We start from the raw sequence: 51846 nt of genomic DNA on the forward strand, positions 1-51846 counted from the left end.
GTCACAGTTGTTTCCGGTTCATCAATTGGGGTGTCTGAGACTGGTTGTGAAGTAGGATCTTGATAGTCACTACCAGCAGTTAACTCTTGACCATTCGTGAAACCATCATTGTCATCATCAGCAGCAAGATCGAAGCTTGGGGCTGGTTCCGTATAAACAGGATCACCCTTATCCGTTACCGTTTCGTCTGGATCAACAACTAGATCCTGTTCATCTGGTTTTTCCGGAACATCCGTATCTCCGCTTTGATCATCTGTATCCGAATTCACCGGAACTTCAGTATCACCACCTTGGTCTCCAGTATCGTGAATGACAATCTGCTCCAACAATGCTTGATAGTTTTGTAAGAGCTGTTGGAGTACAGTCGTTGTTTGATTAATCAGGTCTTGCGTTACCTCTGGATTCTCTTTGATAAGTTCACGATTGGAAATAAAATGAGTAATTTGATCTTTTACTTCAACAGGAAGATAGGTAAAACGAGGATCCGATGTCATCAAATCATAACTATCTATGAGAGCATCTAGAGAGCTATAATCAATATCTGCTTCCTCTGCTTCTTTCTGATCTGATTGACGCAATGCTTCAATGCTTGCCAATAATTCTGAATTCAGACTATCATTAGCGATAAGTCGCGTGAAGCTGATTTCACGAGCTGAGGCAAATTGATTACGGAGTGAAGCGGATTCACCATCAGTAGCAGTCGGCTTAATGATAAGCATCTTAAGTGCTTTATCATTATCAAGAGGGAGTGTACGATCTGCACCAGCTTGCAATCCTGTTTGGATACCTTGGGCAATCAAGAAAGCATCCGCAGGATCATCTGTCAAACTACCATACACATCCATCACTTGAATAACACCATTTTTATTCCCCAAAGGACGTGCTAGGATACGAATACTATCAATCACTGAAGGTTGGTCTAAGGTCGCATAGATGGTCATGTCTTCCATCGGAACGCCATCCCAATTAGTGTGCCATTGAGTTTCAGGATTATCATCAAAGGCATTAGTGATCGGTTGGTTAGCCCGAAGGAGTTCTGACGCGTCATTGCGAGCAGTTATTTCACTTGCAGGAATACGCTCAGAGTTGAAGAGACTAGAAAGAGATTGCTCTAATAGAGATTGAACAGTATTTAGTTCTTCAAGATCCGAAGTAGAATTTTCCAATAGGCTATTAGCCTTAGTTAAAAGATAAGCTAACGCGTCTTTACTTTCTTGATTCAACTGATCATTTTTCAATTCTTGGGAAATATTACTGATCACTTCCTGAATAGAAGGAATGCCTTTTCCAGCAATATCGACAAGAGACAAGGTACCACCTGTCCAGTTGAGACTCAGATCCGTAACATTTTGTTGCGTATTGTAAAGATTTAAACCATCTCTGATCTGACCAAGATCAAGTGAACTACCATCTTCTAGAATAGCTGTGAGCGTAGCTTGGACACCCTCATCTATTCTTGTAATCAGCACTACTTGGTTGATTGGGCCAGTTAATTGTGGATCTTGAGATAGATGGTATAAGATTTGACCATCGCTTGATGCACTACTGTAGGCTGTTTCTAAATTAGCATCGATGGCATTTCCTAAATCCGCCGTTTCCTCACCAGTCTCTTCGATCAAACCTTCTGTTTCAACAATTGCTCCCTTAACATGATTGCTGAATAAAGCATTCAATTGGTTTTCATAGCTTGCCAAAAGACTTGACAAGAATGGTGTGATGACTTCCACACCGAATTCAGCTTCCCGTATTTCATTGCCAGCTTGGAAGTAAACGAAGTTATGCTGCAACGATTTTGCATAGGCATCCTTAGCAATAGTATACGCCTTATAAATTTGAGCAATTGCATCTGCATCCGAGCGACCAAATGGAGTGCTTGCTGTTTGATTTTTGCTATCTAGATTAATGGCATTTTCAACTAATGGAACCAAGGCAGTCATCTTGTCAACTGCATCCAGCAAGAATGGACGCATTTGATCTACCAAAGCAGAGTTACCATCTGTCAAATAAAGCTCAGCCGCCTCTTTGATGTCACGGAAATAACGAGCTAATTGATTGACTTCTTCAGCAGTCAGACTACCATCTGTCAAACCCTCTTGGAAATCTGCAATTGGTTTTTTGAGATAGACAGATTCAGCGTAGACATCCGCTTGTCCACCGTTAAAGGCTAGATTGGAAGCCAAAAGATCCAAAGCTTCTGAGGTAGTACTTGGGCTATAGTCGCCATGGTCTACAAAGGCAAATTGTGCTGGACGTTGCGATTCAACATGGGCCTCATCATCCCAAATATTCCAAGTATATTCTGCCGCATTAAAGAGGGCTACCTTGGAAGGTTCAGATTCCATCATTGGGTTTAGCATGATGCCCGCAACTTTCGCTGGATCTAGACCTGGTTTAAGATAATATTCGGCACCACCCATGATGAGCGTGTTTCGAGACTGGTCATTTACTGGCCAGTTAATCCACATATGAATTGGTTTGTACTGATTGCCATTTTCATCTGTAAAGTTATCAAGAACCTGATTAGAAACCTCTCCAAAGACTTTACCACCTGTCAAGGTTAAGTCCACGGTATCAGGTAAATTACGATTCAAGATACGTAAAGTATAGTTCGCTCCACTAGCTGCTGCATAGGTGTAACCTGGTGCGACAAAAATCATATCCACTTTTAAATCTGGATAGGTGGCTTGACGCTCTTTAAGGAAATTCGTTAAATCTGTCATAAGACGAACATAGTCATTTGGATCGCCAACATTATCAATATCATCTGCTAAAACTCCAAACTGACGCACACCATGTGCCATTAGTTGGTCAAATTTATCTTTGATGATTTGTAAATCCCCTTGATAAGCTGTTCCAAAAGTTAAGCGTTGAGATTGGAACGGATGAATGGTCCAAACAAAGCGGTTCTTGGTTTCATTACCAATACGAGCCATTTCCTCAATGGCTTCTAGCTCATGCTCTGGATAAAGTTGTCGCCATTGACTATCATGATAAGGATCATCTTTTGGTGCAAAATAATAGGCATTCATCTTGATTTCGCCACCAAATTTCATCAGTGCAATCCGATCTTCGACTGACCACGGTTCTCCATAGTACCCTTCAATGAAGCCACGATTCTTGACATCTGCATAATCTTCGATAAGAATACTTCTTAAAAGAGGAAGATCGCTGTCAGATAACATATCTTCCAAACTTTGAAGACCATAAAAGACACCATCACTTGTAGCACCTAGAATACTAATCGAACTAGGAGCAATAGATAGGGAGTATGCATCATAATGGTTGCTCTCAAAGAGTTCCGGATTGGCCTCCTGACCTGTTATAGCTTGACTGCGTTCAAGAACACCAAGTAGAATCGGGAGAAGAGTAGATTCAGGATCAAAGACATCTGTTAGAGTGTAAGAAATCTGATGTTCTTGTAATACTTTCTTAGCCAGATTGATGGTATAGACATCCACACCTTGACCAATAATCAGCTGTACGCCACCAGTCAAATCTGCCACTCCTTCTCTATAAGTGATCGATTGAGGACTTGGATAGATAGTAAAGACCTTATCTAAATAAGTCGGATCCGATAGAGCTGATGTCACATCATCTTGAGAGATATTTCTTTGTGAAGTATAAGTATCCGCAAGAAGCAGAGTACCTTTATAGGCAAGATCAGAATAAACATAACCATCATTAGGTAGTTGTTCTGGATCAACCTGTTCAAAAACCAATTCCTCCTCAGTTTTTTCTTGGTCTGAAATAGGTTCAAGAACTGGTCCAGGAACGAGGGCTTGATTGATTTTTAAGACAACAAAAGAATGTTTTGAGAGGGTAAAAGTACTGTCTTTATCGCTGAGATAACTAGTCCTCTTAATTTGAACGGCGTTAGGATTCTCTAAGGTGTTTTCACCAGCGATGTCATCGGCTGTTAGCTCCTGAACATCGATTAATTTACCATCCAAGTTAATCCCACGAATATTGAGATCTAGCACATAATCCATGTCACGGGCTACATTAACTGCAGCAATATAAACATTTCCCTCCTCATCTTTGCTGACCAAAACATTAACAGGATTGACACCATTTTCGAGTTTTTCAATTCCTTCGACTTGAGCGTTAATAATGTCATTTCCAAGCATGTCATTATACATTTCAATAACTAAAGCCGATGGGGTCAAGAAGAAATCAAACTCCCCTTCCCCTGTCAAAGTACTCGAACCATCGATTGGGACCGCTTGAATAACTGCTTGTTGAGTGGGACCAAGTGAATCCGCACCTGAACTGTACCAGTCAACTAGAGTGTGACGTTGAATATAAGGGCTACCTAAAGTGACATAAGACATCATCACTTTAGCAGTGTAAAGTGCACCTGTTAGCGAGCGAACCTGAGGTTCTGTATTTCTAAAGATACCGAACTCGCTAATAACAGGAACTTTTCCCTCCGGCAGCATGTTGACATAATCTTGCACATGCTGGATACCAACATCTTCTGCTTTCTTCATAGCATTATCATAGAAGACTGCTGTATTTGAACCACCCGAAACGGTGCCTGAATAAGGGTGAATGGTCATCCCATCATAAAGATCTTCAGTATCTCTACTACGCATTAAATCAATAAAACCAGAAGATTCAAAGCTAGTATAAACATTAGCCTCTCGGTTTTCTCCTTCAGCCTCATCAATAGCTTTCATGGTATCTTTTAGAGATTGTGAAATAGCATTAAAACCATCTTTTTCAACAGAATAAGAGACTGTAATTTGTTGATTTCGTCCAGGAATTTGGCCATGAACACCATCTCCAAAGTGAATAAAACCAGTGCTGTAATCAATCACATAGTGCTTATCAGTCGCCCTAGAATTATCAAAATTGCTTACCTCACTCCAATCATCCATGCCGTTAACAAAGACTTGGACACTACCTGAATTTACTGCTACAAAATCTGGATCGTCTACAATGTTTCCTGATGTGTCTAACATTTTGGGGTTAACATTGGCATACCGCATGTAAAAGACTTGATTAGCTGTGCCATCGCTATAGGAGGCTGTTCGGTTCCAGTCCTCTTCTTTAACAGCATATTGACGGTTGAGAACTGCTGTTCCACCATCGATATAGGCTTCTACTGGTGTTTTTCCTGGTACAAATTGTACCCAATATTGTTGCGACCATTGGCCATCACCTGTAGCACCACCTTGTTGCATCTCATTTCCGATCTCAAAGAAGCGCACATTGATTGGATCTGGATGTCCATCTTGGGCACGAACTGCAGCCCAGTCAATACCGCCATTGATATTAGTACCCACTTCAGCATTAAAATATTCCATTAAATCTGCCACATCCTGGGCATTTCCGCGGGCTAAACTATAGACATACACAATTTCAGAGTCAGCCTGATCCGCAAAACTAATCAATTCTGGCAACCCAAAATTAGCTGCAATTCCTCCTTGACCAGGATTGTTATAGAAACCATGAATTTGATCTTTTCGACCCTCTACTGGACCGATAGCAGTTTTCCAATTGAAAAGATTGGAAATGGTTCCCCCTGGATAACGGAATGACCCAAAATCGACTTGATCAAAAAGAGTTTTAAAATCATCACGAATTTGCCCTGTCTCAGGATCAAAAGAACCATAACCATTAAAAGCATAGCGATGATTAATACCGAAAATACTTGACGAATCAATTGTGCGAAGAACATCTTCCGAATCAATAGTAACAGGCTTTGGCACCAAATTTTGATATGCTCGATAAGCCTCTTTGAGATTTGTAACTGCTATTTTTAAGCTCTCCAAATCCTTGGCTTGTTTCCGTGCTTGATCAAATGCAGCGGTTAGCACTTGACCTTCCTGAGTACTACCATTAAAACCCAGGCTAGAAATAAGCTGTGATACCTCAGCAACTAGAGGTTCTAATTGGTCACGTGTAACGATAGCCATTGCCTTTTCAGAATAAAGCAAAGAAACTTCATCATCTGTCAAGACGCGTTCAAAAATTTGAAGATCATCAATCTGGCCGCGGAATGGATGAGGGTCTTGCGAACCTGGATTTTTATGAGCACCAATAATCAATCCAGTTGTCTCATTGACAACGTTATTTCCTAAATCAACCTGACTATCAAATTCACCATTAAGGTAAAATTTCCCTATTTTATTTTCTTGATCAATCACCAGGGCTATATTTTCCCACTGATCATTGGAAGCTTGGCCTTGACTAACCCCATCTTTACCGTTGATAAATGTACCATACGAACCGTCTGGCTTACGATAGAGAATCGTCCTACCACTACCATCTTGCTGAAGAATGATGGCTTTTTTGCCTGGACTATTTTCTGGAACACTGGTATCGTATTTATTCCATAAGAAATAAGTTGTGTCCTTATCTCCAGTGTTAATGTAATCATCTAGCTTCAAGGCGTTATCTGTACCTTGTCCTAATTCAAGAGATTGATCAAAAATATCGTCACTCCCTTCAATAGCAGCAGCATTACCCTGTAGTTGTCCCTGCGTGCCTGTTGTTGACTGGGCCTGTCCTTCATCAAATGTAAAAATATCTTTCGCTTCTTCTTGAAGAGCTTTCAACTCTTCATTAACCATAGGTTCCTCTGTCACTACTTCTTCTGAAGGAGCTTCTACGGCTCCACTCGGCTGTGGTTCCCCTTCCCCGCCAACATCTGGGAAGAGTACAGAGTTCATATAATCATCCCATTCATCAGCTTGAACCAATTGAGAAGGGAGGGAGCCTGCAAGAACAAAAGCTATCGCAACAGAACCTACCCCTAAACTTGTTTTACGAACAGCATAACGTAAATTTTTGTGACATAATTCTTTGATACTTTTCATACTATCACCTATCATATTACCATTTCAAATACCTATTTTAGGGACTGCAATATCCAAAATAATCATTTAAAAATAACCTACGATTGGGACACCATACGGCATATTATCCTTTTTAGAGGCTAGCGTATTGGTGAGACTTCAAAAGTATGGTAACTAGAACTAAAAAACCTCCTTTTTAATTTTATTTTTTGCACAGAAAAATAGAGTTCAATCCAAGGACACTCCAAGACTGACACCCTTTTTTTCTTTTCTTACCTCGTCCCTTAACTAAGGTAAGCGCTTTCTTATATAAATATAACACTTTTCCCTAAAAAGTCAACATGTATTAACTTTATATATAAAGTTTAAACAATTACAAACGCTTATGCTTTTTATTCTATGCCTAAAATATATCAAAACAACATGTCTCTCACACTCCTATCTTTAATCAGTTAATTCTTTCCCGCTTCATCTCTTATTGAAAATTGTTGGAATAAATAAAAGACATAAGTTTCAAAACAGATACTCATGTCTCATGAATTATTATGTTATTGACTGTTCAATTTCACTTTGGATTGACTTATTCTTTCGTCAAAATTTCCAAGGTTTCAATCAAGTTATCCTGATGAACTTCGATACTGTCACCAGTTGCTTTGATTTTAACTTCAACAATACCGTCAGCTGCTTTTTTACCGACGGTGACACGGATTGGTAAGCCGATAAGGTCACTGTCTGAGAATTTAGAGCCGACACGTTCGTTACGATCGTCTGTTAAGACCTCATAGCCTTTGGACATCAATCTTTGCTCAACAGCTTGCGTGAGGTCTTGCGCCGCCTGATCTTTGGTGTTAACAGTAATCAGATGCACATCAAACGGTGCCAACTCTTTAGGGAAGTTAATGCCCCAAGCAAAGCGGTAATCGCCTTTTGGTGTTTTGTTGACAAAGAGTCGAGCGTGTTGTTCAATAACGGCTGATAAGATACGGCTCACACCAATACCATAACAACCCATAACGATTGGTATCGCACGACCATTCTCATCAAGGATATTAGCCCCCATACTATCTGAATAGCGTGTTCCCAATTTGAAGATGTGACCAATTTCGATACCGCGAGCGAATTGAAGAGTCCCTTGACCATCAGGCGATACTTCACCTTCTTTAACTTCACGAATATCGACATATTCTGCTTTGAAGTCACGCTCTGCATTAACACCAGTTAGGTGGAAGCCATCTTGGTTGGCACCAGTAACCACATTAGCCGTATTTTGGACCTTGCGGTCAGCAATAATACGTACATTTTCTGGTAGATTAACAGGGCCTAGTGAACCGAAGCTAGCACCAAAGACTGGACGAACCTCTTCTTCACTAGCTACTTCAAGGAAATCCGCGCCAAGATAATTTTTCAATTTCACATCATTGACTTGGTCATTGCCAACAAGGAGTGCAACAACTAGCTGACCATCGGCATTGAAAACAAGTGTCTTAAGCGTATCTTCTTCAGAAATATCCAGAAAAGCTGCAACATCATCAATCGTTTTACAATTTGGTGTTTCCACCTGTACCAAGGACTCTTGTGACACCACCTTGGTTGTCGGTTTAAATTCATTGGTTGCCATTTCGAGATTAGCAGCATAACCTGATTCCGTCGAGTAAGCAATCGTATCTTCCCCTGATACTAACCATGAGGAGAGTTCTTTTTTGATATCCTCCAAGACATTCTCAGGAATATCAGCTAAAGACGGAATAGACTTGTCTAAAATAACCCAACGCTCAAGGTCTGTCCGGTCAGGTGTAACAGCCATGAACTCTTGTGAGTCCTTGCCACCCATTGCACCACCGTCACCGATGATACCTTTAAAATCAAGACCAGAGCGGGTAAAGATAGCTTCATAAGCCTTACGATAATCTTCGTAAGTAACATCCAAATCCTCATAATCCTTGTGGAAACTGTAACCGTCTTTCATGATGAACTCACGCGTACGAAGCAGACCATTACGAGGACGTTTTTCATCACGGTATTTCGATTGGATTTGGTAAAGGTTAAGCGGCAATTGCTTGTAAGATTTCACCGAGTCACGTACCAAATAAGTCAAGGTTTCTTCATGAGTGGGACCCAAGATAAAATCAGATTTGTCGCGATTTTGTAGCTTGTAGAGGTCATCACCATAAGTGTCGTAACGACCTGATTCACGCCAAAGATCAGCTGTTAAAAGAGCCGGCGCCAACATTTCCACCGCACCAATTTTGTCAAATTCTTGACGCATGATGGTTTTAAATTTTTCAATCACACGATTGGCAAGTGGCAAGTAAGCGTAGATACCAGCAGATACCTGACGAACATAACCCGCTCGAACCATAAGAGCATGACTGATAACTTGAGCATCGCTAGGCATTTCGCGAAGCGTTGGAATAAGCATATTAGATTGTTTCATAAAAGTAAACTACAAAGCCCTTAACATGCACGATCAAAAGAGAAACAGCTTTTCTTTTAGATCTAGCAGCAGGGCGTGTTCCTTTATCCGTAAAGAGAACACTTTCCTTTCTGGTTTAGTTTAAAAAAGATAGAAAAAGTCTGAGAGTATTGATCAGAGATTTAGCTGGATCCCTAGTAGCAATGAATCATCTCAATATCAAGATTTTACGCAAATTTAATGACTTACCACGGATTTCTCATTGGTAGAAGAATCTCAGCTACCACCACAAAAAGCGGCAGTTTTGGGAAGGTCTCTCTTTGATAAGAGACAACATAGCTAATAAGTCATGAGAATTTGTTTGTCAGATAATAGGGATCGAGATTATATCATCTATCAAAATTTAGAAAAAAGCACGCATAATATCGTTCCAGGTCACTGCAATCATAAGAATTAACATGATGCCCACACCTGCCAAGGTGATATAAGTCTCAACCTCTTGACTAAGTGGCTTACGGCGAATAGCTTCGATGATATTAATGAAAATCTTACCACCATCAAGTGCTGGAATAGGAACAAGGTTAAAGATCCCCAAGTTAATAGACAACATAGCCATAAGATACAAAATATCTACCAGACCGCTTTTAGCAGCTTGGTTAGACATTTGATACATCGCTACTGGACCGCCCAATTTGTTCAGGCTAAAATTTGTAATCAGGTTTTTTAGGGCCCTAATAATCACGGTAGCTCCCTGCCAGGACTCTCTAATGCCGCCAACAACCTTGTCTATAAACCCAGTTTTTAAACCAGGCATAACACCGATAATAAAGCTCCCGTTGGAACTTTTTGGCGTCACAGATAGTATCTTTTCTTGACCATCTTGCGCCTTAACGAGTACATCAATACTCTGCCCTTTTTTGAGGTTTTGCGTTGTTTTATCGACGGCAACGGTCAAATCTTCCCGATTGCTGACTTGGCTGGAGCCGATTTGTAGAATGCGGTCACCATCCTTGACACCAGCCACCTGCATGGCACCTCCATCGGTAACACGCACTTGATTGGTTTCTGGATCAGGGGTACCACCTTGAACAAACATCAGGAGGATAAAGACTAAGGTCCCTAGAATAAAGTTATTCATAGGTCCCGCAAAGTTTGTTATCATCCGCCCCCAAACTGTTGCATTCTGGTATTGGACATCTAGGGGCGCAATGCGTACCTCTGTCCCGTCCTCTTCCACGATGGTAGCATCATGATGGACAGGATAAGTCTTTGTCTCTTCCAGGACAAGACCCGTAATGGTCAAGCGATCTTCCAAATCATAAGCTGTTACATTCATCGGTAGGCTGGTCTGATCGACTTGTCTTTGTGACAGATTAATCCGCGTAACAACTCCTTCCTTATTGAGTGTCAAACTTGCAGGCGTCCCTGTCTTAATCTCTGTCTTATCATCACCCCAGCCTGCCATTCGCACATATCCACCTAGAGGTAAAATACGAATCGTATAGGCAGTGCCATCTTTCCCTGTATGAGCAAAAATTTTTGGCCCCATACCAACGGCGAATTCTCTGACTAAAATGCCTGATTTTTTGGCGAAATAGAAATGCCCAAACTCATGAACAACTACCAAGACACCAAAGATCAGAATAAATACTAATAATCCCTGCATCATTTTTCCTCTCTGTTTTTGTTAAAATAGGCCAAAAAGGTGCATGATCGGAAAAACGAAAATCATGCTATCAAAACGGTCTAAAATACCACCATGACCAGGAATCAATTTCCCAGAATCCTTGACAGAAAAGCGGCGTTTAATAGCACTTTCTACCAGGTCACCGAACTGGGCAAAAACGCTAAAGATAGCTACCAGCCCTAACATCACTATAAAATGATGTGGTGCGTAAACGTCTTTATCAAATAGCATAAACACAAGTGACACTAGTACAGCCGACAAAATCCCTCCGAGACTACCCTCGATCGTTTTATTAGGCGATACTTTCGGCAATAATTTTCGCTGGCCAAAACGACGTCCAATCAAATAAGCACCTGTATCTGTTGCCCAAACAATGAAAAGCGCTAGGAAAACTTTATCCAAACCGGCAATCCGTGCATTGACTAAGCTTTGGAAACCAATACCAACATAAAGACTGGATAAAATAGGGTAAGCTACATCATCGAAAGCATACTGATCGCTCGAAATGACTGTTCCTGCTAATAAAAGAAACATCATCAACCCGAAAACAGTAAAACTGCCGTCTACAGGTAAAAATGTAAAATAATTTTGCAAAGGAACAACCAACGAAAAGGCTGCTAACATTGCTAAGACACCCTCAAAAGAAAACATTTCCAAACGTCGCATACGAAGCAATTCCGAAACGGCAACCATAGCCAATATGCCAATAAAAATCTGGAAGGGCAGGTCCCCAATCAATAAGAAGGGAACAAAGATCGCCAAAGCAATCGCTCCCCAAATGACGCGTTGTTTCATTAAAAATCCTTTCTAGGTTACAAGCCACCAAAGCGGCGATGGCGGCGATTATAGTCTGATATGGCTTCTTTTAGAGCTTGCTGATCAAAATCTGGCCAAAGTGTATCTGTGAAATAAAGCTCACTATAAGCTGATTGCCAAGGTAAAAAATTGCTGAGACGTAACTCCCCACTCGTACGAATCACCAGATCAGGATCACGATAGAGGTAAGGGAGGTGACTGGTCATGAGATGTCCTGAAATCAAATCCTCTGTGATATCTCCCGGATTTAAACGTGCATCTAGAACATCCTGAGCTAGTTCTCTCATCGTATCGACCAGCTCTGCACGTCCGCCATAGTTCAAAGCAAAATTGAGAACCAGACCAGAATTATGTTTGGTTTGTTCTAGAGCTTTTTCGAGAGCTTTCTGCGTTTCCTGAGGGAGACGAGACTGATCCCCAATCATTTGAATTCTGACCTTATTTTTGTCCAATTCCGGGACGTACTTGTCAAAAAATTCTACTGGAAGATTCATGATAAAGTTGACTTCGTCATCAGGACGTGACCAGTTTTCTGTTGAAAAGGCGTAAACCGTTAGAACTTTCACCCCAAGATCCGAAGCGGCAATCGTCACTTTTTGTAAAGCATCCATACCAGCCTTGTGCCCCATGATACGTGGCTGCAGACGCTTTTTGGCCCAACGCCCATTTCCATCCATGATGATCCCGATATGATTTGGAATCTTATCAAAAATAAGCTCTTTCCTTTTACGTTTCAATCCAAACATGTTTTTTCCTTTATCACAGTATAATCATACCTATTTTACCACAAGTATAGAGGAATTCACCACGGTTTATACCTCTAACAAACAATCTTTTCTGCCTTCTAACAAAGAAAAGGCGCGAGAAAGAACCCCACTCATCAATAAAATATCACTTGTCCTCCGAATCAACTCCAAAGATGCCTCAGCCATTGGAGACTGAAATCTAGAAGGAACAGAGTTTGTTTTAATTCGTATAAATCCAGATCAGAATAGAAATCACAAGGCTATGTTATCCCTGACTTTTCACAGTCCCCCATACTTTGAGATAAATTCTAGGTAACTTTATTCCCAAGATAATACCGAAGTCAAGCCCTGTTTCTCCTTATTTAGTTAGTAAAAAAATTTACTAAACTTGTTTAATTAGAATTTTTGCTAATCCAACAATATAAGACTGGACATAATGTCCAGTCTTAACTAGGTTCGACGGCAGAATCCTCTGAAATGTTGGTCGTAATAGCAGACTCATCAACTAAACCAACCTCACCTGGGATATCACCAACTTTTGTCACAACACGTTTGATTGCGGATAATTCAAAAGTCAAGTAAACACCATCCACATCCAAAACAATTTTTTGTTCAGCTTGATTAACCTCATCGACCAAGCCATAAAGGCCACCGATGGTAACCACTTCATCACCTTTAGTAAGAGCATTCATTTGATTTTGGCGCTCTTGTGCCGCTTTTTTTTGCTGACGGGTTGTAAAATACATCATCCCTGCCATAACAACAACCATAATTAGTAATGTTGGCATTAGTTCCTCCTCCAAAGATATGTTACTTATCATTATAGTAAAAAAAGAGCCAACAAACAAGGTTAGCTCTGCTATTTCCTTAAAATCCGCCTAAAGTCTTAGCCAATAAAATCTAGAATGGCTTCTTCAGAAAGTGATGAGTCACAGACCACACAGACCTGACCCTTTTCAGCTACCAAAAGACCTGGGACGGTTTTGATAACGTACTTATCACGAAAGGCTTGAATAGCTTCTATTTGTGAAAAATCTTCTGAATGAAGGTAGTCGACAGAAAGATGATTTGCCTTGGAGACATTTGTCAATTTGGGTTCAAAGCGTTGGCAATAGCGGCAGGTTGGACGACCAACAAAAAGAATGACTTTTTCTCGATTCTGGATGGCATCTTCAGCCGCTACAGCTGAGATAAGGTTAAAAGCTGATGCAAACTCTGACATAAGAAATCCTCACTTTTGTTCATTTCTTCTTATTTTACACTTTAAAAAGAAGAGATTCAATCATCTGAAATAAGTCCGGGTAGCGTCTAAACAACTTCTTCTCCAACTTGTGGGATTGATTGACTGTTTGTATCTATCCTAATCGTATTGTCCTTTGATAAGAACCAATCATCCCATCCTCTCTAGCCAAAAGGGCTGGCTTAATGGTCAACCCCGACCTATGGGATTCTTTTTGACCCCACTATGAAAACGTCAATTAGTCATCATAACCATGAGGGTGACTTGAATGCCATGCCCAAGCAGTTTCGATGATTTTCTCGATATTATCAAATTGTGGTTTCCAGCCGAGAATATCACGCGCCTTACTTGATTCTGCGATAAGACTGTCCGGATCGCCAGGACGCCGCTCAGCCATCTCAAGTGGGATTTCCTTGCCTGTCACACGACGGGCTGCTTCAACGATTTCAAGGTTTGAGAAACCTGTGGAAGAACCCAGGTTAAAGGCTGTTGATTCATTGCCTTCGCGGAGGTATTTAACCGCTAAAAGGTGGGCATCAGCCAAGTCAAAGGGATGCACATAGTCACGGACATTGGTACCGTCTTTGGTATCATAATCTGAACCAAAGATAGCAATTTTATCACGTTGACCAAGAGCCACTTGAAGAACAATCGGCAAGAGATGGGTCTCTGGACGATGATCCTCTCCGATAGAACCATCTGGCTTGTCACCCGCAACATTGAAGTAGCGAAGCGGTACAAACTTAATCCCATAAGCCTGATCAGCCCATTTCATGATAGTTTCCATCATAAGCTTACTTTCGCCGTAAGGATTGATGGGCTTTTGTGGGGTCGTTTCTTTAATGGGCAACTCTTCTGGAATACCGTAGGTAGCAGCTGTCGATGAAAAGACGATTTTCTTAACCCCTGCTTCATTCATGACTTCTAGAAGCTTAACCATACCGACCGTATTATTGTCAAAATATTTCAAAGGATCTGCCATGGATTCTGCTACCAAAGAGTAGGCTGCAAAGTGAATAATGGCATCGACGTCAGGATTTTCCTTAAAAACTTGACGCATAAATCCTTGATCTGCCAAATCGCCTTCATAAAACTTAGCTTTTGGATGCACCGCCGCACGGTGTCCTGTTACCAAATTATCAACAACAACTACCGTCTCATCTGTTGTCTCCACCAAACGGTCAACCATGTGTGAGCCGATATAACCTGCTCCACCTAATACTAAAATTCCCATCTTCTCCTAACTTTCTAGGCTTCTGCCAATCCAATACTTTCCACAAAGCGCATAAAATCAACTTGATTTTTATAAACTCCTGCATCTTCCAAAACGCGAGCAAAGGTTTGTCCCACTGCTTGACGAACAAAATCCTGTACATTGTTTTGACTGATTTCAGGATGAGCTAAGCGAATCTGTTCAGCCCAATCTTTGTGATAATCTGCCATTTCATTGTACTGGTTGAGAAGGTATTTTTCAACTTCTAGGAGTTCTTTTTTGAGTCTTGGTGGCAAAATGGCTAAGCCCATGACTTCAATCAAGCCAATATTTTCTTTTTTAATGTGTTGCACATCCGCATGTGGATGATAAACGCCGTCAGGGTGCTCTTGTGACGTGTGATTATCTCGCAAAACCAAGTCCAATTGGTATCGACCCGCCTTTTTGCGAGCAATGGGCGTAACGGTATGATGTGGCGTGTCCCCTGTATAAGCCATAATATCGGCATCGACATCACTATAGTCACGCCATGCCAAGCGAATGGCTTCTGCTAAATTTACCAACTCATCCTTGTCATCAGCCGTCAAACGCAAAACAGACATAGGCCAGTTTACAATACCAGCTTCAATCCCTTCAAATCCCTTAAACCTAAAACTCTTGATGATATCCGCCTTTTCCATGGGAAAAACATGGCGACCTGCTTGATAGTGATTATGGGTCAAAATAGAACCGCCAACAATAGGTAAATCCGCATTGGAACCGACAAAATAGCCTGGCAAGAGATCGACAATAGCTAGGAGTTGCTCAAAAGTTTTCTGGCTAATAACCATAGGCACATGCTCGGTATTTAAGACGATACTGTGCTCATTAAAGTAGGCATACGGAGAATACTGAAAGCCCCATGTTTCATCACCTAAGGGGAGACGAATGATGCGGTGATTGGCACGCGCAGGATGGTCAACTCGTCCTTGATAGCCCTCATTTTCCATACAAAGCTGACACTTGGGATAGCTAGAGGCTACCATGCTTTTAGCTGCTGCGATGGCTTTAGGATCCTTCTCAGGTTTTGATAGGTTAATGGTGATTTCTAACTCTCCATATGGAGAGGCTGTTGTAAAAGCGACATTTTTAGCAATAGCTGCCAGTTTAATGTAGTCATTTTTTTGAGAAAGGGCATAAAAATCCGCAATAGCTTCTTCTGGTGAGCTCTGATAAATTTCCCAAAAGTCTCTGTTGATCTTGCTAGGAAGAGGGGTGATGAGATTCATCAACTCTGCCCCTAAACAGTCTCTTTCTTCAAATAGGGCACCTACTTTGCCATTTGCCACTGCCAAATCTACCAACTCTTCTTTCAACTCAATCAAGGTCTCTGACTGGGTCTCTGGATTGCCACTAGCCTCACCGATAAGGGCTAGGACACGATTAAAGAGGTAAGTCCGATCCATTTCAGTATAAGCACTGCTTGCAATAACCTTGGCGATAAATTGATCAATCAGTTTCATAACTTATTTTCTCTCTAGGACATGTGAACCGCCCGCAATTTCAGCAATATAGAAATCTGGGTCATAACCAACAACTTCTCGATAAGTTTTTCCGACAGTTTCTTTAAAGGTGTCCACCTTGTCTTTGGCAACAATAGCGATACCGCAACCACCAAAACCTGCCCCAGTCATGCGAGCCCCCAAGACACCTTCTTGTTCCCAGGCAAGGTGGGCTAAAGTATCCAATTCTAGCCCTGTAACTTCATAGTCGTGCTCAAGAGACACATGAGAAGCATTAAGTAAGCGTCCGAAAGTTTCCAAATCTCCTGATACAAGGGCTTCTTTAGCACGAAAGGTTCTTTGATTTTCCAAAACAGCATGGCGGGCACGTTTGAGCCGTTTCTCGTCTTTGATAAGGTAAGCATACTGATCAAATGTGTCTGCATCTAATTCTCCCAGAGTATTAATACTTAGTCCTTCGTTTAGTTCTTCTACTGCTTTTTCACATTCCGAACGGCGCTCATTATACTTAGAATCCGCCAGTTCACGGCGTTTATTGGTATTCATAATGACTATGACATGGTCTCCCAAATCAAGGGGAACCAATTCGTAGTCAAGCGTATTGGTATCCAAGTAAATGGCTTGTTTGTCCGCTCCCATACCAATGGCAAACTGGTCCATGATACCTGAATTAACCCCAATGAAGTCATTTTCCGTTTGTTTACCAATTTTGACTAAATCGAGACGATCTAGTTTAAGATTAAAGAGTTCTTCAAGGACAATTCCTGTCAAAAGTTCTAAGGAAGCTGATGATGATAAGCCAGCACCATTTGGAATATTTCCGTTGACATAGAGATCAAAGCCAGTATCAATCGTGTGACCGGCTTCTTGTAAGAACTTGATCACGCCCTTAGGATAGTTGGCCCAAGCATCTGCTGGATCAAAGGTTAGATGATCCAAACTGACGTCAATAATGCCTAAATCATCAAAATTGGCTGAGTAAAAACGCAAAGTCTTGTCATCGCGCTTTCGAGCTGCGCCGTAAGTTCCCAGGGTAATAGCAGCTGGAAAAACGTGACCACCATTATAGTCGGTGTGCTCACCAATCAGATTGATCCGACCTGGTGAAAAGAAAGTGGCATCTGCTTGACTTCCAAAAACAGCCACAAAAGCTTGCTTTAAATCTTGTGATTCCATGTAAAAGTCTCCTTTTTTGATTTCTTGATTTTATTGTAATGCTCCATTTTATTAACTGCAATAGTTTTACTAAATTTTTACTAATATAAAATTGGGATTTTGGTACAATAAGAGTAACGAATTGACTGGGGAGGTTACAATGGCGACACTTAAAGATATAGCAACACTAGCAAAGGTTTCTCAAGCAACCGTATCTCGCGTCCTGAATCAAGATCCCAATCTTTCTGTTACAGAAGAAACACGCCATCGTATTTTAACAATTGCGGATGACTTAGGTTACCAAAAACATCTCAAAGTCCTTAATTCACCAAAAGTACGGCAAAAAATTGCCATTATCCAATGGTACACCGAACAAGAAGAGTTGGACGACCTCTATTACCATGCCATTCGACTAGGCATCGAAGAACGTGCTCAGGAATTACAGTACGATATTATCCGATTCTTTAACCGTTTGCCCGATCAACTTCCTAAAGAAAGTATTGGTTTAATCGCCATCGGTAAATTCAGTCAAAAGCAAATCCAGGCATTGAGTCAGGTCCATTCTAATCTGGTTTTTGTTGATAGCGATACCCTGACAGCCGGCTTTCATTGTGTCACAACTGATTTTGACAAGTCGGTTATTGCGGTTATCGATTATTTTCTGAGTAAGGGATTGACAAAAATCGGCATGATCGCTGGCGAAGAAACAACTAGCGACGGCTTGGAACAGCTCATCGATCCACGGTTTCGGACCTTCCGAAATTATACCAATGAGTTGGGGATCTATAACGCTAATCATCTCTTCATCGGTCCCTTTTCTAGTGATTCTGGCTATCAGCTCATGCAAACGGCTATTCAGAGCTTAGGAAAAAACTTACCTAAAGCATTCTTTATTGCCAATGATACCTTAGCTGTTGGCGCACTCCGAGCCTTACAAGAAGCTGGTATCCAAGTGCCTCATCAGGTCCAAATCATTTGCTTTAATGATACTCCGATTACAAAACAAGTATTTCCCCGCTTATCTAGTATCACTGTGTTTACTAGCGAAATGGGACGAACCGCCCTTGATGTGCTTAATCGACAAGCCATCAATCCAAGACCAGTAGCGACGCTGACGCGACTAGGAACACGACTAACCTTGAGAGAAAGCAGCCTCTAAAAACATATTTACTCTCTGCTCAATAAGCTAACTTTCTGAAATCACTATCAGGAAGTTTTTTCTTAGAGAAGAAATCATAAGCTCCTAACTAACCTAAAAAAACCAAGCTCTCACGAACTTGGTTTTTTTAGGTTAGTTAGTCCTCACACAAAAGGCATCCCACGGTTTCAAGGTTTGCTTAGTAACAACCTCATCAAGATCAGTATTAGCTACGATGGTTTCTTTGATGGGGCAGGTCAACTTGAGAGCTTGTTCTTGGTCTGACAGGTTGACCACCACCAAGTAAGTTTCCTCATCCGTATAACGCTTATAGGCAAAAACTTTTTCTTCAGTATCAATGAGTTCAAAATCGGCATCTACTAGCCACTGAGCTTCCTTTCGCAGTTTTACTAAGGCTTGATAAGTATAGAAAATAGAGTTTTTATCTTCTAAGGCAGCTGCGACATTGATGCTCTCATAGTTAGGATTGACTGGCAACCAGGTTTTGGCTGCACTTGAGAAGCCTGCTTGATTTTCCGCCGACCATTGCATGGGAGTCCTGGCATTATCTCGTCCAATGACACGAATGCTATCCATAATATTAGCGATATTTTCCCCATTTTCCAATGCTTCCGCGGCGTAATTGAGTGACTCAATGTCTTCCACCTGCTCCAAATGTTCAAAAGGATAATTGGTCATACCGATTTCTTCACCCTGATAAATATAGGGTGTACCACGCATAAGATGGAGTAAAATGGCTAAGGCTTTAGCTGATTTCTCACGGTAAGCACCAGTATCTCCCCAAATAGAGAGGACGCGTGGCAGATCATGGTTATTCCAAAAAAGGGAATTCCAACCCTGACCTAACTCCAATTGGGTTTGCCACTTGTTAAAGATGCACTTGAGAGCAGGCACGTCTAAACCGTCAGCGTAGTCCCATTTTGGTCGATCTGGCTTATGCTGCAGGCCAATATGCTCAAACTGAAAGACCATGGACAGTTCCTGATTGTCAGGATTAGAATACTGCTTAGCTATCTCAGGTGTCGCCCCCCAAGTTTCCCCAACTGTTAACAAATCATGTTTGCCAAAGCTAGCTCGGTTCATTTCTTTGAGATAATCATGGAGTTTTGGACCATTCTCGCGAATTTTCTGATCAGGTATTTTTCCCAAGAGATCAATGACATCCATACGAAAACCGCCGATACCTTTGTCAATCCAGAAATTCATCATGTCGTAAATTTTTTGACGAAGGGCTTCATTTTCCCAATTAAGATCAGGTTGTTTTTTACCAAAAAGATGCAAGTAATATTGCCCCACTTTGTCATCATATTCCCAGGCAGAACCTGAAAAAGTCGATACTAAATCATTGGGCTCATCTCGCCAGATATAATAATCCCTCTCAGGGCTGTCTGCGTTTTCGCGCGCCTCAATAAACCAGGCATGTTCATCAGACGTATGATTGACCACTAAATCCATAATGATCTTAATCCCTCGCTGGTTGGCTTGAGAGAGAAGCTCCTCCATATCAGTCATATCCCCGAAAATATCCGCGATAGCTTGGTAATCCGAAATGTCGTAACCATTGTCATCCATAGGGCTCTGGTAAACAGGAGACAACCAAATGGCTGTAATACCTAGTTTCTCTAAGTAATCGAGTTTTGAAATGATGCCTTGAAGATCTCCGACACCATCTCCATCAGCATCCATAAATGATTTAGGGTAAATTTGATAAATTGTAGCGGTGTGCCACCAGTGTTTTTGCATACGCTTTCCTTTCTCTTTACAGCAAAATCCCCAATGCTATCATCGAGGATTCTGTTTTCTTAGGGGTTAATCATTAGCGAATAGCTTGTTCGGTATCCTTATCAAAGAAGTGTCCTTTAGCAACATTAAAGGTCAAGACAATACTTTCACCTGGATTATGGAAATCACGCGCATCTACACGAGAAGCGAACTCTGTGTTGCCGTGTTTGACGTAGAGCATGGTCTCCGCACCAAGTAATTCTGAAACAAGGACTTGTGCTGTCACATTGGCATTTGGATAAGTATCGTGAACGATTTGTTTACTGGAAATATCCTCAGGGCGAATACCAAAGGTGACTTCTTTTCCAAGATAACCCTTGTCTTTCAAAATTTTAGCTTGACCTTGTGGGAGGGCAATATCGAGACCGTCAGCGTTGGTCAAGCGATCTTCATGCACCGTCACATCAAAGAAGTTCATGGCTGGACTTCCGATGAAGCCTGCAACAAATTTATTAGCTGGTAGATTGTAGAGCTCTTGCGGCGTTCCTACTTGCTCAATCTTACCAATCGTTCCATTTCCTTGAGGGTTTTTAGTGGCGCTCATAATGACGATACGATCCGCAAGTGTCATGGCTTCGGTCTGGTCATGTGTAACGTAGATGGTTGTAGAGCCGATACGTTGGTGAATCTTGGCAATTTCGGCACGCATAGACACACGAAGCTTAGCGTCCAAGTTTGATAAAGGTTCATCCATCAAGAAGACCTTAGCATCACGGACAATAGCACGTCCCATAGCAACACGTTGGCGTTGACCACCAGACAAGTCAGCTGGCTTACGCTCCAAAAACTCTGTCAAGCCGAGGATTTGCGCTGCTTCTTTGACACGCGTATCAATCTCTGCTTTTTGATATTTACGTAATTTAAGACCAAAAGCCATGTTGTCATAGACGGTCATATGGGGATAAAGGGCATAGTTTTGGAAAACCATGGCAATATCACGATCTTTAGGGGATTTATCATTAACCACTTCCCCATCGATCTTGAATTCGCCTTCTGAAATATCCTCGAGACCTGCAATCATACGAAGGGTAGTGGATTTTCCACAGCCTGAAGGACCGACAAAGACGATAAATTCCTTATCCTTGATGTCCAAGTTGAAATCTTCAACTGCGTAATGATCAGTGTTAGGGTATTTTTTATAGATGTGATTTAAGTTTAATTCAACCATTTTCTCTCCTTTGGCAAATCCTAAACAAAGCGCTTAGGTCATCATTTGATGTTTCTAGTATAGCAAAGATAACGTTTTCATAAAACTGACAAGGTGACCAAAGTTTTCTGTGCAGTCTGCCCAAATCAAAAAACTGAGCCATGAACTCAGTCTTGTAAGATTATTAAATAAGCTAGAGCAAGGTCATCTAAGACTTTCAGATTGAGACCTGTAGCCTGATAAAACTTGTCCAAACGGTACTGGAGGGAATTGCGATGGATAAATAGACGCTGGGCCGTCTGTACCAGATTGCCCTGCTCCTGCCACAAAACAGTGATCAAATCCCTGCTGTCCTTGACAGGAAGGATAGTTTCTAATAACTGTTCTCTTAAAGCCCCAGCTGACTCACTCGTCTCACCCGTCATAGCCCTTAGCATCAAACGGGCAAAAGAGATGACTGGTTCTTCTTGCTCCAAAGCATGGTATTGCTGGCAGAGGCCATACTCCAAACGCCAATAAGTCGCCAGATCACGCTCCGTCAACGCAGACCAAGCTTTGCCGACATAAAAACTTAAGGCCAAGCCAAAATCACTTTCCAGCGTTACCAATAACTGACTTAAGCTTGTCTCGACAGAGTTCCCCAAATCTGGACTTAAAAGCAAGAGAGTCTGCTGCTTACCCAAGCTAGCAAGGGTAAGCAGATTGGGAAAGAGGTCCTTGAAGAAGTTCAGTAATTCGGAAGGCATGCTTCTTTGATGACCAATCAGAATCATTTGTCCCTCAGATAGAGAGAGGGGTAAGGCAGAATCTCCCTGAAAAAAAGATAGCCACGTATTATCGGTGACCTCCCTTAGATGGGCCTCTGAAAAGTGGGATAATAAAAACCTCTCCCTATCTGTCAAGCTTGCTTTAGGAATATGGATATAGGCATGGTCTTCTGGTAAGACAAGAAAGTCAGCCCCGGCCACCGCCTCTGTGGATACAAGGGCATCTGGAAAAAGATCTCTCAGCTTCATAACATTCCTCCCGAGTAAAGCATCACTAGGATTATAGCACAGTTTTGAAAGCCATACATCTTCTCAAATCGCCTTCAAGAATAAATGCCCTAAAACGGATTATAGAAACGGCCATCGTTTACCCAAAAGAGACTGATGGCAATGCCTACAATGACAATACTCAGGAGGACAATACCGCTATCCTGAGCTGTCCAAGGCCTAGCTTGGTACCAGGTTCGTTTCTTGTAACGTCCAAATCGGCGTAACTCCATGGCGGTTGAAATAGTTTCGATGCGCTCTAACGATGAAAAAATCAGCGGAGTGATGATTTGAATATTGCCTTTTATACGACTCATTAAAGGCGCCTTCTTAGATAACTCCAGTCCCCGTGCTTCTTGAGCTTTTCGGATAATGCCAAAATCTTCCTGCAAATCCGGTATATAGCGCAATGTCAAACTGACTGCATAGGCAAAACGATAAGGCAGCCCTAGCTGATTAAGACTTGAAGCAAACTGACTAGGATGAGTAGTCAATAGGAAAATAATTGCCAAAGGCAAGGTAGACACATACTTGATCCCAACGTTAAACAAGTAAAAAAGCTCTTCCAGAGTCAGATCATAGGCACCAGGACCATCGATTAGAATCGTCTTTGAACCATACAAATCATTGCCATATTGGGGAGCAAAGAGATAAATCATGACAATATTGAGCAGTGCAAAAATCCCGACAAATACAAAAGCAAAAGAAATATCGCGCCACTTGATGCCTGCCTGATAAAACAGTAAAAGGGAAAACAAGCCGACCACTATCAAAAATCTCGTGTCATAACTGGTCATAACTGCAACGGAAACTAGAATAAAGAAGAGCAGTTTGCTGGTTCCAGAAAGCCGGTATAAAAAGCCACGGCCAGGTTGGTAACCTAACAAGCGATTCGCCATATCAGATCCCCCTTTCTAAAGCTTGATAATAAGCTGTAACACCTTCTGGATCTTGACCAATCTTGACAGCTAATGCATATAAAGAAGTGGTCTTCAAATGTGCCTTATGCACTAGCTCTGGATCTGACAAGACTACTTCAGGCGCCGCATCAGCTATGATTGAACGATCAGAAACAACCAAACAGCGATCAGCATAATCCAACATCAGCTGCATATCGTGTGTAATCATCACAATGGTATGTCCAGCATCACTGAGTTCTTTCAGAAATGTCATAATTTCCTGATAAGTTCTGAAATCTTGCCCTGCTGTTGGTTCATCTAAAATAATCACTTCTGGATTTAACACCAAAACAGATGCAATCGTCACCCGTTTTTTCTGACCAAAAGAAAGGGCAGAAATAGGCCAATGGCGATATGGGTATAAGCCACAGACTCTCAAAACATGCTCAACACGGCTCTGAATAGTCTCATCATCATGACCTCGCAAGCGTAAACCAAGAGCAACCTCATCCCAAATCATGGTCTGACTAATCATTTGATTCGGGTTCTGTAACACATAGCCAATACGTTCTGATCGTTCTTTGATCGTGTCATCCGCTATCGAATGCCCTTTAAAAAGCAAATCCCCCTTCATCGGTAAAAAACCACAAAGAGCCTTGGCTAAAGTTGATTTTCCAGCACCATTTCGACCAACGATGGCAAGAAGTTCTCCTTTGGTTAGGGTAAAGGACAGGCACTGCAAAACCGGATTATCAACCTGATAGCCAACTGTCAGGTGATTAACCTCTAGCAAGGTTGACTTTTGCTTCTCATACGATTTCTCTTGAGAAAAGGATGGGAGCTCAAGTGGCGATAATGGCAATTGAGACAAGGGACTAAGACGTTCCAGCTGTTCCAAATCAACCCCGAGATTTTTTAAAACACTAAGATAAAGGGGTTCTCTAATACCATGTTGGTTTAAAAGGGAACTCTCTAACAATTCGTCTGGTTTGCCATTATAAACAATACGACCGTCAGCCATCAAGACAATCCGATCAATGTTAATTTCCAGAACATCCTCCAAGCGATGCTCGATAATAATAGTGGTTCCCCCAACCTCATGGTGCATCTCATCAATCAAGTGCATGGTTTCTTGACCAGATTTCGGATCCAGATTAGCTAACGGCTCATCAAAAAGTAAGATAGGACTTTCATCAATTAAGACACCCGCCAGACTAACCCGTTGCTTTTGACCACCTGACAAATCCTGTGGTCTATGATCAAGAAGCTCAGATAACTCCAGTCGCTCAGACCAACGATTCACCCGATCTTGCATCTCACTTAGAGCCACCCCATCATTTTCCAGAGCAAAGGCCACATCTTCAGCAACGCTAAGACCAATAAATTGACCATCTGGATCTTGCAAAACAGTAGACACCAAAAAAGATCGGTCATAGATGGACAATTTTTCAGCCTCTTGACCAGCGATTGTTAAGCTACCCGACATTGTCCCAGGGTAGGTTCCTGGAATAATCCCATTCAAACATTGCCCCAGGGTCGATTTTCCACTACCTGATGGACCTAAAATTAAAACTTTCTCACCTTGTTCAATGGTCAGATTAATCCCTTTCAAAGTGGGCTCAGTCTGAGCATCATAAGTAAAGGAAAAGTCTTTGAAACAAATCTTATTTGTCATCTTCTTCACTCTTTAAAGCAAATAAAGGAGTGCACCGAACCCTTAGTATCCGGACATCACTCCACTCAATACTCTTTGATAAGCAAACGACTATTCTTGATTTCGCCCTAGCCTGCATCGATATGACCTGTAGCTCGTCATTTTGTCGTGTTTGATCGATTTCGAGTATAACCTCTATTTGACGTTTAATCTTTACGTAAACTTCCTTTTTTCGTACGGGTTTTAGCGTATAAAGCTAGCAATAAACTGCCACCAATACCAACTGTTAAAATATTAACCGTCGCTGATAAAAGACCCTGCGCATACACTTTATTCGATGGTTCACTATAGATAATAACATCTGCATAAGGTGCTATCAAGCCCCAGCCTAAAACATTGATGACCACTTGTGTTACATTAAAAATAACATAATCTTTAGCAGTTACATAACCCTTATTGATATCAATTTTGCGGCTAATTAATCCAATAACAAGACCAACAAGACCTGACACCAAAACCCAAGTCCACCAAGGAGACCCGGATTGAAGAGCATCCTTAAGCGCGTGACCGATAAATCCTGAGAAGAAACCAACTGTTGGACCATAAATCACAGAAAACAAAGCCAAAACAGCATACTGTAACTGGATACTGGTGTTAGGGATGGCTGTTGGAATATTAACTAGAATCCCAATGATCACAAAGAGAGCTGCGCCGATACCTGTAGCAACGACAGTTTTAATAGAATTGTTTTTCATAAACTTTCTAACATCCTTTATTTGATTTTCTTAATAGCAATACGCCAACTTGACCCGACACCAACATTATAAGCTTTAGCGAAAGATCCCTGATTGATGGCTAAACCAACACGATAGAGTGAATTGATGTATAAAATTGGCTGCCCCAATCCCACATCAGCAAAAGACTTACCATAAGTAACCTGGTTTTGATAAATCAATAAATCATGGTGGGAAATGGTCACTTCAAAACGATCGCCAAATTCTGGTGACAGCGTCTGGAAATCTTCTCGGCTAATAGAGGTCCATAAGGAACCAAAGCGCACATCCAAAATATCAATAGCTCCCGAAACCTTAGTTTCAGTGACCTGTGTCTCTACTTCAGGAACTTCCACAATATTTTCCACAGAAAGCTCTGGTCCTACTTCCTCAAAAGAAATACGCCCTGAAGCCAATTTTGCTCCTGTATAAGCATAAACGTCTCGACCATGGAAAGTATAAGAATGCTCCGTATTTTTGCGACGGTTAGCTACTTCTGAAATTTCCCTAACAGCCTTGATCCCAACGTGGCGCTTGATGTAAGACAAGGTCCCATTATCAGGCGTTACAATATATTGATTACCTTCTGTCAAAGCAACAACACTCTTGCGCGATGAGCCAACACCTGGGTCAACAACAGAGACAAAAGTCGTACCTTCTGGCCAATATTCAATAGTCTGAAAGAGCCGATAGCTAGCCTCAAACGTATTATAAGGTGTGATATCATGAGTTAAATGATGAACACCGAGACCTGGATCTTCTTGAAGAGCAACCCCAATCATGGCAGACACCGCACCATCAACCAAACCAAAATCTGACTGTAAAACCAAGAGTTTATTCGACATAATTTCCCCTTCAAGTGACTTCATTAAGTCACTGATTTTATATTGGACTTGTTCAGAAACGACTACTCTTTCTAGAACCCCTTATGTGGCTAGCATACCATAACATCAAACTATTATAGAACCAAGCACTTCAGGTTAGAGAGTCTATTACCTTCAAATGAGAAGTGGAAACTCCCTTGCAAAAAGTTAGCTGTTTACAGTAATTTTTCCATTGTGTGCGCTGGTCTCCTCTGTTAGACCTCATCTACCCTAGCACCTACAACATAAAATGATAGGTATTTTGCGCTAGTCGTTCTCTGGTTTTCGAAGCTCACATTACTTAAGAAAGGCACTGAAAAAAGTTATTTATTGATTTCAAAATAAGTCTATTCAAATATTTTTCTATTTTAACACGACTGGTATCATTTAGCTATTTGGCAATTACTAGAGTAGCATATAGTTACAAACTATGGCAAGGTTTATTTACCATCTCAATCACCTTCATCATAGTTGGTTATCATTATCTTATTAAAACTACTAATAATCTACAAACAAACTTAACCCATTATGAGAGATTATTAAAAACTCTCATAAAATCTATTACCTTTCAGTAGTCTCTAACGTCATACGAATATAATAATGATTTCAACTAGCTTCATAACCTGTTCAATAAAATTAGCTAAGAATTTCCTTTTTTAAAAAAATTATTGTTTTTCACTATATTTTTATTGATTATCGATATATTTTTTGCTATAGTTTAAAATCAAAGGAGAAAAATAATGTTTAAATACACACCAACTAAGGAAAATATCAGTATCTTACTAACTAAATTGGCCCTTATTATCCTAGGACTAGCCTCTTTTATTATGCTTTTTATCGGTCCATGGATTACAAGGCTCGTAATAGAGCACCGCTCTCCCTTGTTCCAAGATTCTATTCGTTTTTGGGTACTCTTACTTTTAGGTTATGTTCTTGGTGTTCTCGCTATCAGCTGTATTATAATCCTCTATCAACTTATCACCCGTATTGGCAACAACCATGTTTTCGTCTCTGAAAACGTTCAAAACTTACGCTATCTAGGATGGATTGTAGGAGCTGTTGCATTGATTTCGCTCTTTATGGGTTTAACAGCCTATCTACCTATGCTACTCGTTGCTGTTTCATGTAGTCTCCTCACTTTGATTATACGTGTCATTCGTAATGCCTTCGGTAAGGCAGTAGCTTTACAAGAAGAAGTCGATTTCACGATTTAAGGAGGTAAGTATGATTCAGATTAATTTAGATGTTGTCATGGCTAAAAAACATATTAGTGCTGGTAAATTAGCAGAACTTATCGACCTAACACCGGCCAATCTATCTATTCTAAAAAATAATAAAGCCAAGGCTATTCGCTTCTCAACACTCAATGCTCTTTGCCGAGAACTGGGCTGCCAACCAGGAGACATTCTCGAATATATACCTGATGAAAGTGAGGAAAACTAAGTATGTCTATACCTCCCGCTAAACCACTACAAACCAATTTTACATCTTCTATCATACAACCAAAACCGAAGCCAAAACCAAATCTATTTAACAGTATTTCTGATTCAGCCTTACGTCGCTTTAAGATCGGAACTCTCTTGCTCTTTATATTGTCATACATTTACTGGATGGGGATATTTGAAGGCTACAATGAGTATATCTTTGCATTTACTATTGGTATCATTTTCTTGATAGAGTACCTCGGAAAATACAATCTACAAACCTTTAAAAGCAATACCCAGCAACAACTTGAGACTTCTTTTTTTCTATTAATGACAGTTTTTCAAGCAGTGGCACTGAGTTATTTTGGCTTTCTTGGTCAATTAGAAATTCCTCAGTTTCTCGCCTTACATGGGTCATTCATCCTCTATACCCTTAGCCGAACAAATTGGCTCAGCCAAGGTCATCTAGGGGTTCTGTCTTGGCTTGACTTGTGGCGTGGTAGTGTTTTACATCCCTTTGGTCAATTTTTCCTTGCCTTCCGTTTGCTTGCCCAGCCATTTCAGAGAAAGAAGAATATAGGCCAGCAAAAACATTTTCGAACTCAATTCACTTTTATCCTAATTAGTGCTCTGTTGTCACTAGTACTCGTTATTTTTGTCTGGTCGCAGCTCAGTCAAGTTTCAGAAAGCTTTGCTCAGTTCACTCGTTCATTGATCAGCATTTTTACACATTTCTCTCTTGATTTTTTCAATCCTGCTGTTAGTCTTTTCCGAATCTTGATGTGCTTACCAATTATGTTATGGCTATATGGTTTAATAACAGCTTCCATTCTCAAGAAAAGAAACCAAAAAACATTTGATTACAGTCGTTTCCAAGAAGAACTGACCCAAACAAGGCAATTCCCTTCGTCAGCTATCTATATCATTCTAATTAGTCTCAGCTTGACCTATGCTCTCTTTTTCGGCATCGGTCTGAATGAATTAACTAGCTTGTTGGATACGTCTATCAAAGTCTCTCCACAAGATGCATCTACCGTAGCAGTTTCTGGCTTCTGGCAATTAGTTCGTGTTTCTCTTCTTAACTTTGGGGTGCTAATAGCCTTCTATATTTTTTCTAAAGAAATGCCTTGGAATAAAAAAGGAACACGTATCGCTTTAACCATTTTATTCGTATTTGCTAGTCTATTTGCTGCTCTAGCTAGTTGGAAACTCTTTGGTATCTATATCTACTTGTATGGAGCAACACCACTTCGTCTGTTGTCAGCTTGGTTTGTTATCGTGCTCATGATCTGGTGTCTCCTTACTATTGCTCGCTTCTACAAAGCCTTCCAAGCCATTCGCTGGGGAATCTTCTTCAGCCTCCTCAGCTTTACCATCCTCCTCTACCTTTACCCACTATTACTAGGATAACAATGGCAGCCCTCTAAATTTAGAAGAGCTGAAAAGTCTTTTATGTTGAACTTTCTATTGAAAATAAAGCAGCATGATTCTTAATATCATAAACAAGCGAGATTTAATTACTACAACACTATCCTAAAAACAAGACAAAATAGCTTAGAATCAACGTTTTACAGCAACGTCATTCTAAGCTATTTTCTGTTTTTAAAACTTCCCCTACTCCTTTACCTTCAGTCTAAGGAAAAGCCAGTCTTTCTTCCATAGTGATATTATCCAATCAGTTAGAATCTAAGAATCTAGAATGATACTCCTAGAAATTGGAATTCAACAAACAAGCGAGGAAACTACTTGGTTACAACGTTAACGAGCTTATTAGGAACTACTCAAAAGCTCCAGTGGGGGTTTTGAGGTGGGAAATGAGCAAATGAATTGGTTTACTTTATAACAATATTAACCAATTTATTTGGTACTGCTATCACTTTAATGATATCTTTGCCTGCAATTTCAGCTTGGACTTTTTCGTCAGCCATAGCTAGTGCTTCGAGTTCTTCTCGGCTAGCATCTTTTGGAACGATCAGTTTAGCACGAACTTTACCTTTGATTTGGACAACGATTTCGATTTCATTTTCCACGAGTTTGCTTTCGTCCCAAGTTGGCCAAGCCACATGTGAGATAGACTCTCCTGATGCCGTCAAAATTTGCCACAATTCTTCACCCAAGTGGGGTGCGAATGGGGCAATGAGCTGAACAAAGCCCTTGGCATAATCAATAAAGAGTTTATCTTCTTTGTTAGCAGCATTGACAAAAATCATGAGCTGCGCAATAGCTGTGTTGAATTTAAGCTCTTCAACTTGTTCTGTCACGGCTTTAACGGTTTCATGGTAAACCTTATCCAAAGCGCCGCTATTTTCTGCAGAAATCTCCTTCGTTGTAATGAGTCGGTAAACACGGTCAAGGAACTTACGAGCCCCTTCTAAACCTTCTTCGGACCAGGCAATGGAAGCGTCAAGTGGCCCCATGAACATCTCATAGACACGAAGAGTATCAGCTCCATATTGTTCGACCACATCGTCAGGGTTGACAACGTTTTTAAGGGATTTAGACATCTTAGCAGGTGCTTGTTCAAGTTCTTCACCGGTTTCGATGTTGAAGAATGAGCCGTCACGTTTTTCAACCTTATCTGTCGCAACAAGGGCACCACGATGGTCACGGTAGCTGGTTCCCAAAATCATCCCTTGGTTAAAGAGTTTTTGGAATGGTTCTTTGGTAGGAACAACGCCCAAATCATAGAGAACCTTGTGCCAGAAGCGCGCATAGAGCAAGTGAAGAACAGCATGCTCAGCCCCACCGATGTAGATGTCAACTGGCAACCATTGTTTGAGGAGATCCTCATCAGCTAATTTCTCATCGTTATGTGGGTCAATGTAACGAAGATAATACCAGCTTGAACCAGCCCATTGCGGCATAGTATTGGTCTCACGACGTCCTATAACCCCATCTTCACGGGTCACTTCAAGCCAGTCCGTGATGTTAGCAAGTGGTGATTCTCCAGTTCCTGAGGGACGAATATCCTTGGTTACAGGAAGCACTAGTGGCAATTCGCTCTCTGGAAGGGCTGTTGATGTACCATCTTCCCAATGGATAATCGGAATTGGCTCACCCCAGTAACGTTGACGGCTAAAGAGCCAGTCACGGAGACGATAGTTGACTTGTTTTTTACCGAAGCCATTTTCTTCGAGGAATTCAACCATCTTGTCAATTGCTTCTTCTTTGTTAAGGCCGTCAAGAAATTCTGAATTGATATGAAGACTGTCTTCAGTATAGGCTGCTTCCTCAACATTGCCCCCTTCCAAGACAGGGATAATGTCTAAGCCAAATTGTTTGGCAAATTCCCAGTCACGTTCATCATGGGCTGGCACCGCCATAATAGCACCTGTTCCGTAGCTGGCAAGAACATAATCAGAAATCCAAATTGGGATTTCTTTGTCATTAACAGGGTTGATAGCGTAGGCCCCTGTAAAGACACCTGTTTTTTCTTTGGCTAGGTCGGTACGTGCCAAGTCAGATTTGAGGCTGGCGGCGCGTTTGTATTCGGCAATAGCTTCTGCTTGATCTGGTGATGTGATGACATCTACCAAGTCATGCTCAGGCGCCATAACCGCATAAGTTGCCCCAAAAAGGGTATCTGGACGTGTTGTAAAGACAGTAAAGTCTTTGTCTGTATTTTTCACTTTGAAAGTCACATGCGCACCGGTTGATTTCCCAATCCAGTTGCGTTGCATGTCTTTGATGGACTCTGGCCAATCCACTTCTTCCAAATCTTCCAAAAGGCGTTCAGCGTAGGCTGTGATTTTAAGCATCCATTGGCGCATTGGCTTACGGACAACAGGGTAGCCACCACGTTCAGATGTGCCATCAGGAAGCACTTCTTCGTTGGCGATGGCTGTTCCCAATTCCTCAACCCAGTTCACAGGCACTTCAGCTTCATAAGCCAAGCCTTTTTCGTATAATTTTGTGAAAATCCACTGCGTCCATTTGTAGTAATTAGGGTCAGTTGTGTTGATTTCACGATCCCAGTCGTAAGAAAATCCTAGCGCATTGATTTGACGTTTGAAATTGGCGATATTTTCCGCAGTAAATTCTGCAGGGTCATTACCAGTATCCATAGCGTACTGCTCTGCAGGAAGACCAAAAGCGTCCCAGCCCATTGGATGAAGAACATTGTAGCCTTGCGCACGTTTGAAACGACTAAGAATATCTGTCGCTGTGTAGCCTTCAGGGTGTCCAACGTGGAGACCAGCACCTGATGGGTAAGGGAACATATCAAGAGCGTAGAACTTCGGTTTTGATGCATCTGTTCCTGTTTTAAATGTATGATTGTCAGCCCAAAAAGCCTGCCATTTGGGTTCAATGTCTTTGTGATTGAAAGTAGCCATAATTAACATACCACGGTCGATAAAAGTAATAGCAGTCAGATCTTTTTGCTATAAAGTAGTCTTCTGATCATACCACACAACCGACCAGGATGCTTGCCAGGTCATACCGCAAACATCCCTTATTTCCTTCCTTTATTTGAAAAGTTATAATCTTTACAATTATAGCATGAAAAAAGGAAAGAAAAAAGGTGGGATAGTCCCCTGCTTAAAAAGAATTTATCTCTTAGTTCAACGCTTGCATTAGGAATATTCTGAGCATACAACTCTGCAGACTGTTTATCATAAAATCCTTGTGCAATTACATTTCCAAATTGATCGACAACTACCCATTCTTGCATAATCCCCACCTCTTTTCTTTTACATTCCTTACTAACATAGATTTAATTGGCATTGTATCCAAATTCTCTACTCCTTAATGTTTCTTTCCACCATGATTCACGAGCTAAAATGAGATGGTCATCTACTCTACCGTTGTAATTTTCTAAAAGGCTATATGGAAAGTTTGTCTTGATATAATCAAAACCTTCATCTTTGACAAGTTGACGCAACTCTTTATTGCCACCATGCCCATTGTGGACATAGGATTGCCAACGCGACAAAAGCATGCCACTGTCACTGATTGCAGAACCAACATAGTACTTGCCTGTTTGCTTATCAGTCAACAAATAAACAGCCTTCTGATTCCCAAGTGCCGTCAACCAGTCTTGTTTTTGTAGACGGAAAATGCTCTCCAGTTGATAATAAGACAGACGGATATTATCGTAGCCAGGAAAATCATCCCCAGTCCAAATAGTAGGTAGTAGTTCTCGAATAACGATGTCTTTCGTAGACCGCTCGAAATAACGAACGATAGAAATTCCAACTTTAAAATCAATAATCAAGCGATCAAAATAGGCTGAAAATTCTTCACGAACCTTCCCCTCATAGGACTACCCAGAAGTTACAGGTAGCTACTCCGTTAGTTCCTTTACCGTTGTTAATAACCATTTGTTGTAACCTACTTTGATAAAGTTGACCACGATTTCTCCAATACGAAAATAGTTTTTGCCTTCTGGATTATAAAAAATATTCCAATTATTCACTTGTTCCTTGTCCGCTAGATAATAGGACTTGGTATAGTCCACACTACCTTCCCAAACGTGAAAACGTAATTTTACCCTTGGTAGCTCTTGCTCAGAAAAATGAAATATATCATTTAAGGTCAGAATACTCATCGTCTTCTCCTTTGCTTATGGGTTAAGTATTGATTGGTAAGTCAATACTTGGTATACGTAGTACATCAAGCCTTCCAATTGTTCTTTAGTAATTATTTTCTGCAAATTCATTTACAAAAAAATCGAAAGAGATACCCCTAGCAGGAGAATTCTTTCGACTTGAAAATAGTTTAGAATAATGAGATTCTATCTACTAATTATAAACATCAACACTAGCATAAGAGTACTTTCACAAGTAACATACTACTCCTCTTTCCCCAATATATCATTAATTTCCTGGCTATAGAGGATTGCTTTGCCGCCATAAACGGCTTGTACACCATTGTCCACATCTAAGACAGCGGTGGCTCCTATGGCTTTTAAGCTCTCTTTATCGACACGTTGACTATCCGCAAGAGATACGCGTAAGCGCGTTGCGCAGGCTGTGACATGCTCAATATTAGCTTCACCACCTAGGGCTTCAATAATGTCACGAGAAGTTTCTGTCAAAGTGCTATTTGCCTTTGGTGCTCTTTGTGTAGCGCCCTCTTCGCTCAGAGCCATTCCTGGAACGGCAACTTTAAATTTACTAATGAGAAAGCGAAAGACCACGTAATAAAGACTAGCCCAGACTAGGCCAACTGGAATGACCAAAAGCCAATTGGTTTTGTCATTGCCTTGAAGAACCCCAAACAGTAAGAAGTCAATCACACCACCTGAGAAAGAATTACCAATACGAATCGACAATAAGTCCGCAACAAAGAAAGACATCCCATCTAAGAAAGCATGAATCACATAGAGCCATGGTGCGACAAACAAGAAAGAAAATTCAATTGGTTCTGTAATCCCTGTCAAGAAGGAAGTGAGCGCACTACTAAAATAGAAGGAACCGTTGGCTTTGCGATTCACTTTTGGAATGGCATGATACATGGCCAAGCAGGCTGCAGGAAGACCAAACATCATTGTTGCAAAACGTCCTGCAAAGAAACGTGTGCCATAGGTAAAGAGCCCCGTATGGTTAGGATCTGCCAATTGGGCAAAGAAAATATTTTGCGCACCTTGAATGGTCTTGCCAGCCACTTCTTCTGCACCACCAAGCGAAGTATACCAAAACATAGGGTAAATCGTATGATGAAGACCGACAGCGCCTGTTAAACGCAAGAAGAATCCATACAAGAAAGAACCGAAGCTTCCCATAGTCGCAATCGCTTCGCCAAGCGTCACAAGTAGGTTTTGAACTGGTGGCCAAATAATATAAAAGATACTTCCGATAACAATAGCCACCAAAGAAGAAATAATCGGAATAAAGCGAGAACCACCAAAGAAACCTAGGTAAGCCGGTAGCTCAATGCGACGGTACTTATTATGAAGGACAGAAACCACATAACCAATCACAAGAGCGCCTAGCACCCCCGTATCAATGGTCGCATCCTTAGCTGAGAACAATTGCAGAAGACTACTGATAGTAGCTGTGTACACCAAGTAAGCAACACCGCCAGAAAGTCCTGCGGTTCCCTTATCAGAATCAGCCAATCCCACAGCAACTCCGATACTAAAGATTAGGGCAATATTGTTAAAGACGGCGCCACCTGCACCATTCATCACTGAAAAAATCACTTGTAACCAGTCCTGTTGTAAGAGCGGAAACTGAGCTACAGCATTAGGATTCGACAGGGCTCCACCAATCCCTAACAATAAACCCGCTACAGGTAAAATAGATATAGGCAGCATGAATGCTTGACCTAAACGTGAAAATTTCTTAAACATAGCATCTCCTTTCTATATTAGTCTATGTTTGCGGCTTCAATAAATGGTTTGGCAATGACCAAAGGTCGCGTAATGGCTGATCCAACAACAACACTATCTACGCCCAATTCTAAAACACGTCTTACTTTTTCAGGAGTATTAATATTACCTTCAGCGATAATGGGTTTGGTAATCACTTGCCGAGCTTTGCGAATCAGTTCAAAGTCATTTGAGGCAATGGCTAAGTCCCTGCTTTGTTTGGTATAGCCAACCAAGGTTGTTCCGATATAATCAAAACCTAACTGCTCAGCCTTAACCATCTCTTCAAGAGTTGAACAATCTGCCATCAATAATTGATCTGGGTAGGCCTTACGAATCTGCGCTACAAACTCGTCTAGGCTTTGGCCATTTGGTCGGTTTGAACTTGTACCATCAAGGGCAATCATCTCGACGCCTGTGGCAACTAGCGCATCAACCTCAGCCATGGTTGGCGTGATAAACGCATCCGCGTCAACATAATCTTTTTTTATGATACCAATAATGGGTAAATCAATCACTTCCTTGATTTCTTTAATATCACGGACACTATTAGCTCTGATACCGACTGCACCCGCCTGGGCTGCCGCCTTGGCAAAGAGTGGCATGACTCCCCCTTTTTCTGAGTACATTGGCTCATCGGGCAATGCCTGACAAGAAATGATGACACCACCCTTTATCTGTTCGTATATCTTTTTTTGAAGCATGCTTTTCTAATCCTCCTTTTTAATAATGGTTTGTTGATAGCGATGCTCTCTATCTTGTTTATCTATTGCTAAATAATATGCAAAAAGGCAATCAAACACTAAAAGCAAGGGAAACTGAGGCGATATGCGATTGCCGTAAGCAAGATTATCACTAGAAGCTAGCAAGACTAGCTCATCCCAGGGGCTTTCTTGACCTGCTTCTTTTTGTGTCGTCAACAAGACAGTCTTCGCACCGTGTTCCTTAGACCTTTGCAAAGCCTGAAGTACGGACTTGGTCTTTCCTGAAATAGAGGCACCAAATACCAGGCAGGTTTCATCAGCCAAGAGGCTGGCCCAGAGTAATTCATCATCGTCAGTTGCAATATCACAGACCAACCCTAAGCGCATAAAACGTGTCTTCATCTCGCGGATAGCCTGACCAGAACTTCCCTTACCATACAAATAAATACGCTTAGCCTCTTCAAGCCATCCCGTAATCCGTGTCAGCTGCCCTTCATCCAAAACAGAATACGTCTTTTGTAAGAGCTGGTCATAATCAGCCATAACACGTTTGGTCACATCTTTTTTGAAAAGTGTATAGGATTGATCAGTATCGTTGGATAAGGATTCCTGATAAAAATAAGCAAACTCACGATAGCCCCTAAAGCCACATTTTTGAGAAAAACGGGTCAAGCTAGCTTTAGAAATATGCAATCTTTGACAGATTGATTCTGCCGATAAATCACTGATATCAGTGTTCGTAATGAAAAATTGAGCAATCATTTTTTCGGTACTTGTCATCGACTCTAAATAGGATTCTATAAGCGGCCCTATCTTCTTAATTAAATCAGCCATAAGATCCTCCTCAAGAAGAGTATAGCGCTTACACAGGTATATTTCAATATTTTCTTAAAAAGAGAAAATACTTTCCGATGGCAACTGACTGGAAGTCAATCCCATAACATTATTGAAACTAATTTCTTCATAAGCTTGCCTTATGAAAAAAGAACCAACTTCTGTTGATCCTTTTTTCAATATGACACTGTTCCAATGTGATTTTTAATGTCAGCGATATCTGCCGGTCTTGTCCGGCAACAGCCTCCAAGCAACCTTAATTGAGGGAACTGCAGCTGCCAGTCCTTGTGACACTGGGCAAGAGATGCCTGTACTTTATCACCATGTGACCAAGTTTGTGTTTTACCGTCATAAACTTCACCCGAGTTAGGGTAAGCCACTAAGTGTTTATCCGTCAGTTTACTGAAAGTCGCTAGAACCTCTTCAACCACCTGCGGAGAGCTACAGTTAATCCCAAGTGCCAGAATCTGTTGAGACTGCTCTACCAAGCTGACTACTGCTTTCAAGTCAGATCCGTCTGATAGATGCTGACCATCTTGAGAAGTGATGCTCAGATAAACTTCCACAGTCGGAAATTCTTCCACCAGTAATTCGATCAAAGCTTGGATTTCCAAAAGATTGGGCATGGTTTCCAGTGCTAATAAATCAACACCTTCTGCCACAAAAAGAGAGAGTCTAGAGCGGTGAAACTCTTTGAGGTCCTCTTTACTAACCTGACCATAATCGCCCGTATATTCCGAGCCATCTGATAAGTAAGCTGCATAAGGCCCCACATCACCAGAGATCAAAGGCAAAATCCGGCCTGCTTTCTCATCTTCAGAGAGCTCTGACCAAACCTTGTCTCTAGCAGACTTTGCTAAATCAACACTCTTAATGATAATGGTCTTAGCTTCTTTCTGAGATAAGCCTGTCGCTTCCAAACTCGCATAAGAAGCCTGATAAGTCGAGGTAGTAATGATATCAGCTCCAGCTAAAACATAGTCCTCATGAATCTTTTGAATGACAGAGGGGTCTTCAAGGAGAAATTTGGCAGACCATAAGTTACCACTAATATCATACCCTCTAGCTTCAAGCTCTGTCCCTAGGGCACCATGTAAAATAATTGTTTCTTGTTTTTCTAATAAGTCTTTAAATCGTCCCATAAGGTCCTCCTACCAAGTCCTAAATTTCCATTTATGATAAAGGTAGCAAATAATCATAAAAGGCACTCCGAAGTACAAGCCTGCGCGTTGCGATTCATCCCAAGCAATACCAACAACAGAAACCAGCAGCAATATAATGGTAATCCAAGGCAGGATTGGGGAGAAAGGCGTTTTATAAGCCAACTCGGACTCTGAATGGTCTTTCAAAAAGACTTTCCTGAAGTTGATCTGCGCCAAAGGAATCGATAGCCAGGTGATCACAACCGCAAAACCTGCAATAGAAACCAATGCTAAGAAAATGGTATCTGCCGCATAAACACTAGCGATCAAAGCAATAACAACCGCAGCCATTGACAACCACATGGCCCGCATTGGCACACCGTGCTTGTTAATCCGAACAACGTTTTTAGAAATCATGCCTTCATTAGCTAGAGACCAGAGCATCCGACTCGTCGCGTATAAACCTGACGTTGATGCCGATAAAATTGCTGACAAGATAACCAAGTTCATCAAATCCGCGGCATAAGGAATTCCAATCTTATCCAGTACCAGGACAAAAGGAGCCTCGCTGACGCCTGCTTCAGACATAGGAAGGAGAGACGCCAAGACCACCATGGTCAACACAAAGAAAATCACCAAAAGGCCGATCGTTGATTTAATAGCCTTGGGCACTGCTTCTTTAGGATTGTCCGTTTCGCCTGCTGCAATACCAATCATCTCAACCCCTGAAAAGGCGTAGTTAACCGACAGCATGACAGATACTAATCCGACAACACCGTTTGGCAAGAAACCAGAAGACCTAATATTAGCAAACAAAGGCGCCGAAGAAGTCCCATTAAAAGATAAAACACCAAACATAGCCAAGAGACCTAGGATGATAAAAATACCAATAGCATAAACTTTAATGCTAGAAAAATAAGTCTCTACCTTGGCAAACCACCCTACACTCAGCATGTTTAAGCCAAATACCAAGGCTGCAAAAAGTGTCGCAAAAACCCAAACAGGGACATCCGGAAACCAGCGCTGGGCTAAAAGAGCGGCGCCAACAAATTGCGACGCTAAGGCAACTACCCAGCAAAGCCAGTACATCCAGGCCACCATGAAGCCTGTTCCTGGACTGATGTACTTAGTAGCGTAGGTATGAAAGGAGCCCGTCACCGGCATGGCTACAGACAGCTCTCCCAAAGAAAACATGACCAAATAGACCATAACCCCACCAAAAAGATAGGACACAATAGCTCCTAAAGGTCCCGCCTGAGCAATGGTATAACCTGAACTCAAAAAAAGACCCGTCCCAATAACACCACCAATGGACAGCATCTGCAAGTGACGACTGTTCATCTCTCGCTTGTATTGACCCTCATTTTCAAAATTATGATTTTCCACACGTTTCTCCTAACATGATTATATTGAACCAAACATGCTTTTTGCTTGAAAGCATTGACATAGCTCTTATGATAACATGTAAAGCCAATGCCTTATAATAGTTATTTTCGCTAATCATTAATAGGCAAAACGTATAACAAGATAATCAAAGTCAAAAAACTGAAAAGAAGTTCTCATCCTTCCTTTCAGTTTTTGGTCTATTTAGTTTTCTGTAATAGCAACAAGGGTCCGACCCAGGTGTTGTCCTTTTTTCAGCTTATCGAGTACAGAGGGAATCACTTCCAGATCAATCTGATCAGTCTTCAAAATAGCTAAAACTTCCCTATGCTTAGCCAATTCTTTCCAAGCTTCTAGACGCTTTTCCTGACTGATCTGAACCGAATCAATCCCCAAAAGACTAATCCCACGCAGAATAAAAGGCAAAACTGTGGTATTAAGCGAAATACCTGCGGCATTGCCACATAAGGAGATAGCACCTCCGTAGGCTAGCTGTGGGATCAGATGACCAACCACATCACCACCGACAGTATCTAGGATAAAATCGTACTGCTCTTTCAAAAGGAGCGGTTTTTCTTTGATAAAAATGGCTTCTGGACGGATAACCCGGTCTGCACCCAGTGCTCTAACCATATCTTCTTGGTAATCCTTGCGAATCAAGGCTGTGACATTCTGATAACCGCGTGCCTTCAAGAGCGCTAAAGCGATAGAGCCAACGCCGCCACTAGCTCCCGTGACTAAAAGACGCGCTTCTTTGTTTTCAGATAAACCAGCCTTTTCCAAAGCTAAAATCGACAAGATAGCTGTCAGTCCTGCTGTCCCATAAACCATGACATCTTTAAGCGACACCCCCTCTGGCAAAGGCATCACCCATTCCTTAGGAACACGCGCATACTCTGAAAAACCACCCGTATGAGACATGCCCAGCTCATAGCCAGTCACGAGAACTTCTTGTCCTAGAGTAAAGCCATCACTTTCTGATGAGACCACTGTCCCAGCCAAATCAATCCCCGGAATCATGGGATAGCTACGAATGACACCTCCCTTAGGCTGAACAGCCAACATATCCTTGTAGTTAAGTGAACTATAGGCGACCTTGATCAGAATATCTCCTTGACTGAGATCATCTAAGTTAATGGTCTTGAGACCAAAATTCAGCTGACCATTTTTTTCATCAAGATACATGGCTTTAAATGATTTCATGAGGCTCCCTTTCTCTAAAAAGAATAAAAAACTCCGCAAAGATGCGGAGTCTCAAATAATAATTGGCGATTAAGACAACTCCGCGATTTGGTAGAGTTCGAGATCAGCCTGTGTTTCAGTACCAAACATGCTAATCATTAATTTCACCTTGTTGCCGTCAATCTCAACAACACGGCCTTCTTGTCCCATAAAGGCACCATCGATGATCTGAACCACATCGCCAGCTTTGATGTTAGTATCAATAACCTCAACAGTTTGTCCCATAGAGACGAGGATCGCACGAATTTCTTCTTCCAATAGCGGGGTAGGTTTTGAACGGTTACCGTGTGAGCCGACAAACCCTGTAACATTTGGTGTATTACGTACCACAAACCAAGCTTCATCAGTCATGACCATTTCAACAAGGACATAACCTGGGAAGCGATTTTCTTCCACTTCCTTGGTTTTCCCATTTTTTTCCACGTTTACGGTTTGAGTCGGAATCTCCACGCGCAAAATATTGTCTAACATGTTATAAGTTTGCGCACGTTGCAAGAGGTTTTCTTTTACTTTATTCTCATATCCCGAATAAGTTTGAAGGACGAACCAGCCCTTATCGAATGAATCTAACATGAATGATCTCCTTTGTATCATTGAAGGATGTAAATCCCAGGGTAAGTGATGTTATGTTTTAATTGAGGTCTCTCCCTAATGGCATAATAAAAAGCCTATATGGGCTAGATTTCTAGCTACATTATATCATAATTAGGGGGTGAATGCCTACTTAAAAATAAAAAATAAGCCGGCTATCCAGCTTACTTTCTATTAAAAGATATTCAAAATAGACACAATACCTGTCGACAGTAACTTATCAAAGAGATAAATAATAAGCGTAAAGAATGCAGTATATTCAATAACTGCTAAAAAATCTTTCCAGCGCTGTTTACGATCTGGCCACGTTGTATCTTTTAAAACTCTAAAAATACCCGGAATAAATTTCACGCTTCCTCTCCTATCTCGTTTCTTTATGTACTGTATATTTTTGACAATGTTTACAAAATTTGTTGACTTCTAGACGTGTTGGTTTGGGATTGCTGGAAACTCCGATAGAGTAGTTTCGACTACCACACTCTGTACACGCTAGGCTTGCTTTTTTCTGTGCCATAACGCCTCCGTAACCTTTACTTTACCATATTTCCATGTCTGTGGCAAGTTAGTTCAACCACCCTTGAATAAGATCCCAAGCGCGACGAGCCTTGTCACCAAGGTTAGCATCTTGTACAGCCTTATCAAAATTATTTTTAGCGGATTCTGCTCCTTTTTTCAAATCATCGAAAATATTTGAGACATCTGGAGCCGAGCTATCTCCTGCTTCCTCAGGATTAGCTGTATAAGTTGGCGTCAAGCCATCTGAAATGTAGGCATTCTCGACATCGAAGGTCGAACCTTGTGTATACGGTAAGACATTACTAGCGACGGTACTAAAGAGGGTTGAGGCCGTTCCTGAGCTGGCATCACTGAGATAGTGCGATTCATCCGTCTTATCAAAACCGATCCACTGACTCAAGACCACGTCCGGCGTATAGCCGACAACCCATTGGTCGCTGGCCAAATTAGGGTCAAATTCTGTCTCAGTTGTTCCCGTTTTGCCAGCCATGGTATAGCCATAAGCATTGGCATTGACAGCTGAGCCGTTTGAAAATGTCCCCAGCATCATGCTCGTCATTTTCGCATTGGCACTCTGGCTGATCACACGTTTGTGGCTTTCTTTAAATTGCTTAATGATTTTACCACTGGCGGTCTCAATTCGGGTAATCAGGTGTGCGCGTGGCATAACACCATCGTTAGCAAATGTAGCGTAGGCCTGAGCCATTACTAGAGGGCTAGTCGTCACACTGCCTCCAAGCGCAACCCCCAACTCCTCATTGGCTGTTGACATATTAATACCGAATTTCTTCCCATAGTTAAAGGCTGTTGAAACACCCATTTTATCCAACAAATAAACTGCAGGAATATTGTAGGAATTCGCCAAGGCTTGGTACATGGGCACATCTTCTGATACGTAACCGGCATAATTTTCAGGTTGGTATCCATTATAGTCAATAGGTGTATTGGGTAACAAACGGTTAATCGAATAGCCTTCAGCAATCGCGGGTGCATAGACAACCAATGGCTTAATCGTCGACCCCGGGCTACGCTTAGCTTGTGTGGCATAGTTAAAGCTTCGGAAAGATTGACTGGTACTTGAGATACGCCCGACAAGCCCTCTCACAGCACCTGTTTTAGGATCCATAGCAACGCTGGCCCCTTGAGCTATCTCCCCATCAGCAGCGACCGGGAAGTAGGCGGTATTGTCAAAGACATACTGCATGCCAACTTGATAATTCTGGTCCAACTCAGTATAGATTTTATAACCTTTGTTAACAATATCGTCTTCTGACAAGCCATAATCCCGAGTAGCTTCTTCCATAACCGCATCAAAATAAGACGGATATTGATAAGTATCGGAAGTTCCACTATAGGTATCTACCAGCTCACTCGCAATATCAACACTAGCTGCTTGATCCGCTTCCTCCTGGCTGATTGCTTTGGCATCCACCATCACACTCAAAATCGTGTTCCGGCGATTGGTGGCATTTTCAATTGAATAAATTGGATTGTAAATTTCAGGCCCTTTAAGCATACCAGCTAAAATAGCAGACTGTTCCAATGTTAATTCAGCTGCACTACGACCAAAATATTTCTGACTAGCATCTTCAACACCCCACACACTGTTACCAAAGTAGGCGTTATTCAAATACATGGTCAGAATCTCATCTTTACTATATTCTTTCGTTAACTCTAAGGCTAAGAAAAATTCCTTTGCTTTACGGGTAATGGTTTGCTCTTGCGACAGGTAGGCATTTTTGGCTAACTGCTGCGTAATGGTTGATCCTCCTCCAAATTTTCCCATGGTCACCAGAGCAAAAGCAAAACGTGAGAAGTTAATCCCATTATTCTTATAAAAGGTTCTGTCTTCTGTTGAAATGACGGCTTTTTCGAGATTGTCGCTGATCGCATCCAGTTCAACATAGGTCCCTTTTTGCCCAGATAAGCTCCCGACTTGCTCTTCGTCTTTATCATAAATCAAAGTCGTCGCTTTAAGGGCTGATTGTAAATCTTCAACATTAGACGTTTTTGCTAAATAAAAGAGATAGGATCCTACAAAAAGACTGGCTATTGCAATCACAAGAAGCAATAACTTGCCAATATGGTAGCGGCGCCAAAAACGACGGAACCAGCCATCGCGATCAGGGATCACTCTTTTTATAACTGCCAGTCTAGGATAACGTCTCAGTAAACGGTCACGCAAACGCACGCGATCGTCATGTTTTTGATGCCCATATTTCTGATAGCGGCTCGCTCTCCTCCCTTTTTTTGCCGTTTGAGATACATGGGGAGATGTCTCCTCAGACACTCTTTCATAAATCTGGGTGTCATCAGTGACAGGATTTTCATCATAAGCACCAGAGGCGTCCTTGTCTTTAGGGGACACCTTATCACTCTCTGATTGATCATCTGTAGAAAGAAGATTTTCTAATGTCTTTTTCCATTTGTCAAATTTCATCATAAGCCTATTATAGCAATTTTATCCATAGAAAAGCCTTAAAAAACTGTTTCCAAACTACCAAGTTAGCTTTACTTAAGCTTCCATTAACCTTCAACTCAGACAAATGTTATAATAGCATCATGAGCTTTACTGTAACGATTCAAAACCCTTACCCCAAAACAACGGTTAAACAATTATTAGAAGAACATTTTCTGATTCCGCGTAAAATCAGGCATTTTTTACGCATTAAGAAACATGTCTTGATCAACGGAGCACCGATTAATTGGCAAACTAGCGTTGATCTCGGTGACCAGATAACACTCTCCTTTGATTCAGAAGACTACCCTCAAAAGGAGATTCCATTTGGGGATCCTAGACAGGTTGAGACTCTTTACGAAGATGAACACCTCATCATTGTAAATAAACCTGAAGGAATGAAAACACACGGTAATGAGCCAACAGAAATTGCGCTTCTAAACCACGTGTCAGCCTTTGTCGGGAAAACGTGCTATGTGGTTCACCGCCTGGATATGGAAACAAGTGGTGCCATTCTTTTTGCGAAAAACCCTTTTATATTGCCTATACTGAATCGCCTCTTGGAAAATAAGGCGATCAAACGTCAGTATTGGGCCTTAGTCGAAGGGCAACTGCCGCAGAAGACAGTCACCTACAACAAGCCAATTGGGCGGCACCGGCATGACCGTCGTAAACGCGTCGTCGATCACCGCAACGGCCAAATTGCCTTGACTCACGTAACCGTTTTGAAACAGTTCAAACAAGCTAGCTTGATCAACTGCCAACTAGAGACTGGACGCACGCACCAAATCAGAGTACATTTAAGTCATGACCACCATCCGATCATTGGGGATCCCCTCTATCACTCAAAACCTAAAGGACGATTACTCCTACATGCTCACAAGCTCAGCATTACACATCCTCTCACTCTTCAACCCATAACTGTCCAAGCTAAATCTCAAAGCTTTGACGCTGCCCTAAGTGCTCTTAAGTAACAAAACCAAAAAGCATCACATGCTAAAGCATGTGATGCTTTTCTATGATACACCATGCAATCAAAGACTGACTGCCAATGAAATGTCATTATTCCTCATCATCGTCATCCAACGCTGTCAAAACATCGTTGATTCGATGGATATTGTCAGCTCCAAAAGCTTTTAGATCAATTGCTTCACCGACTAGACTGCTATTGATGAAACCAATAACCATTGGCATATTCATTCCCGCAAAGAGTTCGAAATCATATCCCTGCATCAAGAGACGACTAGCCACATTACATGGTGTACCTCCCATCAAGTCCGCAAGGACAACATAGTCATCCAAGTCTTTCAAGACATTGACTAATTTTGCTTCAAAATCTTCTGCCCCTTCTTCAGGAAGGAGACCCACTGCATGAATATTTTCTTGTGGACCCATGATCATTTCAGTACTTTTTTTGAGTTCTTCACTAAAATGACCATGACTTACTAAAATTAAATCTTTTACCAAAATACCCTCCTATTACACACCGAGAATCTTGAAGTAAGCCATGACAAGCGCAAAGACAATGATAATCAAGATAGCTTTAGTTGAGCTCATACCTTTACGACCTAGTAGCCAAAAGACAAGGGCTGTGAAGAGTGCAGGTACAAGACGTGGGAAGATTTGATCAAACAAGTCTTGAATGTTGATTACCTTATCCCCAACTTTAGGAGAAGCTACAAACTGGAAGTTGATCATAGTAGCGATCAAGGCACCGACCATGAATACCCCCATAACAGATGCAGCATCAACCAAGGCACTCAACTTATCGCGCATGGTTGTTACCAATTTGGTACCTTCTTTGTAGGCAAATTCCAATTGTTTCCAACGAAAGACCATAATAGCAATGTTAACAGCTACCCAAAGGAAGACACCAATTGGATTACCGTTTGTGGCCAATGATGCTGCTACAGATCCCATGATTGATGGCACAAGTGAGGCAAAAAGTGAGTCACCGATAGGAGCAAATGGTCCCATCAAACCAGTTTTCACACCGTTAACGGCATCTTTAGAAGATACCCCTTCGTTTTCTTCCAAGGCAAGGTCAATACCAGTGATAATGGTGTGGAAGAAGTTTGATGTGTTAAAGAATTGCACATGGGTTTTCATCATTTCTTGCAATTCTGGTGTACCGTCTCCGTAAATTTTACGTAGTTGAGGCAAGATCAAGTAAAGGTAACCTGAACCTTGCATACGCTCATAGTTCCAGCCCCATTGGAAAGTAAAGAGACTACGTTTATTAATTTGATTAAAATCTGCTTTTGTTAATTTATAATTAGATTTCGTCATCTTCAATTTCCCCACTTTCTGAAACTTCTGTTGTGTGTTCAACAACTGTCACATTTTGTTCGTTTTTGTAGTGTAGAGTTGCCAAGGCTGCACCGATGATGGCAATACCAATCATTGGAAGACCTTTGAATGGTGTGCCGTCAAAGACAGTTTCTTTAAGGCCAGATTCGCCAATGATACCTGCAAGTGTACCAGATACTGTTTGTAAGTTGCCATAGATTGTTGTCAACATTGCTGTCAAACCGAAACCTAAAGCCAAGTAATGCAAGTTCTTTTTAACTGGCAAGTAGTGAAGCAAGATCGCAAATCCGAGACCAGGAAGCATTCTACCAGCAAGTGTCAAACCATCCGCAATCCATTGGTATTTCGCAATGGTATCTACCAAAGCTTCAACAGCGCCACCACCAAGAACAAGAGCAAGGAATACAGGAAGTGCACGAGAGAGTGCCCATGGCACAGCTCCTAAGAGATAGTTACGTTCGATAGCTTTGTAGTTGAAATCTTCAACATGTTTATCGATACGGTGAGCAAAGTAGGTAGTTGAGAAACGTCCTAGGATATCTGTATAAACCAAGAGAGCTGCTACCGGAACGGCAATCGTTGAAACCGCCAACTCTGGTTCGATACCTTGACCAACTGAGAATGCTGTCGCAAGAACCGCACCAGAAGTGGCATCGATACGAGATGCACCACCGAAGGTACCAACACCAAGTACCATCAATTGAAGACTACCACCGATCAAAAGACCTGTTGTCATATCTCCCATAATCAAACCAGAAATAAATCCAGCAAATACAGGAGAACCTGCAGAAGAGTTAATCGTCAACTCATCAAGGATTTGATAAGCAGAGTACAAAGTAAGTAATAGAATTTGCCACCATTCAATCATGATGAAACCTCCTAAAGATAAGATGCAAAAGGTGATGGGAGACACAAATCGGATGATCCAACTGAGGAGAGGGATCAAGCCATTCTTTTTCTGCCTCCTCACCTATGTTCAATGGGTTAAAAGCTAACACTAAGTCAGCGCTTAGAGTTCATAATTAACGGACTTTTTGCAAAAGACTCATAAAGTCTTGTGCACTGTCATTAGGCACCATTTGGTGAATGATTTTAGTCCCGTGTGCATTGATCGCATCAAATGCTGCAATATCTTCATCCACAACATTCACTGAGCGGGTTACAGAGCGTGTTTCAGGACTTTGCGACATGTTCCCAACGTTCAGTTCAGGAATAGAAACCCCTTTTTCAATCAAAGACAAGAAGCGATCTGGTCTTCTAGCGACAATCAAGAGACGTTGTGAATCGTAGCGACCTGACAAAATATTAGCGGCAGCTTTTTCTTCTGTTAAAATAGATAATTTCACACCAGCTGGTGTCGCTAATTTCAATCCTGTTTTTTCCAAATCGCTGTCAACAACTTCATTGTCCACCACCATGATACGACTGATGTTCAATTTCGTTGTCCATAGATTGGCAACTTGACCGTGAATCAAACGACCATCAATACGAGCTGCTACAATTGTCATAAATTTTCTCCTTCTATTTCCTTATAAATAGGATGATTTTTTAATGATAAACTTTGTTGGTAGATACCTTCCGTCTCAAAAATCGTTATCTTATTGATGCCTTTTTCAATGAAACTTCCAGGTAAATAAAGTGATAAGGTTGGTCCTACTTGCCAAAATCTTCCCAAATTATAGCCATTGATAAAGGCTACCCCCTTACCAAACTGAGACATGTCTAAGTAGGTATCTTGGGGATTTTGACACTCAAACTCAAACTCATAAAAACTCGGAAGACCTTCCTGCCATTCTGCTTCATAGGTGATAGCATCGATATTTTCCAGAGGCAGCGGATAGTGCTCCCAATCGCCAACAAAATGAAGATCTGCCACCAAACCTCTACCTAGGCCTTTTCGCTGAGTTGGCGCTTCTAGTTTATGACCATAAGTCACACGCCCCATATTCTCAACTAAAATATCCAGTTGGCTTAATTCGGTCTGCTGTTTTACCATAATATCGCCACCAATTTCTTCTTGATATTGGGTGGCTACTTTCTGGTTGTCTACAAACACCTGTATTCTGTCCCTAGCATCAATGACGCGGAGTCTTTCTTCCTCCTTATCTCTAGGTAGCTGTGTGCTGTAGAAGATATAACCCGTTGCCTGACCAAGTTCCTCCATGCTTTTTGGGTAAAAATGAGTGGAGGGTCTAGATAGCGACTCGATAGTACCTTTTAAAGTAACCTTTCGTTTCAAGGGAACAGCCTCGATTGCCATCGTTTCTTTGATCAGCGGTTCCCTATAATCTAAGTCAGGAAATGCTTCTTTCAAGCGATTTTGCAAGGCATAAAACTTTGGACTAGGGTTACCAGCTTCATCCAAAATAGCATCGTAGTCGTAGGAAGTTACTTGCGGTAGATCTTTGTCTCTACGAGCTGAAGCACCATTCATGAAACCAAAGTTTGTACCACCATGAAACATGTAGAGATTAATGCTTCCCTCAGCTAAGACTTCCATAACAGAATCAGCTAGTTCTTCTGGATCCCGTCTAATAACCGGTTCTTTCCACCGATTAAACCAACCGTCCCAAAATTCCATACACATGAGTGGCCATTTTTTGTCATGTTGCTGGAAGAAAGCTTTCATGTTTGAAAAGTTAATCTTACCTTTGGAACCAAAGTTACCAGTCACTAAGACATCATCTTCGATTAAACTTCCAGCTCTCATCGTTGCCTGCCAAGCACCATCTGAAGTGAAAAATGGTGCTGTTAGACCTTGAGCTTCCATAAGCCGCTTCAACTGCCGCAAGTAATTTTTATTCTCACCATATGAACCATACTCGTTTTCAACCTGGAACATCAGAATATTGCCGCCTTGTTCGAGCTGTCTTTTGGCTAACTTGGGCAGTAAGACTTTATAGTAACGCTCAACGTAGGTCAGAAATTCAGGATCATCAGATCGAATTTTCACTTGTTTTTCCAATAGCCAGGCTGGTAAACCACCAAATTCCCACTCTGCACAGATATAGGGAGTCGGTCTTACAATAGCGTAGAGACCTAAATCTTGCGCTATGGAAAGAAATTTTTCCACATCCAAGATACCCTCGAAGTCATAGACACCTTCTTGTGACTCGTGCATATTCCAAGGAACATACGTTTCGACTGTATTGAACCCAAGAGCCTTAAGATTATACAAAGAGTGATACCAATCATCTGGTGAAATCCTAAAATAATGAATAGCGCCAGATAATATCTTAAAGGGACGATTATCTAAGTAAAACTCTTCACCAATTGTAAAGCTTTTCATGAAATAGCTCCTTTCTGCGATTAGTTGTTGATTTTGTAACCGCTTACTGATTATCTCGTTATTATAATAACACTTTTGTCTTGTTATATCAAGTTATTTTTTCTATTTTTTTGCTTTTTCTGTTATAATTTAAGCGAAATATAGTATTCCAGGGAAATATAAGAAGATGAAAGCACCTAAAATACCGAAGTATCAGCAATTAATCAATATGTTAAAAAACCAAATTTTAACAGGAAAATTTAAAAAAGGGGATCGCTTCCATACCGAGTCCGACTTGGTCAATCACTTTAATGTGAGTTCAATAACCGCTATTAGAGCTCTCAATGAACTTGAGCGCGAAGGCCTGGTGGAACGTAAGCAAGGCATAGGAACCTTTGTTTCTCGCTCTCGCCTAGAAGCTTTGGTTAAATTTTCAGATGTAGAAGTATTCTGCCCAGATGAAGAACAGGTTACCGTACTCAGTATGACCAAGGGAAATCACCCTGATTACTTGACGAAATTAGGGCTCCACAAGACAGAGTTCTACTATCAGATCACACGCGTCAGACAAGCTGCTGGAGAGCCCTATATCTACCACCAAAGTCATATACCGCATGACTACATCAAATCTCCCTATGAAAATCTTGAGCATTTTCACTCCATCTATCAAAGATTTCAGGAGGATTTTAAGATTAGTATGCCAGACGAAGCTTTTGAAGAGACTAATGAAATTTGTTTTCCATGTCCAAAGCATATCGCTAAGCAGTTGCACATCAAAGGAAATGAACCTGCTGTACTACAATTACATACCACGCGTAGTCGTGAGACAAATCGGATCCTCGAATATGTGGAGACCTACAAGCGGTGGGACTATTATAAATTTAAAATTTCCTCAAACGATTAACAGCCACTTCTTGAAGTGGCTGTTGTTTTTGTCCCATACCTGGAGAGTGAATACAGGATACCTTAGTTAACTTTAGACTCCCAAGATGTAGCTGTGCTGTCAAGCACCTTGTTGAGTTCGTCAATGTTGCGGAAACCTTCCGTACGCAACCACTCACGAGCAGCCTCACTGCCTTCTTTGATATAAACCTCAACAGCACCAGCCCAGGTCGCACGCCCACAAAGGACCCCATTGAAGTTGGCTCCAGATTCTGCCGCAAAGACCAAGGTCTCTTGGAAGAGTTTAGCTGACACACCAGCACTCAAGTAGATATAAGGCAATTCGGTCGCTGCTTCTTGATCACGGAAAGCTTGGGCAGCCTCTTCCTTGCTGTAAAGCACCTCTCCCTCTGCAAATCCTTCCACAAAGTTCATGTTAACCGGCACTTCTACTTTGAGCACATCAACACCAAAGCGAGAATCTGAAAAGACTTTCATGGCACCATTGACTTTATGGGCTTTGACTTTGGCAAATTCTGGACTATTGTTATCAGCGATGTTTTCATCATAAGATAAGATTTCAAGATAGAAGGGGATGTCTTCAGCCTGACACTCCGAACCGATACGTTCGATATAGGCTTGTTTTTGATCGTTAACAGCTTTGTCCCCATCTACATCATAATAGAGCAAGAATTTGACAGCATCAGCGCCGGCCTCTTTGATGCGTTTGGCTGACCACACATCCAGGCAGTCTGGAAGACGGCTTGTTGTGGTGGCATCGTAGCCTGTTTTCTCGTAAGCTAGGAGTAGTCCTGCTTCTTCATGACGGACTTTAGTCGCTGGAAGACCATATTCAGGGTCCAGCAAGATAGAAGACGCATAAGGTGTTAATTC

At 41.5% G+C, this 51846-nt stretch carries 41 protein-coding genes and 1 pseudogene; 6 read left to right on the forward strand and 36 right to left on the reverse strand.

Annotated features, from left to right (window positions below; translation table 11 throughout):
* The 10 genes from G574_RS11135 to G574_RS0109060 form a co-directional block, all read right to left on the reverse strand.
* A partial coding sequence (locus G574_RS11135; RefSeq protein ID WP_051130563.1) for a beta-N-acetylglucosaminidase domain-containing protein occupies nucleotides 1-6824 on the reverse strand: 6824 nt, incomplete at its 3' end.
* A 559-nt stretch (nucleotides 6825-7383) separates the two neighbouring features.
* Nucleotides 7384-9237 carry a proline--tRNA ligase gene (locus tag G574_RS0109020; protein WP_029691908.1) on the reverse strand — a complete coding sequence of 618 codons (1854 nt, stop codon included), beginning with the start codon at nucleotides 9235-9237 and terminating at the stop codon, nucleotides 7384-7386.
* Between the two features lie 382 nt (nucleotides 9238-9619).
* On the reverse strand, nucleotides 9620-10885 hold the full coding sequence (gene rseP / locus G574_RS0109025) for an RIP metalloprotease RseP (RefSeq protein ID WP_425423293.1): 1266 nt from the start codon (nucleotides 10883-10885) through the stop codon (nucleotides 9620-9622).
* Nucleotides 10886-10903: 18 nt separating this feature from the next.
* Nucleotides 10904-11698, reverse strand: coding sequence for a phosphatidate cytidylyltransferase (locus tag G574_RS0109030; RefSeq protein WP_029691910.1), 795 nt, complete (start codon nucleotides 11696-11698; stop codon nucleotides 10904-10906).
* A 17-nt stretch (nucleotides 11699-11715) separates the two neighbouring features.
* A complete protein-coding gene (locus G574_RS0109035) occupies nucleotides 11716-12465 on the reverse strand; it encodes an undecaprenyl pyrophosphate synthase (RefSeq protein WP_029691911.1) in 750 nt (249 codons plus the stop codon).
* Between the two features lie 446 nt (nucleotides 12466-12911).
* Nucleotides 12912-13253, reverse strand: a complete 342-nt coding sequence (gene yajC, locus G574_RS0109040) for a preprotein translocase subunit YajC (RefSeq protein WP_029691912.1) — start codon at nucleotides 13251-13253, stop codon at nucleotides 12912-12914.
* Nucleotides 13254-13351: 98 nt separating this feature from the next.
* A complete protein-coding gene (locus G574_RS0109045) occupies nucleotides 13352-13687 on the reverse strand; it encodes a DUF6568 family protein (RefSeq protein ID WP_029691913.1) in 336 nt (111 codons plus the stop codon).
* A gap of 256 nt (nucleotides 13688-13943) precedes the next feature.
* Complete coding sequence (gene galE, locus G574_RS0109050) at nucleotides 13944-14939, reverse strand: UDP-glucose 4-epimerase GalE (RefSeq protein ID WP_029691914.1); 996 nt, start codon at nucleotides 14937-14939, stop codon at nucleotides 13944-13946.
* A 14-nt stretch (nucleotides 14940-14953) separates the two neighbouring features.
* Nucleotides 14954-16420 carry a UDP-glucose--hexose-1-phosphate uridylyltransferase gene (gene galT, locus G574_RS0109055; RefSeq protein ID WP_029691915.1) on the reverse strand — a complete coding sequence of 489 codons (1467 nt, stop codon included), beginning with the start codon at nucleotides 16418-16420 and terminating at the stop codon, nucleotides 14954-14956.
* A gap of 3 nt (nucleotides 16421-16423) precedes the next feature.
* Nucleotides 16424-17596, reverse strand: coding sequence for a galactokinase (locus tag G574_RS0109060; protein WP_029691916.1), 1173 nt, complete (start codon nucleotides 17594-17596; stop codon nucleotides 16424-16426).
* A gap of 139 nt (nucleotides 17597-17735) precedes the next feature.
* On the opposite strand from G574_RS0109060, the gene G574_RS0109065 reads away from it, so the two are divergent.
* Nucleotides 17736-18734 (forward strand): LacI family DNA-binding transcriptional regulator, encoded by a 999-nt coding sequence (locus G574_RS0109065; protein WP_029691917.1) that lies wholly within the window; start codon nucleotides 17736-17738, stop codon nucleotides 18732-18734.
* Nucleotides 18735-18866: 132 nt separating this feature from the next.
* Here the strand turns inward: G574_RS0109065 and dexB are convergent, their stop codons facing one another.
* The 7 genes from dexB to G574_RS0109100 form a co-directional block, all read right to left on the reverse strand.
* On the reverse strand, nucleotides 18867-20477 hold the full coding sequence (gene dexB, locus G574_RS0109070; RefSeq protein WP_029691918.1) for a glucan 1,6-alpha-glucosidase DexB: 1611 nt from the start codon (nucleotides 20475-20477) through the stop codon (nucleotides 18867-18869).
* 73 nt (nucleotides 20478-20550) lie between these two features.
* Nucleotides 20551-21684 (reverse strand): ABC transporter ATP-binding protein, encoded by a 1134-nt coding sequence (locus tag G574_RS0109075; RefSeq protein WP_029691919.1) that lies wholly within the window; start codon nucleotides 21682-21684, stop codon nucleotides 20551-20553.
* A gap of 146 nt (nucleotides 21685-21830) precedes the next feature.
* The gene (locus G574_RS0109080) at nucleotides 21831-22679 is read right to left on the reverse strand and encodes a helix-turn-helix domain-containing protein (RefSeq protein WP_029691921.1); all 849 of its coding nucleotides are present in this window, start codon (nucleotides 22677-22679) and stop codon (nucleotides 21831-21833) included.
* 89 nt (nucleotides 22680-22768) lie between these two features.
* On the reverse strand, nucleotides 22769-23596 hold the full coding sequence (locus tag G574_RS0109085; protein ID WP_017769043.1) for an energy-coupling factor transporter transmembrane component T family protein: 828 nt from the start codon (nucleotides 23594-23596) through the stop codon (nucleotides 22769-22771).
* A 1-nt stretch (nucleotide 23597) separates the two neighbouring features.
* On the reverse strand, nucleotides 23598-25271 hold the full coding sequence (locus tag G574_RS0109090) for an ABC transporter ATP-binding protein (RefSeq protein WP_029691922.1): 1674 nt from the start codon (nucleotides 25269-25271) through the stop codon (nucleotides 23598-23600).
* Nucleotides 25272-25456: 185 nt separating this feature from the next.
* Complete coding sequence (locus G574_RS0109095) at nucleotides 25457-26005, reverse strand: ECF-type riboflavin transporter substrate-binding protein (protein WP_029691923.1); 549 nt, start codon at nucleotides 26003-26005, stop codon at nucleotides 25457-25459.
* A 17-nt stretch (nucleotides 26006-26022) separates the two neighbouring features.
* Nucleotides 26023-26868 (reverse strand): SAM hydrolase/SAM-dependent halogenase family protein, encoded by an 846-nt coding sequence (locus G574_RS0109100; protein WP_029691924.1) that lies wholly within the window; start codon nucleotides 26866-26868, stop codon nucleotides 26023-26025.
* A gap of 755 nt (nucleotides 26869-27623) precedes the next feature.
* Between G574_RS0109100 and G574_RS0109105 the strand changes: the two genes are divergently transcribed.
* From G574_RS0109105 to G574_RS0109115, 3 genes are read left to right on the forward strand one after another with little or no spacing between them, the layout of a single operon-like run.
* Nucleotides 27624-28100, forward strand: coding sequence for a DUF2975 domain-containing protein (locus G574_RS0109105; protein ID WP_425423294.1), 477 nt, complete (start codon nucleotides 27624-27626; stop codon nucleotides 28098-28100).
* Nucleotides 28101-28110: 10 nt separating this feature from the next.
* Nucleotides 28111-28329: a helix-turn-helix domain-containing protein gene (locus G574_RS0109110; RefSeq protein WP_029691926.1), complete on the forward strand. Its 219-nt coding sequence runs from the start codon at nucleotides 28111-28113 to the stop codon at nucleotides 28327-28329.
* 2 nt (nucleotides 28330-28331) lie between these two features.
* Entirely contained in the window at nucleotides 28332-29720 is a 1389-nt protein-coding gene (locus G574_RS0109115; RefSeq protein ID WP_029691927.1) for a DUF4153 domain-containing protein, read from the forward strand.
* A 422-nt stretch (nucleotides 29721-30142) separates the two neighbouring features.
* On the opposite strand, the gene leuS is transcribed toward G574_RS0109115, so the two are convergent.
* The 13 genes and pseudogenes from leuS to pbp2a form a co-directional block, all read right to left on the reverse strand.
* Complete coding sequence (leuS, locus tag G574_RS0109120; RefSeq protein ID WP_029691928.1) at nucleotides 30143-32644, reverse strand: leucine--tRNA ligase; 2502 nt, start codon at nucleotides 32642-32644, stop codon at nucleotides 30143-30145.
* A 119-nt stretch (nucleotides 32645-32763) separates the two neighbouring features.
* Complete coding sequence (locus G574_RS10965) at nucleotides 32764-32982, reverse strand: hypothetical protein (protein ID WP_037590724.1); 219 nt, start codon at nucleotides 32980-32982, stop codon at nucleotides 32764-32766.
* 42 nt (nucleotides 32983-33024) lie between these two features.
* Nucleotides 33025-33858: pseudogene (locus tag G574_RS10970) on the reverse strand (GIY-YIG nuclease family protein).
* Nucleotides 33859-34101: 243 nt separating this feature from the next.
* Nucleotides 34102-35604: a PTS transporter subunit EIIC gene (locus tag G574_RS0109135; protein ID WP_029691929.1), complete on the reverse strand. Its 1503-nt coding sequence runs from the start codon at nucleotides 35602-35604 to the stop codon at nucleotides 34102-34104.
* Nucleotides 35605-35621: 17 nt separating this feature from the next.
* Nucleotides 35622-36326, reverse strand: coding sequence for an N-acetylmannosamine-6-phosphate 2-epimerase (locus G574_RS0109140; protein ID WP_029691930.1), 705 nt, complete (start codon nucleotides 36324-36326; stop codon nucleotides 35622-35624).
* A gap of 6 nt (nucleotides 36327-36332) precedes the next feature.
* Nucleotides 36333-37160 carry a MurR/RpiR family transcriptional regulator gene (locus tag G574_RS0109145; protein ID WP_029691931.1) on the reverse strand — a complete coding sequence of 276 codons (828 nt, stop codon included), beginning with the start codon at nucleotides 37158-37160 and terminating at the stop codon, nucleotides 36333-36335.
* A 176-nt stretch (nucleotides 37161-37336) separates the two neighbouring features.
* Nucleotides 37337-38302 carry a homocysteine S-methyltransferase gene (gene mmuM / locus G574_RS0109150; protein WP_029691932.1) on the reverse strand — a complete coding sequence of 322 codons (966 nt, stop codon included), beginning with the start codon at nucleotides 38300-38302 and terminating at the stop codon, nucleotides 37337-37339.
* 9 nt (nucleotides 38303-38311) lie between these two features.
* On the reverse strand, nucleotides 38312-39688 hold the full coding sequence (locus G574_RS0109155; protein WP_029691934.1) for an amino acid permease: 1377 nt from the start codon (nucleotides 39686-39688) through the stop codon (nucleotides 38312-38314).
* Between the two features lie 201 nt (nucleotides 39689-39889).
* Complete coding sequence (locus G574_RS0109160; protein WP_029691935.1) at nucleotides 39890-40888, reverse strand: YhdH/YhfP family quinone oxidoreductase; 999 nt, start codon at nucleotides 40886-40888, stop codon at nucleotides 39890-39892.
* Nucleotides 40889-40957: 69 nt separating this feature from the next.
* Nucleotides 40958-41500 (reverse strand): transcription termination/antitermination protein NusG, encoded by a 543-nt coding sequence (gene nusG / locus G574_RS0109165; RefSeq protein ID WP_017768688.1) that lies wholly within the window; start codon nucleotides 41498-41500, stop codon nucleotides 40958-40960.
* 192 nt (nucleotides 41501-41692) lie between these two features.
* Nucleotides 41693-41869 carry a preprotein translocase subunit SecE gene (secE, locus tag G574_RS0109170; RefSeq protein ID WP_017768687.1) on the reverse strand — a complete coding sequence of 59 codons (177 nt, stop codon included), beginning with the start codon at nucleotides 41867-41869 and terminating at the stop codon, nucleotides 41693-41695.
* Between the two features lie 10 nt (nucleotides 41870-41879).
* Nucleotides 41880-42032, reverse strand: a complete 153-nt coding sequence (gene rpmG / locus G574_RS11390; protein ID WP_084677597.1) for a 50S ribosomal protein L33 — start codon at nucleotides 42030-42032, stop codon at nucleotides 41880-41882.
* Between the two features lie 48 nt (nucleotides 42033-42080).
* Complete coding sequence (gene pbp2a, locus G574_RS0109175) at nucleotides 42081-44477, reverse strand: penicillin-binding protein PBP2A (RefSeq protein ID WP_029691936.1); 2397 nt, start codon at nucleotides 44475-44477, stop codon at nucleotides 42081-42083.
* Between the two features lie 119 nt (nucleotides 44478-44596).
* On the opposite strand from pbp2a, the gene G574_RS0109180 reads away from it, so the two are divergent.
* The gene (locus G574_RS0109180; protein WP_029691938.1) at nucleotides 44597-45466 is read left to right on the forward strand and encodes an RluA family pseudouridine synthase; all 870 of its coding nucleotides are present in this window, start codon (nucleotides 44597-44599) and stop codon (nucleotides 45464-45466) included.
* 88 nt (nucleotides 45467-45554) lie between these two features.
* Here the strand turns inward: G574_RS0109180 and G574_RS0109185 are convergent, their stop codons facing one another.
* From G574_RS0109185 to G574_RS0109205, 5 genes are all read right to left on the reverse strand, one after another.
* Nucleotides 45555-45959, reverse strand: coding sequence for a PTS sugar transporter subunit IIA (locus G574_RS0109185; RefSeq protein WP_017768684.1), 405 nt, complete (start codon nucleotides 45957-45959; stop codon nucleotides 45555-45557).
* Nucleotides 45960-45971: 12 nt separating this feature from the next.
* Nucleotides 45972-46781 (reverse strand): PTS system mannose/fructose/sorbose family transporter subunit IID, encoded by an 810-nt coding sequence (locus tag G574_RS0109190; protein ID WP_017768683.1) that lies wholly within the window; start codon nucleotides 46779-46781, stop codon nucleotides 45972-45974.
* Nucleotides 46768-47670 carry a PTS mannose/fructose/sorbose/N-acetylgalactosamine transporter subunit IIC gene (locus tag G574_RS0109195; RefSeq protein ID WP_029691939.1) on the reverse strand — a complete coding sequence of 301 codons (903 nt, stop codon included), beginning with the start codon at nucleotides 47668-47670 and terminating at the stop codon, nucleotides 46768-46770. The genes G574_RS0109190 and G574_RS0109195 overlap by 14 nt, the downstream gene beginning before the upstream one ends.
* A 154-nt stretch (nucleotides 47671-47824) precedes the next feature.
* Nucleotides 47825-48310, reverse strand: a complete 486-nt coding sequence (locus tag G574_RS0109200) for a PTS sugar transporter subunit IIB (protein ID WP_029691940.1) — start codon at nucleotides 48308-48310, stop codon at nucleotides 47825-47827.
* Nucleotides 48307-50091, reverse strand: coding sequence for a glycoside hydrolase family 35 protein (locus tag G574_RS0109205; RefSeq protein WP_029691941.1), 1785 nt, complete (start codon nucleotides 50089-50091; stop codon nucleotides 48307-48309). Before G574_RS0109205 ends, G574_RS0109200 begins: the two co-directional genes overlap by 4 nt.
* A gap of 166 nt (nucleotides 50092-50257) precedes the next feature.
* On the opposite strand from G574_RS0109205, the gene G574_RS0109210 reads away from it, so the two are divergent.
* Nucleotides 50258-50974 (forward strand): GntR family transcriptional regulator, encoded by a 717-nt coding sequence (locus G574_RS0109210; protein ID WP_029691943.1) that lies wholly within the window; start codon nucleotides 50258-50260, stop codon nucleotides 50972-50974.
* A 62-nt stretch (nucleotides 50975-51036) separates the two neighbouring features.
* On the opposite strand, the gene lacD is transcribed toward G574_RS0109210, so the two are convergent.
* A partial coding sequence (gene lacD / locus G574_RS0109215) for a tagatose-bisphosphate aldolase (RefSeq protein WP_029691944.1) occupies nucleotides 51037-51846 on the reverse strand: 810 nt, incomplete at its 5' end.

Source organism: Streptococcus hyovaginalis DSM 12219 (genome assembly GCF_000420785.1).
Taxonomy (GTDB): Bacteria; Bacillota; Bacilli; order Lactobacillales; family Streptococcaceae; genus Streptococcus; species Streptococcus hyovaginalis.

What these genes read in the sequence shown, in the direction of transcription:
- G574_RS0109020 (WP_029691908.1), bottom strand. Translation starts at nt 9,237, where the DNA reads ATGAAACAATCTAATATGCTTATTCCAACGCTTCGCGAAATGCCTAGC.
- rseP (WP_425423293.1), bottom strand. Translation starts at nt 10,885, where the DNA reads ATGATGCAGGGATTATTAGTATTTATTCTGATCTTTGGTGTCTTGGTA.
- G574_RS0109030 (WP_029691910.1), bottom strand. Translation starts at nt 11,698, where the DNA reads ATGAAACAACGCGTCATTTGGGGAGCGATTGCTTTGGCGATCTTTGTT.
- G574_RS0109035 (WP_029691911.1), bottom strand. Translation starts at nt 12,465, where the DNA reads ATGTTTGGATTGAAACGTAAAAGGAAAGAGCTTATTTTTGATAAGATT.
- yajC (WP_029691912.1), bottom strand. Translation starts at nt 13,253, where the DNA reads ATGCCAACATTACTAATTATGGTTGTTGTTATGGCAGGGATGATGTAT.
- G574_RS0109045 (WP_029691913.1), bottom strand. Translation starts at nt 13,687, where the DNA reads ATGTCAGAGTTTGCATCAGCTTTTAACCTTATCTCAGCTGTAGCGGCT.
- galE (WP_029691914.1), bottom strand. Translation starts at nt 14,939, where the DNA reads ATGGGAATTTTAGTATTAGGTGGAGCAGGTTATATCGGCTCACACATG.
- galT (WP_029691915.1), bottom strand. Translation starts at nt 16,420, where the DNA reads ATGAAACTGATTGATCAATTTATCGCCAAGGTTATTGCAAGCAGTGCT.
- G574_RS0109060 (WP_029691916.1), bottom strand. Translation starts at nt 17,596, where the DNA reads ATGGAATCACAAGATTTAAAGCAAGCTTTTGTGGCTGTTTTTGGAAGT.
- G574_RS0109065 (WP_029691917.1), top strand. Translation starts at nt 17,736, where the DNA reads ATGGCGACACTTAAAGATATAGCAACACTAGCAAAGGTTTCTCAAGCA.
- dexB (WP_029691918.1), bottom strand. Translation starts at nt 20,477, where the DNA reads ATGCAAAAACACTGGTGGCACACCGCTACAATTTATCAAATTTACCCT.
- G574_RS0109075 (WP_029691919.1), bottom strand. Translation starts at nt 21,684, where the DNA reads ATGGTTGAATTAAACTTAAATCACATCTATAAAAAATACCCTAACACT.
- G574_RS0109080 (WP_029691921.1), bottom strand. Translation starts at nt 22,679, where the DNA reads ATGAAGCTGAGAGATCTTTTTCCAGATGCCCTTGTATCCACAGAGGCG.
- G574_RS0109085 (WP_017769043.1), bottom strand. Translation starts at nt 23,596, where the DNA reads ATGGCGAATCGCTTGTTAGGTTACCAACCTGGCCGTGGCTTTTTATAC.
- G574_RS0109090 (WP_029691922.1), bottom strand. Translation starts at nt 25,271, where the DNA reads ATGACAAATAAGATTTGTTTCAAAGACTTTTCCTTTACTTATGATGCT.
- G574_RS0109095 (WP_029691923.1), bottom strand. Translation starts at nt 26,005, where the DNA reads ATGAAAAACAATTCTATTAAAACTGTCGTTGCTACAGGTATCGGCGCA.
- G574_RS0109100 (WP_029691924.1), bottom strand. Translation starts at nt 26,868, where the DNA reads ATGTCGAATAAACTCTTGGTTTTACAGTCAGATTTTGGTTTGGTTGAT.
- G574_RS0109110 (WP_029691926.1), top strand. Translation starts at nt 28,111, where the DNA reads ATGATTCAGATTAATTTAGATGTTGTCATGGCTAAAAAACATATTAGT.
- G574_RS0109115 (WP_029691927.1), top strand. Translation starts at nt 28,332, where the DNA reads ATGTCTATACCTCCCGCTAAACCACTACAAACCAATTTTACATCTTCT.
- leuS (WP_029691928.1), bottom strand. Translation starts at nt 32,644, where the DNA reads ATGGCTACTTTCAATCACAAAGACATTGAACCCAAATGGCAGGCTTTT.
- G574_RS10965 (WP_037590724.1), bottom strand. Translation starts at nt 32,982, where the DNA reads ATGCAAGAATGGGTAGTTGTCGATCAATTTGGAAATGTAATTGCACAA.
- G574_RS0109135 (WP_029691929.1), bottom strand. Translation starts at nt 35,604, where the DNA reads ATGTTTAAGAAATTTTCACGTTTAGGTCAAGCATTCATGCTGCCTATA.
- G574_RS0109140 (WP_029691930.1), bottom strand. Translation starts at nt 36,326, where the DNA reads ATGCTTCAAAAAAAGATATACGAACAGATAAAGGGTGGTGTCATCATT.
- G574_RS0109145 (WP_029691931.1), bottom strand. Translation starts at nt 37,160, where the DNA reads ATGGCTGATTTAATTAAGAAGATAGGGCCGCTTATAGAATCCTATTTA.
- mmuM (WP_029691932.1), bottom strand. Translation starts at nt 38,302, where the DNA reads ATGGGACGATTTAAAGACTTATTAGAAAAACAAGAAACAATTATTTTA.
- G574_RS0109160 (WP_029691935.1), bottom strand. Translation starts at nt 40,888, where the DNA reads ATGAAATCATTTAAAGCCATGTATCTTGATGAAAAAAATGGTCAGCTG.
- nusG (WP_017768688.1), bottom strand. Translation starts at nt 41,500, where the DNA reads ATGTTAGATTCATTCGATAAGGGCTGGTTCGTCCTTCAAACTTATTCG.
- rpmG (WP_084677597.1), bottom strand. Translation starts at nt 42,032, where the DNA reads ATGGCACAGAAAAAAGCAAGCCTAGCGTGTACAGAGTGTGGTAGTCGA.
- pbp2a (WP_029691936.1), bottom strand. Translation starts at nt 44,477, where the DNA reads ATGATGAAATTTGACAAATGGAAAAAGACATTAGAAAATCTTCTTTCT.
- G574_RS0109180 (WP_029691938.1), top strand. Translation starts at nt 44,597, where the DNA reads ATGAGCTTTACTGTAACGATTCAAAACCCTTACCCCAAAACAACGGTT.
- G574_RS0109190 (WP_017768683.1), bottom strand. Translation starts at nt 46,781, where the DNA reads ATGACGAAATCTAATTATAAATTAACAAAAGCAGATTTTAATCAAATT.
- G574_RS0109195 (WP_029691939.1), bottom strand. Translation starts at nt 47,670, where the DNA reads ATGATTGAATGGTGGCAAATTCTATTACTTACTTTGTACTCTGCTTAT.
- G574_RS0109200 (WP_029691940.1), bottom strand. Translation starts at nt 48,310, where the DNA reads ATGACAATTGTAGCAGCTCGTATTGATGGTCGTTTGATTCACGGTCAA.
- G574_RS0109205 (WP_029691941.1), bottom strand. Translation starts at nt 50,091, where the DNA reads ATGAAAAGCTTTACAATTGGTGAAGAGTTTTACTTAGATAATCGTCCC.
- G574_RS0109210 (WP_029691943.1), top strand. Translation starts at nt 50,258, where the DNA reads ATGAAAGCACCTAAAATACCGAAGTATCAGCAATTAATCAATATGTTA.